The sequence below is a fragment of the Actinoplanes sichuanensis genome, from assembly GCF_033097365.1.
Lineage (GTDB): Bacteria > Actinomycetota > Actinomycetes > Mycobacteriales > Micromonosporaceae > Actinoplanes > Actinoplanes sichuanensis.
This window is the reverse complement of the sequence record NZ_AP028461.1, coordinates 12,065,764-12,122,013: the sequence shown is the minus strand read 5'-3', so window position 1 is coordinate 12,122,013 and position 56,250 is coordinate 12,065,764. Positions and strand designations below refer to the sequence as shown.

Below are 56,250 nucleotides of genomic sequence, written 5' to 3'. Positions count from 1 at the left end.
GTTCGAGGTGCCGGCACGGCAGCTGGCGGCGACCCGCTACTACCGGGGCACGGTGGCCGCGGAGGTGACCCGGTCGAAGAAGCGGCGCACGTTCTATGTCGCTGCCGACGCCGTCGGGCTGGTCGAAGCGTATGTGGAGGCGTCTCGGGCGTGGGCGGTGCGGCAGGCGCAGCAGCAGGGCCGCTACGAGGCGGTGCCGGGCCGGTGGGCGGTCACCGAGGTGACCGCGGGTCGCACGCCGATCGTGCACTACCGTGACGTGCACGGCGCTGCGGGCAGCCGCAGGTTGGATGATCTGACGGTGCGGGAGCGGATGCGGTTGTACACCGAGGGCCCGCGCGGGTTGGAGCCGGTGTGGTTATGGCTCAACGAGCAGGGTCTGCCGTTTCGGGTGCATTCGTGGGAGGGCGTGTTCACGGCGGCTAACCGGCGGTGCGCGCGGGTGTTGGTGCCGCGGGATCGGCTGGGCCAGGATCCGCATCGGGTGTTCGCGCCGTACGCGACGCCGCACTCGGCGCGGCATTCGTTCGCGTTGTTCATGTTGGTGGTCTTGGACAGCTTGATGGACGTCCGGTACGGGTTGAGCCCGCAGGAGCGTCGCGATTTCCGGCTGTTGTACGGCGATCCGTGGTTCATGGTGCAGTGCCTGTTGGGCCACGCATCGCGGGAGACCACGGTCGAGCGGTATCTGGCGCCGGTGGCTGACCTGCAGCTGCGGTCGATGCTCACCGGGGTGGATGAGCCGGCTACGGCGCCGATGCCGGAGCTCGACGCGTTGTTCACGCGCATCGCCCGGCAGTCCGAAGGGATCCAGGACCTCGACGAGCGGATGCGGCCGACGCCCGGTGAGCGCCGGTGAGCGCGCGGGGACGTGCGGCGGTGTTGCCCGCGGAGGGACACGTGCGTCCGAAGTCCTTTGATCCGACTGGGCTGGTGGTGCGGCACTACAACAGCGCCGGCCGGGTACGCGAGTACGACTTCGCCACGCTGCCGGTGGCCGAGCCGATGCAGCGGTCGCTGGCCGTACTGTTCGCGGCCCGTTGTGTCGCGCACACGTGGAGCGTGCACGCCAGTTCGTCGCTGTACTGGCGCCAGATACAGGCGTTCGCGGTCTTCGTGTCGGGGCGGCTGCGTGCGCCGCGTGATCTGGACGAGGTGACCGCGGGGTTGATCGAGGCGTGGCACGACGCGGTGGTGACCGAGGACGGCGGCTTCACGTTGTTCACCTTCGTGACCAGGCTGCTGCGCGACGACGTGCGGCTGCAATCCGGTCCGGTCGCCGACGCGTTGGCCCGGCGGTTGCCGCGGCTGCGCAGCCGGACGCAGTCGTTCAGTGAAGCGGAGTTCGATCAGATCACCGCGGCGGCCCGGCGGGAGTTCCGGTCGGCGTTGGCGCGCATTGAACGCAATGCCGCACACCTGCACCGGTGGCGATCGGGCGATTTCACGATTGGTGGTGAGGAGTGGCTGCTCGGGCAGGCGCTGGACGTGGAGGCCCGCACCGGCTACGCCCTGTCCGGTCACCCCGGCACGGGACGGGCCGGGCCTGCCGGCCGCACGGCGGTCCCGGCGTGGGATCGATTGTTCTTGTCACGTTTGGAAGCCACGGCGCTGGGGGTGCTGCTGCTGGCGCAGTTCGGCTGGAACCTGTCGGTGATCGACCAGGCCGTCGTGCCCCGCGCGTCCCCGGATCCGGGCCTGGACGGCCAGCCGACCTATCGGATCCCGGTGCAGAAACGACGCGAGGGTGCCGGTCGCTATTTCGAGACCCGCAATGTCACCGATGACGGGGCCGGCACGCCGGGCCGGTTGATCACCCAGGCGTTGGCCGCGACCCGGTTCGCCCGGGCCATCGTCGCGGATCTGTCACCCGGCACGGAGCTGCTGATCGTGTGGCGGACGCAGATGGTGGGGCGGGAACGCTCAGACAACGACCGGCACCCGCCGGTCGGCCTGCTGCGCTTCGGGATCCACCGTGACGCCGGCAAGGACTGGGCGCAAGCGCACGGGCTGGGCGGGTCGCCGTTTCGGCGGGGGCGCCGAACGGTGAATGCGGTCGAGCGGCGAGAGCCGGGCCAGAACAGCCGCGACACCCACGACCGGCACTACGCGCTGGTCGACAAGCGGGTGCAGGCCGACGCGGTATCGGTGATCGCAGCCGGCGCGAAGGCCGCGACCGCGCTGGCCCGCCGCACGGTGGCGGCCGCGGTCCGGGCCGCACCTGACCCGCACGCCGCGACGACTGCGACCGTGGACTGCGCGGACTTCACCAACAGCCCCTACAGCAGCGCGGGTTCGGGCTGCACGGCTTCGTTCCTGATGTGTCTGGGCTGCTCGAACGCCCGTATCCATCCCGGCCATCACAGCCGGCTGGCGCACCTGCACGAGGCGCTGGGCAACCTACGCTCGGTGCTCGACCCGAGATCGTGGGAGGTCGAGTGGGGCGACGCGTACGCGCGGCTGGATCATCTGCAGACCGTCCTTGGTGGGCAGACGTGGGCCGCCGCCCGCACCCGGGTCAGCGACGCGGACCGGGACCTGATCGCCGACCTGCTGAACGGGGACCTGAACACGTGAGCGTCGCCGCCGCTGAAATCCACCCTGACCCCGGCCGCTATGTGTTGCCGCTGCCGGGGCCGGACACGCCGGTGGTCCTGCCGCAGTTCGTCGTCGCTATGCACGCCGACCGCAACGCCCGCTACGCCGACGCAGCGTGGCCGCTGGCGCCGTTGACGGCGAACCCGAGCACCGGCAAACGGGTCCTCTACTGGGACAACTGCCCGGATGGGTTCGCTGACGAACTTCGGCTGGTGGCCTGGACTCTCATCAACGGACGGTTACGGCCCACCTTCCTGCTCGAGCGGGGCACCCGGTTCCGATCGCGGCTGAGCATTCATCAGATCCACGCCACGATCACCGCATGGATGCACCTGGCGACGTGGCTGCGTGATCGCGGCATAGGCCGGCTCGCCGACTGCGACCGCGACGTCTGGCACGCCTATGGCGAGCATCTGTCGGCAACCCACTCAGGCCGCAGCCACCTGGCCAAGATTCTGGCGGCGCTGACCCGGTTGTGGGCGTTCGACCAGCTCAGCAGCCGACCGGCGGGGGTAAGCCGGCCACCGTGGGACCAGCATCGGGCCGACGACTACCTGCCCGCGCGGGCCAGCGGCGGCGAGAACGTGACCGAGCCACTGGTCGAAGCCACCATCGGACCGCTGCTGGTCTGGGCGATCCGCCTGGTCGACGATCTCGCCGAGGACATCCTCGCCGGCTGGGTCGAAACCCGGCAGCTGGCCGATACGGCCCGCGCCAACACCGCGACCGTCGAGTCGGCCGCCGCACTACGGGCGCTCCTGGCGCCCCGGCTGGCCACCGGAGAGGTGCTGCCTACCGTCGCCAGGAAGTTGGCCAACACCTACCTCGCCGCGATCACCGGCGCGACGATCAATCAGGTCGAACGGCTCGCCCAGCGTGACGGGCTGACGCGTTTTGCCCCCGAGCGGGCAGGCCCGTGCCCGTTGCGACTGCCGGTGACCGGCCGGATCGGCGGTGTACCGTGGCGGCCGTTCCTGGACTTCGCCGAGGCCCCGGTCTTGATGCGGCACCTGGGCACGGCCGCGTTCATCCTCTGTGCATACCTGACAGGTATGCGGATCGGGGAGGTCCTGGGCATGCGGGCCGGGTGCTGCCCGGACCCGCAACCCGACGCGGACGGGAGCGTCGGACCGTACATGATCCGCAGCAACCACTACAAGAACGCCGTGGACGCTGACGGCAACCACCAATCTGCGGGCCAGGAACGAGACGTGCCCTGGGTCGCCATCGCTCCAGTGGTGAAAGCCATCCGGGTCCTGGAACGCATGGTGCCCGACGGTGCGCTGCTGTTCGACCATCACGCCCACGACCTGCGAGGCCACCGGCCGGGCACCGGCTCGCTGAAACCGGCGGTCGTCTCCCGCCGCATCAGCGACTTCGTCAGCTGGGCGAACGCTGAAGCCTCCGCCCAGGGCCGCCCGGGCGAGATGATCCCAGCCGACCCGCACGGCCCAATCGGCACGGCCCGGTTCCGCAGAAGCCTCGCGTGGCACATCGCACGCCGACCCAACGGCCTGGTCGCTCTGGCCATCCAGTACGGCCACCTACGCACCGCCGTGTCCGGCGGGTACGCAAACCGCGGCCGCGGCGGCATCGACGAACTCCTCGACCTGGAAACCGCCCGCGCGGTCGCCGACACCGTCGCCGAACTACGCGACGACCTCGACACCGGCGGCGGCCTGTCCGGACCCGCCGCCCGACGCGTGATCAAGGCCGCCACCACCGCGCCCCAGTTCACCGGCACGGTCATCACCGCCCGCACCGCGCACCGGCTACTGGCCAACCAGGACGCCGTGCTCTACGACAACCCGCACGCCCTGCTGCTCTGCCACTACAAACGGGCCACCGCACTATGCCACCGCGACAACGCCGCGCACGCACCCCAACTCGACCACTGCGTCCCCGGCTGCGGCAACATCGTGCGCACCGACGGGCAAACCGTTGCGCTGCGCGACCGAGCCGAACTGCTCGACCGGCGAGCCACGCACACCCCGACGCCGGTCGCCGAGCGCCTGCACGCCACCGCCACCCGGCTACGCGAGTACGCCGACCGGCACGACCGCACCCGACTCACCCTGAAGGACCCCCGCGCATGAGCGCCGACCCCGACGAACGCACCCGCATCAGCGCCGCCATGCACCGGCTGCTCGGCGGCACCGCCCAACACAGCAATGGCGCACTGACCATCGTCGCGCTCGCGCAGGAAGCCGGGGTACCCCGTAACGCGCTCATCCAACGCCACCTCGATTTAAAGGCCGACTTCTATGCCCGGGTGCGGGAGCGCACCGGCAACTGCGAAGACGAGACCCGGCTCCGACAGACGATCAGCCGGTTGGAGACGATCCTTGCCCGCAAAAACACCGAGCTGACCGAACTACGCTACGACCGGGCGGAACTGGTCCGAACCGTCAACGTCCTTACACTGGAGAACCAGCAACTACGCGAGGCCCAGCAGCAGGCCCGACCCACCGTCATCGCGCTGCGTCCCCGGGGCGCCGCACCGCAACCGCCGATCAACCCCCACGATGGGTAGCGCGGCGTTCATATTGTTCGCGCGCCCCATCCGATCGCCAAGCGCAAGCTGTCGCACCGGAGGGGTGAAAGGTCGCCGGTTCTCTGGGACTCGCGTCCGAGCTCAGGGAGCTGCCTTCCGCGGCCCGCGATTGGCAGTCCGCGTCACCCCGGACACCTGACAAAACCCGCACCCGAGCCGGTCACCGCGCGACGGGAATCGTCACGATGCGATCGCGCCGGCCCGCTGCTGCAGCAGCGCGTCGATGTCGGTGGCTGGTTGGGGCCGGGCGAAGTGGAAGCCTTGGGCGTAGCGGTAGCCGAGTTCGTGCAGGCGCTCGGCCTGCCGGGCGGTCTCCACCCCTTCGGCGACGGTGCGCAGACCGAGGGTGTCCGCGATGGAGATCAGCGCTGCGGCGACGGCCTCCTGCTGGGCGCTGCCGGCGACGCCATCGACGAACGACTTGTCGACCTTGAGGACATCGACCGGGCAGGTCCGCAGCAGACTCAGTGATGAGTGGCCGGTGCCGAAGTCGTCGAGCGCCAGCACGACGCCGATCTCCCGCAGCGCGTGCAGGGTATCGAGGGCCGCACCACCGCCGAACACCGCCGTCTCGGTGATCTCCACGGTGATCGCGTCAGCTGGCAACTCATGGCGGTGCAGGACTTCAGCGACCTGTGCGGGCAGGGTGGGATCAAGTAGTTGCCGGGCGGAGACGTTCACGCTGACCAGCGGCGCGGCAGCGCCGTGACGGCGTCGCCAGACGGCGGCCTGGGCGCACGCGGTCTCGAAGATCCACGCGCCGAGGTCGATGATCTGCCCGGTCCGCTCCGCGATCGGGATGAACTGTGCCGGCGACACCGTGGCGCCGTCGGCTCGCTGCCAGCGCACCAGCGCTTCCACGGCAACCAGCCGACCGGCCGGAAGCGTGACGATCGGCTGATACAGCACACGGAACTCACCCGCGCGCAGACCATGGCGGATCTGCGCGGCCAGAGTAGCGTCGCGCTCGGCGACCGTCTCCAGACTCGCGTCGTAGCGGACCGCCCGGCTCGTGCGGCGCTGTTTTCCCAGGTGCAGAGCCAGTTCGGCGCGGCGCAGCAGATCCGGGACGTCGCCGTCAGCGCCGGTGGCGTAGCCGGCGGTCGCCGACACCAGCAGATCGTGTCCGTCGACCTGCAGCGGCTCGTCGAAGACCGCCGCCAACTCAGCCGCGCTGTCGGTATCCGTGTCGGTGTCGGCGGGCAGCAGTACCCCGAACTCGTCGCCGCCCAGCCGGGCGACGACCGCCGCTGCTCCCGCCATGTGACGCAGGCGCTCTCCGGCGGCGGTGAGGACCTGGTCCCCGGTGGCGGTGCCGAGACTGTCGTTGATGGCGGCGAACCGGTCCAGACCGAGGACCGTGACGGTGAGCGGCCCGTCATGGTCGGCGAGCAGCGAGGCGAACAGGCGCCGGTTGGCCAGGCCGGTAAGCTCATCATGATTGACCTGATACGCCAGCCGGTCCATCAGCATGGTGTTGTCGAACAACGCCACCAGCTGGCGCACCAGCACCAGCAGCGTCAGCACGACCGAGCCGACCACCGCCCCCGCCTGCAGGTGCCCGGTCCGCAGCGCCACCACCGTCAGCAGCGCCGCGGTGACCAGGATCGCGGCGTAAGGCACCACGCTGACACTGCGCCACAATACCCGCCACCAGCTCACCGCCGTGCCATCGGCCGGCTCAGCCACGCCTGTTGCCACGGAACGGGTGTCGCCGGTCAGTTGTGCGCGCGCGGCCAGGACGAACAGCAGCCCGATCACCGGCATCGTCAGCGCGGAAGCGTTCAAATGAGGCCACGGGCGCAGCAACGGAATCAAGGCCATCGTCAACGGACTGACTATCCCGATCGGCGTCAGCCACCACAACGCCGACCGATCCACGGGGCCGTGGCCGGTCAGCCCAACCCGGATCACCGCCACCACCGCCGCGCACGCCGTGGCCAGCACGATCAGATTCAGCGCCGCAAGCACGGGGCTGTCGGGCACCAGCAATCTGCTCGAACGCACGAACTGTGAGGCGGCGATCCCGGCCGCGACCGCTACGATCGCCACGTCCACCGTCATCGTGAACCGCACCCGCCACGACTGGCGCCGGCCCGGAACCCGGAACAGGGCCGACACCGCCGTGCCCACCGCCGCCAGATACAGCAGCATGGTCGGCAGGCGCACCGGCAGTGATTCGCCGGTGACCGTCGCGCTGTCATAGGCCTGACTGAACGCTCCGGTCGTCATGAACGCCGCCGCCACACCCAACCCGCGCCAGAACCTGCGCGCCGGCGACCGCCGGGCGGCGCGCCCCGCCACCGCGCACCCGGATACCGCGGCCAACGCGCTCAACCCAGCGGGCACCCATACCGACCACGCAGGCAAGGAGACGAACAAACCCGCCACCGTGAGCAGCACGCTCACCGCCAGCACGGCAGCCGCGAACGCAACCACCCGCGACGCCGCTGAACGCCCCGCCCCACCCGGCCGCTGTACCGCCAATGCCGCACCATTCGCCAGGGCCACCACCACAACGGGCGGCCATCGCGCCCTACATCGGCACCCCAGTCCATCAACCTGAGGTGCACCGCTCGGGCGAGTCGCGTGACCGGGACCATATGTCAGCCGTCAAGTCGCGCCGGCGCTTCGGTGGTGCGATCGGCACGCTCGTTCCGCTCCTGGAATGCAACTCTCGTCATGCCCCGCCTGTCCCCGAGGCATCGACAGGTGCCCGCGGCGCGCCGGTGAAGAGATCGAGTAGATCGCCGATGCTGTGATCAGCCTCCGCGGGATGCCGGAACCGGCCGGCCGGATTCACCGTGTACTGGTTGCGGCGCCCGACGCGGTCACGCCGCAGGTAACCGCCGGCCTCCAGGTCGGCCACGATAGCCTGCGCGGCACGTTCGGTGATCCCCACGGTCTGCGCCACGTCACGCAGCCGTACGTTCGGATCCCTGGCGATGGCCAGCAACACATGAGCGTGATTGGTCAGAAACGTCCGATCCCTCGCCGGGTACGCCTCTCCAGTCGTGGCTGGCGCCTCCACATGGTCTCCGTCCGTTCTCGAACCTTCAGCACTTTCTCAATGTACGCACCCCGACACAGGAAACACACATCGTGTTTCCCACTCGAAGCGTTGACCCACGAACTGTGCTTCGTGAATAATGGTACGTAGTTCGAGGGGGAGTACCCGACGATCCACGCGACGTCGTCAATACGGATCCGGCAATCCGGATCCCGGCGTCGCAGCCACCGCCGCCATGGTGGTCCCGGGGAGACCTTCGTCCAACAGCGCCGAACCCTCCCTCTCCGCCCCAGGAGGTTCGGCCGGGACGAAAGGTCTCCCCATCACCATGTCCGTGTCCTGGTGGATCTGGGCCGTGCTCATGCTGGCCATCGCGGCGATGCTCGCCGTCGACCTGTTCCTGCACCGCGACAATCACGTCATCGGCTTCCGTGAGGCCGCCGTCTGGTCCGGGATCTGGATCGCCGCCGGCCTGCTCTTCGGCGTCATCCTCTGGGCCTGGCAGGGCGGCGACGTCGCCGGCACCTACTACGCCGGCTACCTCATCGAGAAAGCACTCTCGATCGACAACGTCTTCGTCTTCGCGCTGATCTTCACCTACTTCGCCGTCCCCGCCGCCCTCCAGCACAAGGTGCTGTTCTGGGGCGTCATCGGCGCCCTGGCCTTCCGCTTCATCTTCATCTTCGTCGGCGCCGAACTGCTGGAAACCTTCTTCTGGACCGCCTACGTGTTCGGCACCTTCCTCATCTACACCGGCTACAAGATGGCCTTCCGCCACGGCGACCAGACCCCACCGGACCGCAATCCGGTCGTACGCCTGGTCCGCAAGATCATCCCGACCGACGCGAACTACCACGGCGACAAATTCTTCACCCGCATCAACGGCAAACGCGTCGCCACGCTGCTGTTCGTCGTGCTGATCGCGGTCGAGGCCACCGACCTGATCTTCGCCATCGACAGCGTCGCCGCCATCCTCGCGATCACCACCAGCACCTTCATCGTCTGGACCGCCAACGCGTTCGCCATCCTCGGCCTGCGCAGCCTCTACTTCTGCCTCGCCGGACTCCTGCGCCGCTTCGTGCACCTGCACTACGGCCTCGCCGTGCTGCTCGCCTTCGCCGGCGTCAAGCTGATCCTGTCCGAGACCCCGGTCGGCAAACTCCCGATCCCGGTCACCCTGGGCGTCATCGTCGTCACCATTACCGTGTCGATCCTCTGGAGCCTGCGCAGCACCCGCGGCATCACGACCGGTGCCGACGATGTCCCCGAAGACGGCACGCCGGCCGATCCCTCCACCACCACAGCCCGCTGACCCAGCCCGCCACCGCCGGCCCCCGGCCTGCCCCGCCGCATACGAGCCCTTCGACAAGGAGCACGGTGATGACGACGACTCAGGTGCCCCTACCCGCCGAGCTGCCCACCACGACGGCCACCGTCGTCGGCGACTACCCGACCTACGCCGCCGCGCAGCACGCCGTGGACTACCTGTCCGACCATGGCTTCCCGGTGCAGCACGCCACCCTCGTCGGCGTCGACCTGCGCCTGGTCGAGACCGTCACCGGCCGGCTGACCGTCGCCCGCGCCGCGCTCGTCGGCGCAGGCGGGGGTGCGTGGATCGGTCTGCTCGCCGGCGCCGTGCTGGCCCTGTTCATCACGGCCGCCTGGCCGGACGTGGTGGCGGTGGCCGTCTTGGGCGGCGCGGTGTGGGGCGCGGTCATGGCCGCGGTCGCTCACGCCGCCACCCGCGGCCGGCGAGACTTCGCCTCCTACCGTCGGCTCGCCGCCGCCCGCTACCACCTCACCGTCGCCACCGACCACGCCGACGACGCGAACCGGCTGCTCACCCAGCACGTCGAGGTTATGCAGTACACCTGGTACCCCCGCTGACACCCGGCGGCCTGCCCGAGCACCGCTACGACCGCGAAAGGACGTGCCCGTCATGACCATCACCCGCCCGTACATCAGCCGCGTCACCGGCCGCACACCCGGCTCCGGACCGGTCGTGGCCGTGCTCACCGACGGCCCCACCGACATGGCCGTGGCCGCCCACGCCGCCGACCTCGCCGCCCGCAGCGGCACCCTGCTGATCGCCGCAGCCGCCGTCCACAACACCGGGTTCAGTCTCAACGCGCTGCTATGCCACGCCCGCAACCAGCGCCTGCACGCCGACAGCATCGCCATCGTCGGCCGCGTCACTCCAATTCTGCACACCGCCGGCGTCGCCTGGATGCGCTCCACCCTGCTGCTGCCCGCCGGAACCGACGCGTTGCGCGCCGTGCCGATCACCGCACTGCAGCAGCTCGTCAACCGGTACGGCGCCGTCGCCGTCGTCACCGCCCTGCCCCTGAGTGACCCCACCGGCCTGCTGCACCCCGCCGAACGCCACCCGGGCGCACCGGCGAACACGGCCACCGACCGGCACGCCACCTTCTAACCCGGCCCGTCCCGCCGCAACCTCTGGAGGACCGATGTCTACGACCGTCACCGCGACGTTCCCTGCCGCCGCCCAGGTCAGCGCCCTGCAACAGGTCCACGAGTACCCAGCCATCAGCCTGCTGCTCAGCACCACCCCGGCAGCACAACTCGGCCACGCCGACACGCTGCGCCTGGACGCCCTGGCCACCCAGGCAATCGACCGGGTCCGCGCCGAACTGCAACCCGCCGCCGCAGCCCCCCGCCGTGCGCCGCCTGCACGCCCTGCTTGAACAGGCCCGCCAAGGCCCCGCCACCCAAGCGATCGCCCTCTACGCCAGCGCGAGCACCGACGCCCTGATCCGGCTGCCCATCACGGTCCGCGACCGCGCCGTCGTCGACCCCACCTTCGCCACCCGCGACCTCGTCCGCGCCCTGCACCGCACACCCCGACACCTCGTCCTCACCCCCAACGCCGGCCAAGCCCGCCTGTTCGACGCCGCCGGCGACACCCTCGTCCCCGCCCTCACCAGCGCATTCCCACTCACCGCCACCCGTAACGACAACCGCAGCCGCAGCCGCGGCCGCGCCGACAAACCCGCCCGCAACGTCGACGCCGCCCTCGGCACCTACCTACGCCTGCACCCCGCACCCCTGGTCCTGGTCGGCAGCGACCACGCCACCGCCGCGTTCCGGCGCATCTCCACCAACTGCGCCCGCCTCGCCGGCACGGTCAACGGCAACCTCACCCACGCCGGCCGCGGCGTGCTGACCACCCGCATCCGCGCCGTCCTCGACGCCTACCTGCACCGCCGCCAAACCGAAGCCCTAACCCTTATTGACCAGCGCGTCAGCGCCGGACGCGTCGCCTCCGGCATGCCCGCCGCCTGGCTCGCCGCCCGTACCCAACGACCCGAAGTCCTCGCCGTCGACGAATCCCTCTACTACCCCGCACGGCTGTCCGACGACGGCGACACCCTCACCCCCGCCCACGACACCGCCCACCCCAACGTCATCGACGACGCCGTCGACGAACTCATCGAACTCGTCCTCACCCGCGGCGGCTGGATCGCCTTCACCACACCCGGCGCCCTCAACCACCACCACGGCATCGCCCTCACCACCCGCCACTGACCGACACCGCCACCCACACTGCACGCCGACCCTCAGCCCAGCCTGGGAGGTCTCGCCTCGCTGGCAGCGTTGATCTGTCATATCGATGTCAGCGAATCTCTCGTTTGCGTGGCAGCAGTAGATATACACCAGAAATAGGGCGAATATGATCGCTCTTCGCATAGTTATCTCGGGTGGGGGCATGCGGGGGCATGGCCTTGACCAGTGCGATCCGTCCGCCTCCGGTGAATGAGCAGATCCGGCTGTGGGTGATCGACGACCCGGGGCAGATGCGGATGGTGCGTGCCTCGCTGCTGGAGGTCCTTACCGGCCAGCCTGCCCTGTCAATTACTGCTGATGATGAGGTGCTGCAGGCGGTCGTGATCGTGGCTACGGAGCTGATGTCGAATGCGCTGCAGCACGGTCTGCCGGCCCGGTCGGTGCGGGTGGGCCGCGGCGATGGCTGCCTCGTCGTCGACGTCGTCGATCATGAGCTGACGGCGGGGCCGGAGTATGTGCGGGACCGTCCGATGGATCGCGGCGGTTTTGGGCTGCGGCTGGTGCTGGAGCTGGCCTCGGACATGGGCTGGTGTGTGATCGGCGCGAGCAAACACGTGTGGGCCACGATTGCCCTGGCAGGCCGCTTGTAGTCCCGGCCCGAACGGTGGCAGAGCATCAGGGCGTTACTGAAGCGTGGCCCCATCGCGCAGTGTCTCGAGTGCGCCGGTAATTTCCAGGACGCGGAGGACCCTGTGGTGGGCATCGACGACGCGCAGCAAGACGCCCTGCTCGGCGGCGTCGCGTTGAGCGAACAGCAGTGTCCGGATGCCGGTGGAGTCCAGGAACGTCACCTCGGCCAGATCTAGGCGCACCTCGCGGGCCCCGGACGTGACCGCGTCGCGGGCCGCGTCGGTGACCTGTGGGGCGGTGGCCATGTCGATCTCACCGGCGATGCTGACCCGCACGATGCCGGCCCCCTCGGGCCGGGTGGTGATCTGCAGGCCGTTCACGCGGCGTTGCTCGCGCTCGCCGCCTGAGCACGTTCGAGTACCCGGTACACCGTCGGCCGGGACACCTCGAACAGTTCGGCCAGCTCGACCACGGTGTGTTCGCCGGCGGCGTGCAGCTTCAACAGGTGCGCCTGCCGGGTTTTCGACAGCTTCGGCGCCCGGCCCTTGAGCCGGCCTTTGACCTTGGCGATCGCCATGCCCTCGCGGGTGCGCATCCGCAGCACGGCCGAAGCGTAACGGATAGCCCCATTCAACGGACAGATCATCGGACACCCTATGTGAGACGTGTCGCACGCTGGTCGGCGCCGATCGCCGAGCGGACGGCGAGGTGTCCGTTGAGGGAACCCCTTACGAATACGCCCGCCAGGCAGTCCATCGAGCCGCCTTACCGTTCAATCCGGTTCCGATCCCCCCGAGGCCTGAGCCGCGGCCAGTCCGGCTGATCATGAGGCTCGGCAGGGTAGCAGCGCGGCAGACGCCCACCGTAGTCATTGCGTTGATCTGTCTGGTTGATCACGCGCGGGTGATCCCGATGTCACGGGAAGTATTGACGGTGGAAACCTTCGATCACCACGATGGGTGTCGGCGGGAGATTAGGAGAGCAGCGGGTGTCTACCAGACCTCACGAACAATCCATCGCACCACCGGAGCTGCCACGACGGGAGCCGTACCGGACCTGGCCCGGCGCGCTCGCCGTCCTGGCGGTCATCCTGGTCTATCTCGGCATCGTGATCGTCATCGACGACCGCACGCCGACCGAGTACGAACCGGTCCCGGCCGGCAAACCCCTGGCCGTCGGCACGGCGCTGACCTTCGTCCCGCGCGACGGCTACGTGCTGGACCCGACCAATTCCAGCACCGACCCGGCACTGCCGTCGGTGCAGCTGGTCGGCTCGTCCGGCACGTTCCGGATCACCGCGAACGATTGGAACGGCACCCTCGCCCAGCTGGTCGAGCGGCAGAAGAAAGAGTACGAAGCATTAGCCGACGCCCGGACGATCGGTGACGACGCCACCTTCACCGCCCCGGGACTGTCCGGGACCGTCTTCACCCAGCTGCTCGACAACGGCAACCAGATCCGCACCTGGGTGTCGGTGGACGAGAGCTCCGACCGGTCGGTCGTGATCCTCGGGGCCGCGCCGAGCGAGGTGTTCCGGCAGTCGCTGCCGCGCATGCAGGCGATGGTCGACAGCGTACGAGTGGAGGCCCAGCCGTGACCGCACCCCAGCCCACCGCCGTCGGGGTAGCCCCGGTCGTCCGGGGCCCGATCGGTGTCGACGGTTTCTGGCAGCCGCGCCGGTTCGCGTTCTGGATGCTGATCTTCCTGCTCGCCAACGGCGCGTTCTCCGTCATCTCGATGTTCTACCAGGGCTCCCGCGTCGTCCCGACCGCCACCATCCTCGGCATCGTGGTGTGGGCCGCCTACACCGCCATCCCGTTGCTGTTCTTCCACAGCCTGGACCTGTTCCAGCAGCACCCGCCGCTGGGCTACGTGCTGGCCTTCGCCTGGGGCGGCCTCGGCGCGCTCTACCTGGCGATCCCGGCCAACGGCGCGATCAACTCGATCGTCGCCAAGACCACCGGATCGCAGGACTGGGCCCCTGCCATCGCCGGGCCGACCACCGAGGAACTCCTCAAGTACCTCGGCGTCATCCTGCTGGTGCTCATCGCCCGCACCCAGTTCCGCACCATCCTGTCGGTGGTCGCCATCGGCGCCGTAGTCGGCCTCGGTTTCCAGGTCATCGAGGACCTCGACTACACGGTCAACACCGCGATCAGCATCGGCAGCCCCAACGAGGTCGTACCGGTGTTACTGACGCTGGCGTTCCGCGGCATCGTCTCCGGGCTGTGGAGCCACGCCCTGCTCACATCGATCTCCGCGTTCGGCCTCGGCTGGTTCCTCGTCCACAAACACAAGCCGCTCGCCCAACGACTGGCGGTCGCCGCCGGCGCCTACGCCCTGGCCTGGCTCGGGCACTTCTTCTGGAACAGCCCGCTGCTGCGCACCGGCAACCCCTACCTCGACGCGCTCACCCACGGCCTGCCCATGCTGCTGGTCGGATACCTGATCTGGCGCCTCGCCGGCCGCGAGGAAGCCGGCTACCTCACCGGCCTGGCCGACACCTACGTCGACCAGGAACTGATCACCGCCGACGAGCGGAAGGCCCTCGCGTCGCTGCGCTACCGCCGGCACCTGCACAAAGAAGCCAAGAAGACCTACGGGCGCAAAGCCGCCCGCCGCTACCGCACCCTGCAACGCCGGCAACTACACCTCGTGCTGCAGTACGGCCAGCACGGCCCGGGCGGCCGTACCGGCCAGGCCGCCCTCGAAGTCCAACTCGCCCGCGCCGACTTCGCGGCCAAGACCGGCGTACCAGACCTCGCGTCAGCGCGAACAACAGCCGCCGCCTCGGTGTAGTGCCCCCTGAGCGTTGTTTGACGAGGTGTAATGGCTGGGGAGGTGAGAGGACGTTCCGGGAGGTTAGGTCCGTTTCTGGATCAGGGCGAAGATGCCGGGCTGTTCTTCGGTGACGACCTCGCGGTTGACCAGGCATTTCAGCCTTGCTCGGGTACCTTCGACGTGTTTCGGTAGGGGCTCGATGTCGAGGGCGAGGCAGACGTCCTTGGCCCGTATGCCGGCGGTCGCGGTGGTGAGGACGGCGAGGATCTGCTGGTAGGCGGAACTGACGATGGTCGGGTCGTCGGCGGTGAACCCGGTCGCGGCGAGATGTTGCAGCATGCTGCGGGTAGTCGCGAGGTCGGCCAGTTCACGGTCGATGCGGCCGAGTTCGGCCGAGAGCAGGGTGATCTGCTCGCGCAGCCCGCCCGGCGGTGGCGGTCGCGGTGGTCTCGCGTTCGCCGATGAGGGTGAGGATCGTGTCGAGGTGCACTGGCGGGCCTGCCTATCCGTGTCGCCAGGTCGGGGTGCTGGTGCCGGTCAGGCGGCGGACCATGCCGGCCATCGACGCCCACAGAGTTCGCGATACCGATGATTCAGGGCGGCTCTCGTATTCGCGGGCCAGGCGGCGGTGCAGCATCAGGGTGCCGTAGACCTGCTCGACGATCCATCGATTCTTGACCGGCACGAACCCGGGCTGGGTGTCGGTGCGTTTGACGACCTGCACGTCGATGCCCAACCTACACCGTTCTGTACCTCGACGACCTGCTCCAAGAAGCGGTCATCGCGGCGGCCACCCCGGCGCGTCGAAGGCCACCTCGACACGGTGGAAGCAATCCTCGGAGTCAACAAGGCCGACGTCGCGCCGCGCTTTCACGTACGTCGGCGCCTCGCTGCAGCGCCGGCTCGGCGCCCGGGCCGGCGACGTCGTGGCATGCCGGCTGCGACCGGCCGACCCCGACCATGTGCCGATCCCCGCCGACGTCAAGGCCGCCCTCGACGCCACAGCCCAATACGACACCTTCACCCGCCGCCGCCCCGCCGCGCGCCGCCAGCTCCTGCAGCCGATCGAGGACGCCGCCCACCAGCCGACGCGGCAACGCCGCATCGAGGCACTGGTGACCACGCTACTCGGGCCCACCCGGCCGCCCGATCCCAGCTGAGCGCGGTCAATCGGTCGCCGGGCGAGTCTCGGCCATCCTGAGAGGCCGGTAGCCGTCGGTGTCGAGCTCGTCGAATTCGCCGTCGATGTCGACAGAATGGGTGCTGTGGAAGTGCACGTTCTTGTGGTGGGACGGCCAGATGTGTGCCAGGACCTCGTTGTCGACGATGAGACCCCTAGAGCAAGGCCAAGATGAGATCAACGGCTTGTCGTTGTTTGCTGCAACTACGGCGGGGCCATCTTGCGGCCTACGCCTTTCGGTCAGGCGTATTCCGACACCGTCATCAACACGGAGGAACTCGGCTACCTGGCTGCCTACCACCATCGCAGTCCGTGCCTTTCAGGAAAGGGCGGCATCAACACGAAGACTTGACAGGGAACCGCAGCGGCAGGACGATCCGTCCGTCGGGGGCGAGTTGTGTAACCCAGAACGGCGAGACGTCGCCGGCTTCCATGGTGATGATGATCGCGTCGTAGGGGGCGCCGGGTAGGTGCCCGAGGTCGCCGTCACCGTGCACCACCTGTACGTGCGGGTAGCCGGCCCGGTCGAGGTAGGTGCGGGCGAGTCCGGTGATATCGGCGTCGATATCGACGGTAACGACCAGTCCGTCCGGGCCGACCAGCTCGGCGATCAGGGCTGCCTGGTAGCCGCCGGAGCCGACCTCGAGGACCCGGGCGCCGGGCTTGAGCCCGGCCTCGGCGAGCATGAAGGCTTGCACCCATGGGGCGGACACCGAACTCGTTGTCTTACCGTCGGGTCCGCGTTTGGTCGCGACGATCTTGTCCGCGTACGCCTGTTCCAGGCCGACCGTGTCCGGTACGAACAGGTGCCGCGGCACGGTGCGGAAGGCGCGCTCGACTGCCGGGGTGCGGGTCCAGCCCTTCGCTGTCAGGTGTGCTGCCAGGTCGGCGCGCAGCCGGTCTGGTGAGGTGCTCTCGACCGTGGTGTCCACTACTGGTCGTCCCTTCCGGGGATGTTCGGTGGTTGTCATGGGGCAGCGTCTGGTGCTGGATTGCTGGGCGAGGGTGGGTGCCGTACCCGGCGCGGCGTTAGGGGTGGGTGGTCAGGACGCCGTCGGGCAAGGTCGGCAGGCACCCGCCAGGTCGTCCAGTCCTCGGTGAGGGGTCCACGCCCGGCTTCGGCGAAGGCGATGGCCCGCTGTCGGGCCGCCTGCACCCGCTCATGTTCGCTGTCGGGGACGAGGCCGGCCCGCCGGATCTGCTCGTACTCGGCTTCGTCTTTCCACCGCCAGGTGTTGCCGCCAGGGTCGGTGATGAGGTCGAGCAGGAGATCGCACGTATCGAGGAAGGTCGGCCGTCGGATCACTGGCCGCTCGAAATTGATCTTCCAGTGGCCGGGGCTGCCGTCGACGGGCTGGTAGTGCTGGAGGCTGAAATCGGGGTCGAGGCCGATCCAGGTGACGACGATGGTGTCGCGCCAGACCCAGCGGCCGAGCTCCCAGTCACCGTCGACCAAGTCGGTGACCGCCTGCTGGCGGGCCTGTTGACCGGCGCCGGTCAAGGACTTGATCCAGTTGGCCAGGGTGTATCCGGCAGTGCCGGGCCAGGTCACGAGGACCAGCTGGTGGCCGTCGTCCGCGAGGACGCGGTGCGGGGCGGCGGTCCAGACTTTGCCGTCGCGGACGTCGCGTCGGACGACGGTCGAACCGGGTTCGAAGACTGCAGGTGTCATGGGGAAGGCCTCCGTTCACGAAAATGAACACCCAGTAGGAACAGAAGCGGTCGCGCCACCGTGGCGACCAGGTGCAGGGGCTGGTCGGCACGGATCATCGAGGTCGCCGCGGGGGCCCTGGTTGCGTCCAGCCGGACGACGTGAACGACGCCGATGGCGCGGTACCGACTGGTCACGGCAGTGTCCTTCCGCCTCGATGGTTTGGCTGCCCGGGACCGGGGCCGGCGGGGAATCCTTGCCCCGCGACGTTTCCCGGTCGGGACGTCACACCGCCCTGGCTGACCTGCAAGTTCCAGCCCAGCAGGTCGGGGCCGTCGTAGGGCACGAGAGTGCAGGGAAACGACTCGGGCACCGGGCGGCCGTCCCGCTCCCACCGCGCCAGCCAGGCCCGTAAGGCGAACAGCGACGGCGAGTCCTCCCGATCGGCGATGATGGCCCCATCGGTCAAGATCATTGCGGCGGAGCGTGGCGTCGTGTGCCCGAGCCCGCGGATCTCGTTGCGCAGCGACACGGCGCTCAGCTGCGGGTCGCTGAGCGCGGCGGTCCAGGTGTACCAGGAACGCCAGTCCTGCTCCATCTGCCGGTACATGGCGGTGTACCCGGGGTTCAGCAGTTGGTGGAGGGCATTGCTGGCGCCGGTGTGCTGCGGGTTGTCAGCAGCACGCCAGCAAATACCGATCCAGGACGGATCGGGTTGATCGTCGCAGTAGTCGACGAAGCGGCCGGGGACGGTCTGGGCGTCGTCGACCGCCGTGGGAGTGCTCTGGGCGTAGCCGCCGCCGGTGACGGCCTCGATACGAGGTCGCCCGGCGGTGACGGTGATGGTGGCGATCAGCGTGATCGACGGCAACGTCGCGATCGGCAGGCACGCGACGAGCCGCCCACCGTCCACGACCTGCTCGGTCCACGACCGGCAGAGCCGCGGCGGGGCACACCACGCCACCACGCGATCGACAGGCCCATCGGCGGGAACATCGGCCAGCCCGTCGCCGACGCGGAAGTCGACACCGGTGATGCCCCGCTCGGCGTGGATCGCCTTGGCGCGCCGGATGAGTTCATCGCTGATGTCGACACTGGTCACCCGGCCACCCGGCGCGCACAACCGGGCCAGCAGGGCAGCGCTGTAGCCGGAGCCGGTCCCCACTTCCAACACCCGATCGCCTGGCTGCACCTGCAGAGCGGCCAGTTCACGACGGATCGACTCCGGCGTCGACCGGTGCACGGTCTCGCCCCAGCGCTCGTGGCGGTGGAATGCCTCGGCCGGTTCGGCGTCGAAGGCGTCATCGAGGTCTGTCATGGCTCCTCCATTCGCAGGCGTCGCGATAGTGGGTTGATGTGCCTGGTCAGCGGCAGAGGCCGTCGCTGCCACCGATATCGGTGATGCGGCCTATAGGCGACCAGTTGCCGGTCCGCACGGACCGGTAGCGCGGTCTCCCGGAACGGACCGGTGCGACCGCGATCAGACGGGGGAAGAAGAGGATGCCTCGCTCCGTTTGCCTGGTAGGGCAGGGAGCGTGTCGGCTCGGTCGCCGGGCGCGTCATTGTTCGACCATGGTCAGGAGGTCCTCGATGAGCGGCTGCAAGGCGTCCGCGCGGGCCCGTTGCCACCGCCGGTGGGTGGGCATGCCGGGATGAGCGGCCAGCGTCGAGTTCCGGCGCCACATGCCGGCCTGCGCGACCACGAATCGGGCGGCCTCGGCGAGCTGGCCGGCCAGCAGATCCCGTGCCTGCCGCCGGGCGGTGTCGGGTCCCTCGGCATGGCCTGCCGCCACTACGTCGGCGGCCAGCAACGCGTGATCGAGCCACGGCGCACCCGCGGCGCCGGAACCCCAGTCGACGAGCACGGCGGTGCCGTGGGTGGGGTCGATGATCGCGTTGTCGGCGCGGATGTCCTGGTGCGTCAGCCACTGCCCGGCGGTCCACTCCCGCCACCCTGTCGTCGCAGCGGCAAGCCGCTCGACGTGACGGGCCTCCCAGCTGGTCAGCGCGTCGGGCTCCGCGGCCAGCACGGTCCAGCCCTCAAGATCGGGTAGCCGGTCGAGTACCGGCGGCACACCGGCCGGGGCAGGCACCCGCGCCACGGCGGCGCAGGCCCTCGCCACCGCAGCCACCGACGTCGTCGTCCAGGGCGGCCCGGCGACCGACCCTGAAACCGGATCCATGACGAGCACTATCCAGTCGCCGATGTTGATGACCCTGCGGAGACGGGTGGCGGGAACGTCGGTGGGCAGGACCGACAGGACGGCGGCTTCCTGCTGGTAGAGCTCGTGTGAGCGGGCGTTGATCCGCTGGCTGATCGCTTTCACGAAGACCGCATCGTCGTTGCAGAACGTCACCACGGCAGCCGGACCGGGGGTCATGCCGCCGTGCACATCGCGGACGGCGACGATCGGGCTGCCGACGCACTCTTCGACCGCTCGGGCCAACCCGGCGGGCACCGTCTCCCACGAGGGGCGGGTCGTAAACACGGCTGTCATCGGCGGGGCTTCCGGTACCAGCCGTGTCCGCCCCGCGCGATCCCACCGGCATGAAGCTGATGCGGCGGCATAACGTCGTCCAGCGGGACGGGATCATCGTGGCCGGGCCGGGCAGGTCCCGCGTTGCTGATCATTGGGCCCGGCCCGGGGTCGCTCGCGTGCGGTCGTTCGTCATCGCCGTGTCTCCGGTCTTCGGCTCATCGCGGTCAAGGGCGGTCGCGGTGGTGTGACGGTCCGGACGCGGCAGAACACGATCTGCTTGCTCTTGCCATCCGCTGATCTGCAGTCCCCCGCCGTTGCGCCAGACCTCGATGCCGGCGGCGGTGTACGGCACCGTGTTCGGTGGCAGCTCGTCGGTGAGCGGCCACCAGCGGATGTCCGCGCACTTGTGCGGCTCGCGGTTGACCGGTTCGCCGTGGCGGCTCGCATCGAACTCGGCCGCGAAGATCAGCGCGACCCGGCCCTGTCCCTCAGGGTTGCGGTGGTGCACGACGCCGGCGAAGCGGGGTTCGTCACCGGTGAACCGCACCCCGATTTCCTCGAAGGCCTCCCGCCGGACCCCGGTGAGCGCGTCCTCGTCGTGTTCCAGCTTGCCGGACGGGACGTTCCACCAGCCGTCGCGGTATCCGGTGCCCTCCCGTAGCGCCAGCAGAATCCGGTCGCCGTCGGTGAACATCAGGAAGACATCCACCGGATGCTGCGGAGGCAAGCTGGTTAGCTCGGGACGGTGCGGGACAGTCAACGTGTTCTCTCCTTCATCAACAGGGCACCGGCAAGGTGTCGGAGCGGCGCAGGCCCTGCAGTGCGCGGCTCCCGGGGACCTCGGCAGGTACGCGACGGGCGCCTATATCGACGTGTCCGGCAATTCCCGGATCGGCGTATGCGGATGGCCGTGGCGGTAGGGCCGGCGACAGGGAGGGGACGACTCGCTCATGGTGGGCTGCCGGTACGGCGGGTGAGCTGGTCGAGGTAGCGATCGGCCTGCGCATGGCTGGTCAGGTGCACGACTTGATCGCCCCGGAAGTGCTCGGCGATGCAGGCCCGCACGCGCGGCAGGTGAGTGCGCCGGAACCGATGGGCCACGTACCAGAGGAAGTCAAGGGTGATGCGGTCATGCACGCCGTCGGGGTGCCGTCCGCCCCGGTAGCGCCATCGCCGCCGCAGGATCCCCCACAGGCACACCAGCGGCGGCGGATCGACGATGATCACCGTGTCGGCCGCTGCCATCCTCACCGGCATCGACAGCAACGAGTTGCCGTCGATGATCCACCGATCGCGGTCGACGACCTCGCGCTGCCGGGCGGCGTAGACCTCTTCGGGGATCACCGTCCAGGTGTGGGTGTAGCGAAGCGCGTCCAGATAGGTCACTGGGATGCCCAGCAGGGGGCCGAGCCGGTTGGCCAGGACGGTTTTGCCGGCTCCGCCGTTGCCGACGATGGCGATGCGCTTCACCGGTGCGGTCTCCTTTATCGGGTGCGGGCGGGCGGCTGGCCGAGCAACTCGGCACGGTGGGCCAGGATGTACGCGACGGCACGCCGGTATCCGGCGGGATGGTCCTCGTCGGCGTGCACGGTGTAGGCCGGATCGGCGGCATGGATGCGGTCGTCGAGGTGCGCGGCCATCGCCAGCAGCCGCAGGGCGGCGAAGTCGACGATCTGCTCGGCCCGGACGTCGTGTCCGTAGGCGCCCGTGAGTAGCCGCAGTCGGCCGGCCCGGTCGGGTTCGGTGTCCCAGCCGAACCCGGCCAGATCCTCGGTGGGATGAAACGGCACCAGGTGGTGGGCCAGGTAGGCCAGGTCCCAGACGCGGTTGCTGGGCCCGGCGGTGTCCCAGTCGATGATGCCGGTCACGCGGGTGCCGTCGAGCAGGATGTTCCACGGCGCCAGGTCGCCGTGACCGATGCAGTCGATGACGGCGGGGACCGCGAGTTCCATCCGGTGGCAGCGCTCGGGTTCCGGGGCGACGAATCCCTGGGTGGCGTCGTGCAGATCCCGGACCGCATCGGCGACGGAGATCAGGGTTTCCTCGGAGCGCCACGCGAGGGCCAGCGGCGGGTATCCGCTGTCCCCGGGCAGGTAGCCGAGGATTTCGCGGGTGCCGTCGGCAGTCGTCGCGTGCAGCCGCGGCGACAACGTGAAACCCTGCCGCTCGAGATGGGCGAGCAGGGCGTGCACGTTGGCTGCAGCGGGACTGATCGCGCGTTCGATGGTGTCGCCGTTCCGGTGAGGGCGTGCGAACCGGCCGCGCTGCATCGGGTCACTCACGGACGTGCCCCCGTGGCTGATCCTGGCCCGCTACCTGCGGCCGGGCCTGGGGTGGTCCAGCTGCGCCAGGGCAGCACGATCGTGCTGGCCAGCAGCGCACCGGCCAGACCGAGCAGCGCCGTTCGGGCGCCGACCGCTGCGGCGGCCACGCCGGCGGCCGCGATCACGATGGGCTGGGCGACCTTGCTGCTGACCGCCCACGCCGCGGTCACCCGGGCCAGGTAGCCGTCGGCGACCGCCCGCATCCGATAGGTCGAGAACGCCGGGTTGAAGACCCCGGCACACCACAGCAGCAGCGTGTCCGCAGCGATGATCAAACCCAGGCCGGCGGTCGTGGCCGGCGCGAACGGGATCACGGCCATCCACAGGCAGCGGGCGGCCCCGGCGACCAGCAGCGTCGGCATCAACCCGGCCCGGCCGATGATCCGCGGTGCGAGCACCGAACCGAGGATCCCGGCCGCGCACGGCACTCCGAGGGCGAGGCCGTACTGTGCCGGGCTGAACCCGAGGTCGCGCAGCATGAGCACGGCGATCAGCGGCGTGGATGCGACGATACAACCGCCGAAAATGAGGGCATGCCCGAACAATCGGACGAGGAGCGGGTGCGCGGCGATGTGCCGCCAGCCCGCGGTCATCTCCGCCAGCGAGTGCCGGCCGTTCGCCGGGGCGGCGGGTGCTGGTTCACGGTGCCGGATGCGTCCCAGCGTGAGCGCCGACAGCAGGAAGCTGGCCGCGTTGACCAGGAGCGCGGCGAGGGCGCCGAGCCAGGAGACCAGCATCCCGCCTGCCGGTGGGCCGAGGGTGCTGGCCGTCCACATGGTGCTCTCCCACCGCGCGTTGACCAGCACCTGCCGGTCGGCGGGCACCAACGACTTCAGGTAGGCGGTGCTGGCCGCCGAGGACAGGATCGTGCCGATCGTCTGCGCGCCGGCCACCAGACACAGCTGGCCGAAGGTCAGCCCGCCGGCCCAGGCGGCGACCGGGACGCTGAGCAGGGTGACACCGCGCAGCAGGTCGGCGCCGATCATGACGGGGCGTTTGCGGTGGAACTCGACCCACGGCCCGAGCGGAACTACGGCGGCGGCGCCGGCGATCCCCGCTACCGCGGCCAGCAGCGAGATCTGCCAGTCCGAGGCATCCAGCAGCAGGATCGCCACCAGCGGCAGCGCGCCGGTGCCGATACCGCTTCCGGCCTGCGAGATCGCGTACGCCGCCCATAGCCGCCGCACCTGACGGCCACTGCCACGCCACGTCGGCACCAGTTCGGCGCCAGCAGGCGGGCGGCGGTCAGCGGTCACCATGCTGATCTCCGCCCGGCTGTGGCGCCTCGATCAAACCCAGGGCAACGTGCCGCTGGTAGTGGTCGGTGATCGCCGTGCGCAGGTCGTCGACTACGCCGTAGTGCGCGGCGATCCCCACCGCGGCGCGCATCACATCCATCACTTCCTTGACCAGGTGCGCCGGATCGAACGGGCCATGCTTGGCAACCTTGATGCCGGTGCCTTCGGCGTGGTTGACCGCTGCGGCGAGCTCGCCGGATTCCTCAGCAAGCCGGGTCACCCGTTCGAACGGACCGTTGTGGTCCGGGAACCGGATGTTCAGCGCGTGCACCGTCGCCACGAGCGCGGTGAACGTGTCCGGCACCGGCGCGTCATTGGCGTGCAGCGGGGTCTCCTGACCGGCGATCATGAGGTGGTCCCGGGTCGGGTCGGTGGTGTCCCGGCCGTCGTCGTGGCGAGTCCCGACCGGGAGGTCGCGGTTTCCGGTGCGATCGCGGCCTGGTGTTCGGCGATCTCGATCAGCCGGTGCACGGCGGTGATCGCTGTCTGCAGCGAGGAGTCCGTCTTCGAGTCGACACGGGCCGCGAGTAGGTGTCGTAGCGCGGCGGCATCGCCGGCGTCTGCCGGATCGCGCAGCTGCCGGCGGATGGCGGCTTCCCGCTCGTGATCGCCGCGGGCGAGGTATTTCGCGGCCAGTTGCACCAGCATCAGGACGGTCTGTGGCTGGTACGGGTCACTGTCTCCGGTGTCCCCGCTGGGGTACTGACTGATCAACGGCAGGAAGGCCAGATCGCTGCGCGGTGGCCGGTCACCGCGCTGGAACAGCCGCCGGGCGGCGGCCGACATCGTGGCCGTCGCCGCCGGCCACAGGTAAAGGTCGACCAGGACCGGCAACGCCACCAGCTCGACGCACGCCGCCCGGTAGGCGCCGCCGGCCGGGGCGTTCTTCGGCTTGTCGCGGGTGTAGAACACGCGGCCGGGCAGTCCCAGCCCTGCGATCGGATCCCCGAACACCGAGGGCGGCGCCGATCCGCCGATGGCCAGCACCAGGTCGACATCGCTGAACGCGTCGGCGTCGCCGCGCCCCAGTGAACCTTCGACCCACACCGCTTCCACGAACCGGTGTGCGGAAAAGACCTCGAGTGCCTGATGCAGCCAAGCTGTACGGGCCTGCCTCAGCCGGGCGAGCGCGCTGGCGGCGGCGGGCGTGTTCATGCGGCACCGGCATCAGATGCAACAGCGGACGGTTCGCTCTGGTATCCGGCCGCCTGCAGGGTGAACAGCGATTCGTAGGTGCCTGCGGCTGCCATCAGCTGGCGATGGGTGCCGGCTTCGATGAGCGCTCCGTGCTGGAGAACCAGGATCTGGTCGGCGTGGGTGATGTTGGCGAGCCGGTGGGTGATGAGGATGGTGGTCTTGGTGCCCTGCCGGTCACGGAGTGCCTGGAACAGGGCGTGTTCGGCGCGTGGATCGAGCGCTGACGACGGCTCATCCATGATCAGGACGTCGGCGTCCCGCAGGAATGCTCGCGCGGCAGCCACGCGTTGCCACTGCCCTCCGGACAGGTCCGAGCCGTCCTTGAAGGTCTTGTCCAGCAGGGTGTCGTAGCCGTTCGGCAGCTCCAGGATCATGTCGTGCGCGGCCGCTTTACGGGCGGCCGCCTCGATCCGGGCCGGTTCGGCGTCGGCGCCGATGTCACCCATGGCGATGTTCGTCGACGCGCTGAACGGCCAGTGGTGATGATCTTGCATGGCGACCGCGATCCGGCCGCGAAGATCGTCGACGTCGTAGGCGGCGTAGGGGTGACCGTTCCACAGCAGTGTGCCCGCGGTCGGGGCGCGGAGCCCGGCGATCATCGCCGCGAGGGTGGATTTGCCGGAGCCGTTCTCGCCGACGAGAGCGATCGTCTGGCCCGGCCGGATCGTCACCGTCACCTGGTCGACTGCCGGCCGTTCCCGATCCGGGTACTGCAGGCTCACACCCTGAACGGTCAGCTCGGTCAAGGGCTGCGCCACCCGCCGAGAGCCGGCGGCGCTGTCAGCGTCATGGGCCGGGAGATGGTGGGCTGCGGTCGACCGGAATCGCACGTACTCGTTGAAGAACTGGCCGCTGGTGTAGACCCTGTCGACCTGGAAGGTCACGGTGGACAGGGAACTGCGTGCCGCCTGCACCGCGATCACGCACGTGGTCGCGGCGGCCAGCGGGATGTGCCCGTTGAGCAGCAGCACACCGAGCAGTACGTAGACGCCCGTCAACGCGACGCCGCCGATCGTCGCTCCGATACTCATGGTGGTGGTGACCCGCCGGGCCACCCGCAGTTCCTCGGCGACCTGTGCGCCCATCACCTTGTCGTACAGGCCGAGCAGGAACGGCCGCAGGCCGTACGACCGCAGCTCCGCGGCCGAGTCGCGTTCGGCCATCAGCCGCTGCAGCACCCACTGCCGACGCCGCCGGGTGGAGGAGGCCAGGTAACTGCCGAACTTGACGTGCCCGGCGCGCAGGGCGGCATACCCGGTAGGGACGGTCGCTACGAGCAGCGCTACCAGCAGCAGCGGGTGGATGGCCACCACAGCGACGACGACCGCCAGCAAGCTCACCAGGCCCGCGAACAGGTTCATCACCGTCTGCACTAGCTCGATCGCGGCCTCCGTGCCACGGGTCGCTCGCTCCATGCCTTCAGCGAACTGGTCGTCGTCGAAGGCCCGCAGCTCGACCGCGGTCGTGTCGGCGAACAACTCCTTCTCCACGTCGAGCAGCACCCGCGGTGTCAGCCCGTTGAGGGCGTACCCGACGACCATGCCCAGCGCGCCGCGGATCGCGGTGACCACGGCCAGCCACGCCAGCGCCGGCACCGCCGCCCGCACCCGGTCCGGGGTCGGGCCGGCCGCGAACAACTCGATCAGGATCCGCTGGGTCGCCAGCAGCCCGAAAGCCGCCATCGAGCCCGCACCCACCGTCGCAACAGCTACCAGCAGCGTGCGCAGCCGGTCGGCGCGCCACGCCACCCGCACCGCTTTGCTGATCAGGCCAGGCAGCTCGGCGAAGACACCCAGCACACCGGCATCCGCACGGGCACGCATGCCGGTCTCCCACCAGCTGCGCCGGAACTCCGGAAGAACCGCCTCGGCAGGCTTTCCCCCGCTCTGCGCCGGGATACTCGGATCGGCATTGGACTTGTCCACAACGGCGCTCACCTGCTCATTTCCTCCTTCCGGGCGGTCCGCATCGTCAGAACTGGGAGGGAGGCGGCATGTTGTGGAGTCACCCCCATATCGGTACTCGCCTCCCGGGGTGGCGGGCTGTCGCGGACACGACGCAGTCCGTCTAACCGGGCAACGCATTCGCACAAATGGTCGAATAGCGCGTGTCGTAGACCGCTCACGTCTACCGGCCTCACCACTGTGGCGGCTACAGCGGTCGCCAGTGGCGTCCACGAGGCCAAATCGACGTTGATGAGCTTGCGCTCGGCGGGCAGCGATCGACGGGTGCGGGGCGCCGACGCCGACGGTGCCGGGCAGTGACCCACTCGCATAGCGGGATCGCGCGCCCGGGTGTCTACGCCAGAACACGTAAGTCGTTGTGCGTGTACGGGCTTGACGGACGCGGTAGGTTCGCCGGGTTCGGTCGTCGCCGGCCAGCGGAGCCTCAAAGTGTGAGGCATGTGCTGCGCCGGCAAACGCATTGAATCCGACTGCCTTGGAGGCGTCTCGTGTCGATCGCTGACTCGGAGATTGCGGAAGCCCTCACCGCCTATCTCGACCGGTATCCCGAGGAGAAGACACTGCTGGCCGAGCCGGTCGAGCTTCTGGCGCGAGGCAAGGACTTCGCCTCCCGCCGCAATTTCGACATGCACGTGACGGTCGGCGCGCTGCTGACGCGCGGGGAGGAGATCCTGCTCGTCGGGCACCTCGCGTACGGGATTCCGCTGCAACCCGGTGGGCATCTTGAGCCGAGCGACACGACGCTGATCGACGCCGCGGTGCGCGAGCTTGCGGAGGAGACCGGCATCGACCCCGACTCGGTCGTAGCGGTATCCCAGGAGCCCGTCTATGTCGAGTTCGGGCGGGTACCTGCTCGACCCCAGAAAGATGAGCCCGAGCACTTCCATCTGGACCTGGGCTACGCCTTCACGACGACAGGCGATGTGGGCAGCCTTCAGGAATCGGAGGTGACGAGTGCGGCGTGGTACCGGCTCGACGAGGCCGAGCGTCTGGTGGGACCCCGGATCCGCCGCGCGTGCGCGCCCTCCGGCCGGATGGGCTGAGCCGGACCGGCTCCCGGACTGTGCCGGCCGAAACAGCCCGGCACAGTGTCGCTGAGCAGTCAGGTCGACTCGCGCGCGGCTCAGCGCACACACGTCGGCCGCGTCCTCACCTGCGACCAGTGGGCTCACTCGAAAGACGCTTTACGGGTCCGGGTGCGTTTGAGCTCGAAGAATCCGTCGGTCCCCGCGACCAGAGTCAGGCCGTCCCACAGCCGCCCGGCGGCCTCCCCTCGCGGTGCCGGGGTGATGACGGGCCCGAAGAGAGCCGTGCCCCTGATGCGCAGCACGGGTGTGCCGACGTCGAGCCCGACCTCGTCGAACGCCTGATGATGCGATCGCTTGATCTGCTGATCGAACTGGGTGCTGGCCGCTGCGGCGGCCAGCGACTCGGAAAGACCGACGTCGGCGAGGGCCTCGGGCAGGACCGCGGGATCGTCGCGGCGTCGTTGGTTGTGCAGCCGAACACCGATGGCGGTGTACAAGCCACCGAGCACCTGAGGACCGGCCTGTTCGACGGCGGCCGCGCACACCCGCACCGGCCCCCAGGCCCGCTCCATCAGCGCCCGGTAGTCCTCGCTGAGACCCTTGCCCTCGCGCTGCTCGAGGTTAAGGTAAGCCAGCGACATGATGCGCCAGTCCGCGCGTACGGGCCGGACCTGCTCGACCTCCAGCAGCCACCGCGAGGTGATCCAGGCCCAGGGACACAGCGGGTCGAACCAGAACGGAACCTCTTCATGCTCCAGCGGGGTGTCGTCCGTCACGGTCGCACCGTCCTCTCGGCTCACGCGCTACTCAGCTTCCTGAGGTGCAATCTCGAACAGTTCCTCCTGCACGGGCGCGTTGCCTTGGGCCGCCCGCCCCGCGATCTTCACGAGTCCGGCGAGGCTGTCGACTTCACCGTTGTCGTGCGCCACAGCGATGAGCCGGCGGAACAGCTGCGCGGTGACGGCGACGTCTGCTGGTGCCCGATGGCGGTCTACCGGCTGGGCGATGCCGAAGTACGCAAGGAGCGTGTCCAGCCGGTAGTTGATCAGCCCGGGAACGCAGCGTTTGGCCAGCGGGATCGTGTCCAGCAGGTTGATGCGGGCCAGTGCCGGGCAGTGCTGCCGCTGGTGGTAGATCAGGTTGGCCTCGGTGGCGGCGTGCTGAGCCACCAGCAGATACGACGTGCCGGCCGTGAAGCGGCGGTCCAGCGCACCCAGCGCTTCTGCCGGGGTCGGCGCGGCCTCCAGCTCCGCGGCAGTCAGCCCCGTCTGAGCGGTGAACGCCGGTGTCACCGGGGCGAACGCGGGCGGCCGGATCAGTGAGGTCCCGCGCCCGGTCTCCCGCCATTCACCGTCGTAACGCAGCGCGAGAACGGCGACCTCGACCGGTTGAGCCGGCGACCCGGTGGGTGTCGTGGCCTCGAAATCGATGACCACGAACGTCGTCTTGCGGAAGGCCTCGTCGTCGGTCAGGCCACCCATCCGCTCACCGCCGTCCGTCCTGCCTCGACGCTGGCGGCGTTGAGGCCAGCGATGCAGGTTCTCTGCAATCGGCGGCTGGTCCCCTTGCTTCTCACCGGCCGATGACCTCGGTGACCGCGCGGGTGGCGTCGTCGAGGCTGGGCGCGTTCCACAGCCGTTCACCTGTCCACGCCTCGCTCAGGGACCGATACAGGTCCGACATCACCGGCAGGAAGGCTGCGGGCAGGGGTGCCGGCTCGGGCCACAAGTCCCGGGGAACACCCTCGGCGATCAGCCGGCCCGTGGGTACCTCGAGTCCGTTGTTCACGTACCAGTTCCGCAGAACCTGCTTGCCGCAATGGACGCCGCTGAACAACAGGCGAGCCTCGTCCGGGGTGCCGGGACTGTCAGCCAGCACGATGCGCTCGTCGTTCGTCGAAAGAAACTCGGCCTTGCCGTCAGAGAAGGTCAGGCCGACCCGTTCGGCGTGCCCGGCCAGCACCTCGTTGGCTTTGACCGTGATGTCGCTCATGACGCGAAGCTGCCCCGCGCTCAGACCGGCCAGCTGGACGGCTTCGGAGCGGCCGACGAACCGGTTGACGGGCTCGAACATGGTGGCGAACTCGACCAGCGGTTGCAGCAAGCGCTCACCGACCTTCGGCATATCCGTAAGCCCGACCTCGTCGAGGGTGAGCGTTCCGCTGGCGAGCCGGCGATGCACAGAGCTGCCCTGCGGAAGTTCGTTACGGACCAGGACCTGCACGGGGATCAGAGTGTTGTCGGCGAGTCGGCCGGTCCCCGGTTCGGGTAGCCGCGCCAGGTCGAATTCGATCTGGTTCGGGGGAAGGAAACGCCGGAAGTGGGTGGGCACACCGGCGGCTTGCAGCATCCGAAAGTTGAAGACGGCCATGCGGCAGGTCGCTTCGCCCTTACCGGGTATCGGATCCGGCATCCGGCCGTAGTGGAAGACGGTGTAGTGGTCGGTGTACTCGAAGATCCCCACGCCGGTTCGGTCCGCCGTCGCAGGTTCGACGATCTCGAGGTTCTTCGTGGAGTGCAGGACGGGCATAACGCTCCTCGGTTTCGAGGGACTCAGTCGCCGGTGAGGGGATGCTGCTGAGGCCGGCCGCAGTACATGCATGGGGCCTGCGGGCCCTGCCACGGTTCGCTGACGCAGGTGAGCTCGACGTCCGTGTTCTGGATCAACGAGCCGATGAGGCGTGTGGCGTCGTGTTCTCCGAGGGTGCGCCGATCCACGACGCGGTAGCGTGCGGGATCGGTGGTTGCTACTTGCTCGAAGAGGGCACACACGGAGCGCATGAAGGTCGCCTGCTCGTCGGTGAAGACACACTGATCGCGGCGCTGAGCGCGGGTGATCGCCCGGTGAGGGTCGTCGGTGACGAGGATGGTGCGGTCCGGCAGAGGGCGGTAGGACGCCGCCAACCTCAGCAGCGCGGTCGCCATCGCGAGGGCGGCGGCCGGGTCGTCGGGGTGCAGCAGGACGGCTTGGCAAACGGCGGTGCTGTCGACGCCGCGGCCCTCGATGACGGGACGGCCGCCGGCGAGTTCAGCGATGACGGAGTCGAGATCGTGTCGTTTGATGGCCAGCAGCACCAGTGCCTCGGCCATGGGTGTGCCACCGCGCAGGAAGGGATCGCCGGCGCTGGCTTCGCGCAGAGCCCGCAGCAGCGCTGAGCTCAAGTCCGGTGGGGTGTCCGTGCGCGCGGAAAATTCCTCCAGCAGCGACGGCGTGGTGTCCAACAGGTCGATGGCATGGCGGGTCAGGTAGGTCTTTCCGACTCCGGTGACCCCTTCGACGGAGACCAGCGTGCCGCGGGTGCACCGGGACAGTTCCGTAACAGCGGTCATGCGGAGGGTCTCCTCATGGCAGGGATGTGCCGTCGCCGTTCCAGGAGCCCGGTCACGGTCTGGTGCACCACACCGGCGGTCTCCTGGGGTGACAGGTCGGCGACGTCGAGGACGATGTAGCGCTCGGGGTCGTCGTCGGCCATCACCCGGTACAGCCGGTCGATCTCGGTGATCAGGCGGGCATCCTCAGCAGAAAGAGGCCGCTCGATGCGATGGCCGAAGCGCTGGGTACACACCTCCGGGTCACCGGTGAGCAGGAGCGTCTTATCGGGAAGGCCACACCAGCGCCGGGCATCGGCAAGGATGCGGCGCGCCACCTGTTCCGGCCGGGCCGCCGGGTATCCAGAGCACAAGATGGCGGCCTGGTAGACGGCGACGGAGTCCACACCGCGGTCCTCGATGATCACGTCGACACCCGCCAGGTACTGCCCCGCCAGGCGCTCGGTCTTGCGTACCTGCAGCGCCAGCAAGGCGAGGGTCTCCACCACCGGGTGACCGGTCCGCAGGAACGGGTCACCCGTGCCGCTCAACGCGGCGATCACCCTCGACAACAGCACGTCGTTCACCTGGTCGGTGAGCTCGTCAAGCAGGACCCCGCGAGCGCCGAGCAGAGCCGCCGCCTTCTGGACGGCGCTCGTCTTCCCCACGCCGTTAATACCCTCGACGCTCACCCGGAACGGACCAGCCTGTACTGAGGCGATCATGCAGGCCCCCTGCAGACGGCGGACAGGTTGATGGCCTCAGCGACGAACCAACTCGGGCAAGCCCGCCGCTGGCCGGCGCCCTCGGCTGCAGCACGGGTGCCGGCTTTTCGGCTCACGACGGGTCCGCCACGACGGCTGGAACGTGCGTGGGGACGAGCCGGCCCTGCCGCACGGTGAGCACACGCATGCCGGCCGCGCGGGCGGCGGCGACACCGTCGGCCGCGTCATCGACGGCGAGACAACGACGCGCGTCGACGGCCAGTACGCCGGCAGCGTGCAGAAACAGGTCGGGTGCCGGCTTGCCGCGCACGACGTTCTCGCGGGTGATCGTGGCCGTGAACAGGTGGGCGAGATTCAGGGCCCGGATACCGCCCTCGACCAGGACCCGGGCCGCTCCGGACGCGACGGCGCAGGGCAAGCCCCGGTCGGTGGCCGCATCGAGCAGCTCGATGGTGGCGGCGATGGGCTGGAGCTGGTCGAGGCTGGCCAGGAGCCGGCTCCGGCTGGCCTCGATGATCGTGCTGGTGGGAAGGTCGCCATGGATCGCGGCGATCTCGGTCAGCAGCTCGGCGATCGACAGACCGACGTGCTGCTCGTACCAGGGCCGGTCGAGGCTCACGCTGTACGGCAGTAGCGCCGCGGACAGGGCAGCGAAGTTGGCGTCCTGGCTGTCGACGACGGTGCCGTCCCAGTCGACGATCACCGCGGCCGTGCCTTGGAGAAGGTCGTCGGTTGTCAGTCGCGCGGACACCATGCGCGAACCTCCCTGGTGATGGTGTGGGCGTATCCGGCGATGCGGTGGTCGTCGTCGTGGTCGGTGAGGATCACCGCCAGGGTCCGGTCGATCACCGCGGCGGCGTTGCCGCACGGTGATGCGGCGAAAGAAGCAAGTTCGGGGCGCCGGTCCGCCGGCACCAGGCGGAACGTGCCCACGCTGTTGGGTACGCCGAGGCCGGCCAGGTGTTCACAGAACGCGCGGGGCTGCGGCACGCTGATCTCGGCGAGGAAGCTGTAGCCGTTCCACCGGTGGCCGGGCGCGTCGACGGGTTGCACGCCCGAGGCGCCGGTCAGCAGGTCGCGAAGCAGCGCTGCCTGCTGTTGACGCCGGGCCAGGAGTTCGTCGAACCGGGCCAGGTTGGCGCGGGCGATCAGCGCCAGCGGTTCGGCGAGCCGATAGTTGTGCGCGACCCGGGGCCGGTAGCCGGGCGGCGGCGGTGGGAGGCCGTGGGAACGGTAGGTGCGGGCGGCGGCCGCGTACCGATCATGATCGGTGAGCAGGTAGCCGCCTTCCCCGCACCACAGCACCTTGCCGTCCTTCATGCTGAAGCAGCCGATCGTGCTGCCGGTCCCGGCGGGACGATCACCGGTGTGGCTGCCTTGGGCCTGGCAGGCGTCCTCAACCACCGGCAAACCGTGCTCGTCGGCCCAGCGCCGGAGCCGGGGCAGTTCGCCGGTGCGGCCCCACAGGTGGACGGGAAGCACCGCCTTGACGGCAGGGGTGAGCTTGGCGGTCAGGTCGGTGTAGTCGACGTCGGTGCCGTCCGGTGTGCAGTCGACGAAGACCGGGCGGGCGCCGACGTGGATGACCGGCGCAACCGACATGATCACGGTCAAGGCCGGTACGAGAACCTCGTCGCCGGGCCCGATACCCAGGGCTACCAGCGCGGTGTGCAGGGCCGCGGTGCCGGAGGACACCGCGATGGCGTGGCGGACGCCGAGCCGGTCGGCGAGTTCGGACTCCAGGGCGGTCACCTGCGCGTTGGCCGTCGGGTCCGGCATCGTGGCCAGCAGGCGTTGCAGGTCCTCGGTGAGTTTCGGGGCGTCGGTCATGACCGGACTCCGGCCGAGGGCAGGAAGCGCTGGAAGTCGGTCAGCGGCCACATGTTGACGCAGTCGCGCGAGTACAAGGAGCAGTCGGCGCACGCACCGCCGCGCCCGAACAGCGCCTCCGCAGTCGTGCCGCGGATGTTGCGGTGCCGGTCAGGCGGTGTGGCACGGATTTTGAGGCCGGAGGGGCAGTCCCAGACGCTGCCGTCCGGTTCGACGAAGAACAGGTCGGTGCCGCCGAAGCAGCCGGTGACCGTGCCGGGAGTCTCCGTGCTGATCGTGTCGAGGAACTGCCGGGGATAGGTAGGGGCGGGCAGCCCGATCGGGACTTGCTCGTAGAGTTCGGCGAGGCGTCGTGCGATGGCGGGGGCGTCCTGGTCGGTCAGTGCGAGTTCGGTGTGTAGCGGGTGGTCGAGCTCCAGGGAGATCGGCTGGGGAACGTAGTAGTCACAGCCGAGCTCGGCCGCGAGGGCTCCGACGGAGAGGATGTCGTCGGTGTTCTGGCGTGTGATCACCGCGTACAGGCCGACTCGAGGGGTGGCAGCGGCGCCGCGAGCGGTCAGCAGCGCCCGAACTCCCGACAGCACGCTGGCGTGGCCGTCGACGCGGTTGCGAGCCGGCCGCCAGGTGTCGTTGTAGCCGGCATCGGTGGAGTCCAGCGACACCGAGACCGCGTCCACGCCCAGAGTCAAGATCCGGTCGACCAGGTTCGGCCGGTTGAGCGGAATGCCGTTGGTGCAGAGCACCACCTCGACACCGGCGCCTTTGATCGCCGCCACCACGTCCATGATCGGAGGCCAGATCAGCGGCTCGCCGCCGGCGAGGAACACCCGCTCGACACGGGAGCCGGCCAGCGTGTCCACGAACGCGGCGATGTCGGCCAGAGTGAGGTCCGTGCGGGCCAGGTGTGACAGCACGCCGACCTGGTCCGGGGGTGTCTCACGATGTTCCTCGATGGTGCCGAAGTAGCAGTAAAGACAGCCCAGATTGCACGGGGAGCGCAGCGCCCACAGCAGGGTGACTCCGGTCATGACACTCGGTTCTCCTTCAGGCCGGACGCCGTACAGCGGTACCGGCCATCGAGGTCGTCGTCGCGCGGAAAGTCGACTACCGGCGCCGGGAGCCTGTCGATGCTCGCCGGCGCCGAAGCGGGCCTTATGCCGGACGCCGGCACACGTACATCACTTCCATCGCCGCGTCCGGAATGGCGGCGGCGGCCACCGTGTCCAGCAGCGCCGGCGACACGGTCTCGCGCAGCCGCTGATACCACTGCCGGGCACCGTCGCCAAATCTCTCGGCCAGTGCCGCGGCGACCTGGTCCGCGGGCGGCGACAGCTGCCCGACCTTCTCCTCGACCACCAGGCCGCACTCGGCCAGGACGGGCTCCAGCTCGGCACTGTTCCACTCGTAGACGTGCACCCGGTACTGCAGCGGCCGCGGCGGCAGGCCCGGCGTCTCGGGCGTCGACAGGTACAACACCCCGCCGGGCCGCAGGGCGGCCGCGGCGTGCCGCAGGCTGGCGACGGCCAGCTCGCGCGGCAGATGCTCCAGCGCGGAGGTGTAGACGGCGACGTCGAACCCGTCACCGACCGCCTCGGCCGGCCACGGCGCGGCCACGTCACACTCGACCAGCTCGATCGGGAACAGCCGGGCACCGTAGTGATCATCCAGACGGGCGATCCGGTCCGTGGCCTCCGCCAGGTTCGCCGCAGCCACGTCCAGGCCGACGTACTGCTGCAAGCCCGGGGCGTACCGGTACAGCGTCGGCAGCTGCAGCCCTCGCCCGCAGCAGATGTCCACCAGCCTCGCGCCCTGCTGAACGCGTTCGGCGACATACAGCCGTTGAGCGAGATTCATGATCCCGGAGGCCTTGACCTCGCCGGCGGGGATCGCCGTGTAGAGGTCGTCCATCTGGTTCACCGAGTACGGGCCGATCATCGGGGTACCCGGACGCGTCAGGGTGCGCGCATGCAGGTTGTCGGTTTCCCTGCTGGTGGCGATGGTCATCGGTTCTCCCACGGGAAGATCACCCATCCTTCGACGGTGGCGCCGATGTAGGTCAGCGCTTGTTCGGGGGGTTGCGGACGCCGCCAGTTGGCGGCGTTGACGATGCAGACCGCAGTGCGGACGCGGGTGGCGCCTGCTGCGGCAACCAGCTGCGCGGTGTAGGCCATCGTGTCGCCGGTGCCGGCGATGTCATCGACGATGAGTACGTCCAGGCCGGATAGGTCGCCGAGGCTTGCCACGTTCGACACCTGCGGGGCAGGCGTCTTGGCCGCGTTCATGTCGTCGCTGACGGTGTGGACGACCTCCACGGCACGGACGGTCCGCACCGCCAGAGCATGGGCGAACACCGTCGCGGGAATCATGCCGCCGCGCAGGATGCCGATCACCACGTCGGGAACACCGTCACTGCTGACGTTGACCGCGGTGTCGTGGATTCTGGCGACGAGTTCCTGCCAGGGCAGCAGGATCGGTGGGCCCTTAGCGGCCACGCTCGTCACCCCACAGCAGCACGTGCAGCCGAGGACTGAGGTTCCAGCCGTTGGCCAGCGCCGGCGCGGCGAGGTTGCGCATCCCGGTGAGAACCGCGCTTTCAGTGGTGCCCTCGGGCATGACCCAGATCCGGCCGAGGGGCAGCTCGGCTTGTAGCTCCACCAGCTCCTGGATGTCGGCCGGCCCGGTGATGACGAACTTGAACACGGCTTTGCCGCAGTCACGAAGCGCCCGCAGCGCCTTCGGCCGCAGGCGCCGGTGCACCGGCACTCCCGACCCGCTCAGCTTCGGTGACACGTTGAATGTGTCGACGGCAGCGATCAAACGTTCGTCGGGCGCGATGGTGCCGTTGGTTTCCACCTCCACTCGGCGTCCCGCGCCGGCCAGCTGAGCCGCCAAGGCGCCGAGGCGCTGCTGTTGCACCAGCGGCTCTCCCCCGGTGATAACCACCAAGTCGGTGTCCTGGCTGACCACCCAGCTCGCCACCTCAGCGACGGCCATCTCGGTGGTCTGCTCCTCGCGGTTGAAGCGATCCCAGTCCCAGGTGTACGGGGTGTCGCACCACCCGCAGTCGAGATTGCACCCGGACAGCCGCACGAAAAGTGCCCGCTGCCCGGCCGAAGGCCCCTCACCTTGCACGGTGGGCCCGAACAGCTCGGCGACCCGCAGCGTCGACCTCGAAGTAGGCAGGAGGTCCGTCATGCTGCTCTCTCCGGCCGGAATTCGGCCCACGAGGACGCAGTCTCGCTGACACGGAGGGCGAACAGGTTGCCGGGAATGGCGGGCTCGAGTTCGGTGATGAACCACTGCGCCAAGACCTCGGCGAGGTTCTCGCTGGTCGGTGCCACCGTCATGACCTCGTTGAGATGGCGGTGATCAAACGCTTCGGCCAGATGCGCCTTGAACGGCGCCAGGTCACCGAAGTCGGTCACGAAACCCGGCTCGACAAGGTCGTCGGCGACGAGCGTGACCTCGACGGTGTAGCTGTGCCCGTGCAGGCGACCGCACTTGTGGCCCTCGGGAAGCCCTGGCAGCTGGTGGCTAGCCTCGAAGGTGAAGCTCTTGCCGATCCTGTGTCCCACGGAGGTGCTCCTCGTCCTGAAAGAGGTGATGGGCTACGACGACAGCCGGCGCTGCCATTCCTCCCGGCGGGCCGGGTCGTCAGCCAGAACTCCTCTGTTGGTCGTGGTGTCGGTGACTGCACCGATGGCCCGGGCGCCGCGCAGGCTCATGCACAGGTGCTCGGCGCGAAGGCGGACACCGACCCCCTTCGGGTCCAGCTGTTCCACGAGCCAGTCCGCGATCTGCTGTGTCATGGCTTCCTGGGTCTGCAGCCGTCGGGCATACAGCTGAACGACCCACGCCAGCTTCGACAACCCGACGATGCGGTCCTTCGGGGCGTAGGCGATCGTGGCCTCGCCGATGAACGGCAGCACATGGTGTTCGCAGAGGCTGAAGAACGGGATCCGATCCACGACCACGAGCTCGTCGTAGCCGCCCGCGTTATCGAAGGTGGTCGGCTCGAACGACGGGGCCTTCAGCATCTCGGTCAGCGCGCGAGCCATCCGGGCGGGAGTGTCTCGGCGATGGTCGCTGTCCATGTCCAGGCCGAGAGCGGAGAGCAGTTGAGCCGCAGCGGCCGTCGCGCCCTCCAGATCCACCGGGCGAGAAGCGACGCGGCCGTTGTCCGTAACCGCGTCGAGGGATAGCGCTGGTGACGTCACGGCTGTACGACCTCCTATGGATGGGCGTGCCTGTTACACCCTGACGACGGATCGCTTCTGGCCGCGTCGTGCACCTCAGCGCACCTACGCCGGCTCTTCCGGCGGCATCGATCGCCATTGTGTTCCTCCACCATCCGGCAACCGGACGAGGGCGGGAACGCCATCCAAGGGGGAATTTGGTGGGAATCTATGGGGAATCTACGCGGCGAAGTTCATCGTGAACTGCAGAAACACGACAGCGGTCGGACCGCATAGTGATCATCGGCATCGATCTGTTCGGCATCCTCCGGCGCCCGGCCGGCGGCGGCCCTAACGGCAGTTCGGCGTGTCGACGCAGGGGACCTCGACCGAGCCGGCCGTCACGATACGGTCAGCTGGCGCAGGTGCTCACCGAAAGAGGTCACGAGGCTGCCCAGAATCGCCTTGCCTTTTTCCGCTGTCCCGGCTGAGGGGCGGCCGATCACACCGCTGCTCGTGTAGGCAGCCATGCCTTCGATCAACAAGTGAGGCCGCGCGTTTGACCGATGATCGGCAGATTCGAAGCCGTCACGCAGGGCTCCGGGCGCGACTGCTTGCAAGATGGACACCTCGAGTTCGCCGGCGTGCATGTCTTCATGGTCGTCCGTCTCGAGTTCGGCATCCTGACGTGCCTTCCGCCAGTCGTCTCGGCTCGGAAACAGAGTCATGGACTTGGGTGTCACCGCGTTCGCGGCCTGGACCACGTTGCTGAGGAAATAGTTGCCGCCGTGGCCGCTGATGATCGCCAGTTTGCCGATGCCCTGAGCGGTGAGGCTGACCACCACGTCCTCGATGACCGCGCTGACGGTGCGGTGGCTCAAGCTGATGGTCCCTGGCCATGCAGCGTGCTCGTGCGAGCACGACATGGTGATAGGGGGTAGCACGAACACGTTGTACACCGCTGCCAGGCCATCGGCTATGGCTGAGGCGACGATCGTGTCGGTGGCAAGGGGAAGGTGCCGGCCGTGCTGCTCGAAACTGCCGACGGGCAGAAGGGCGATCTCTGGCCGGCGGTCCCGGATGTCCGCCGTGGTGGCGAGGGTGATCAAGTCCATGATTCCGATACTGACAGTTGGGCGGCAACGGCCGCGCTGTGCTGTTGGAGGAACCTGTCGACGAGGTCAAGTCCACGATGTGCTCTCAACGTCACAGCGACGGTGAGCAGAGCTTGCGTGACCCGGGCGGAATCCGCCGCTCGTGACAGTGCCAGCGCCTTCAGCCCTGCCTCAGCGCTCTTCTCGGGGTGGCGTGGTGCCTGCGTTTCCGCGAAGTAGGCGTACCAGATCCCGCGGTCAATGGATCCTGCCGGCTGCTCGTCCGCCAGGACATCCGTCAGGAGTGCCGTTGCTTCGTGATGGTTTCCCAGCAGGTAGTGACACCGGGCCCGGATCCCGTCGATGTACCGCGTGTCGCAGTGTCGGGAGATGTGGTCCTCAGGCGAGGTTGAAGCGGCTTTCACGTTGTGGTGGGCGATCTCCAGAGCCTCCAGACCTGACTCGTTGCCAGCCAGTGCCAGTCCTTCGGCCAACCTCGTCAGGCACAGCGCTTGAGTGCGAGTCGGTAGGGGGCCGTATCGCAGCGCTTTGCGAGATAAGGCCACCGCGGAGGTGGGGTCGGCGGCGTCGAGCGCTTGCTGGCTCTGCCTCATGAGCACGTACGCCGTCACCACGGCGTTGCCGGCGGCTTCCGCGCGGTGGCGGGCTCGGCGCAGCCAGTCATCGCCGGGAACGCCGTTGTTTGCGCAGATCCAGCTCATGAACTCCGACCATCGGGCATCCGCGACGGCGAGGGGTTCTGCCAACGCGGAATCCTGACGGCGAAGTGCTTCCAGGCTCTGCATCTGCTTGGCTGCCAACGGCCGGACCGCGTTCCACCCCAGGTTTTCAGCGATGGATGCGAGGTTGTCCAGCAAGACCAGCCATGGCCCGCTCACAGGCCCGCCAGCAGCGAAGGCTGCAAGCGGATCAGTCCCTTCCGGTACGCCAATTTCATCGAATCGTGCAGCCAAGAGGGAATCTGCCGACCGAGCAAGATGCTCAATGCGCTGCGCGGCAACCGCCGATCCGGTGAAGGTCGCACGTGAATTGACAAAACCTAGATCCGCGTCGGTTGCAGCGCCGAGAACCTTCTTGAGCGCTGCGCGCCGTTCGGACCCTGGCCAGGTAACCACGCCTCTTTCGATCTTGCCGATATCGTTGTCGTTCAAGGAGTGGCGAGGCGTCAGATACTGGTTTGCCGCGTCTGCGACTTCCTGCCGGGTGAGCCGGAGCCGTGCGCGTGCCACGCGGAACCGTTCATTCCGTTGAGGGTCGGTTCGCGCCACGCCGCTCCTTCCCGATCCGGATGGCGTCGGTCACAGTCGGGAAATGGTCCCAAAGACCACGCGAACCGCACAACCCGCTGAGCAAGACGGCCGAAGGCGAAGAACAATGCACCTGCCGTCGCCTCGCCGGGTGGGTGAGGCGACGGCAGGGCGTCAGAGGACGGTCGGCCGGTCGTTGCGGTCGACCTCCTTGTCTGGAGGGGATCGTGGTGGCTGATGGCGCTCGTTTCTGCTGCCGTTCACCCTCGCCCGATCCGCAGCGCTTTTTCCTGATGCACTGACGCGATCCCGACCTGAGAACCTCAGCAGGTCCCGACACGAGCGAGTGACGCCATTCCGGTATGTGATGGCTTGCCCTACCATGTCGCCATGCGTGTTCTCGTTGTCGGTTCCGGTGGGCGTGAGCACGCCCTCGCCACAGCCCTCGCCGCCGACCCGTCGGTCACCGCAGTGGCCTCGGCCCCGGGCAACCCTGGGATGGGCCGACTCGGTGAGCTGTTCACGGTGAGCCCTACCGACGCCGACGCGGTGGCCGACGCAGCGACTGTGTTCCGCGCCGATCTGGTCGTCGTCGGCCCTGAGGCTGCGCTGGTCGCCGGTGTGACTGACGCCGTCCAGGCCGCGGGCATCGCCTGTTTCGGCCCGACGCGCGCCGCCGCAGAGTTGGAAGGCTCCAAGACGTTCTCCAAGGACGTGATGGTGGCCGCCGATGTCCCCACTGCTCGGTCCCACTCCTGCACCACCCCGGAGCAGGTAGCTGCGGCGCTCGACGAGTTCGGCCCCCCGTACGTGGTGAAAAACGATTCGCTGGCCGCCGGTAAGGGTGTGGTGGTCACCGATGACCAGTCGGTGGCGCTCGAGCACGCCGCCGGCTGTGGCCGGGTGGTCGTCGAAGAGTTCCTGGACGGTCCGGAGATCTCGTTGTTCGTGGTCACCGACGGCACCACTGCGGTCCCTATGCGGCTCGCGCAGGACTACAAGCGTGTCGGCACCGGCGACACCGGCCCGAACACCGGCGGGATGGGCGCGTACGCACCGATCACCTGGGTCGGCGACGATCTGGTGTCCGACGTCCTGCAGTCCGTCGTGCATCCGGTGCTGAAAGAGATGGCCGGGCGTGGAGCCCCATTCGCCGGGCTGCTGTACGTCGGGCTGTGCCTGACCAAGCAGGGGCCGCGGGTCATCGAGTTCAACGTCCGGTTCGGCGACCCGGAGGCACAGGTCCTGCTGCCACTGCTGCGGACCAGCCCGGCCGAGCTGTTCTACCGCGCTGCCAACGGCACCCTGGACCAGCTGGAGCCGCTGCGCTGGCACGACCAGGCGGCAGTCACGGTGGTGATCGCGTCGAAGGGCTATCCGGAACAGCCGAGTTCCGGTGACGCCATCACCGGCGCAGAGGGGCCTGGCTACCTGCATGCCGGTACCCGCCTCACCGAGGGCGAGCAGCTGGTAACCACCGGCGGCCGGGCAATCTGCTGTACCGCGCTCGGCGACACCCTTGACGAGGCCCGAGCTGCCGCGTACGAGCTGGCCGGCCGGGTAACCCTCGATGGCGCGGTCATGCGTACGGACATCGGCCTGCCGTCACCGTTGACCGGGCAGCGGTAGGCCGCTGGCCGTCTGGCAGATCACGAGATCGTCGTAGTCGAGCCCGGTGGCGTCGAACGCTGCGGCGATGTCGTGGCCGGGCCCGAGGCCGATGTTCGTGTTGATCTCCAAGGCGGTGACGCCGTCCGGGCCGACGATGAAATCGGTGCGCGACAGCCCGCGGGCGCCGACGGCCCGGTGCACCCGTGCCGCATAGGTGCGGACCTCGGCGTCGACGGACGGTTCTAGCCTGGCCGGAGCCCGTTTCGGGTTTCGCTTCCAGTCGGCGTCCATGACCAGGTCGCCGTCGAGGAGGTATTCCAGCGGGGCGACGGTGCGGACCTGCCCGAGCAGGGTTACCGCGCCGACGGTGATGATCCGGCCCCGCCGGTACGGCTCCACCACCAGCCGGCCGCCGCTGTCGTGCACGATGCGGGCGGCGTCCTCGACGGAGCCGACCCAGTGCAGGCCTTCGCTGGCGTTGCCGTCGTCGGGCTTGACGACGAAAGCGGTGGCACCGGTCCGGGCAGCCAGCTGCGCTACCTGCGCACCGACAGGCACCCCGCCGTCGAGGAGCAGGTAGTCCAGGGTGGGCACCTGCTCGCGCCGCATCAGCTCTTTGACCAGGCTTTTTCGTTGCGACAGGATGTCCACGGACGGTGGGTGGCCGGCCCGGCGGGCACTGAGCGTGTCCAGGACAGCCGGGACCAGACCGCTGCGGTTGAGGGGGCCGTGGGTGAACTTGACGACCACCGCCGCGGCGCCGAGCGCCTGGATCGCGGCCGGACGGTACAGCTCGTGCACGTCAGCGAACCTGATTGCGGTCACGGTCACGCCGCAGCCCGGCAGCGTCTGGGCGAATCCGGCCAGCTCGGCCGCCTCGATCGGTGACGGCTGTTCTCGGGCGAGCAGGCATACGGTGCTGCCGGCCAGCAGTTGCCGGGCGGTCGCGATGGCTTGCGCGGTGATCGGTGCCGGGTCAGATGCTTCGGGCTGGGATGTCACGGGTTACCTCCCTGGCTGGGATGCCGAATGACACCAGCGCGCCGTCGTGGTTGACGCGGGTCGTGACTCGGATGTCTGCGGCCGGGCTCCGCAGCCGTAGTCCGTGCTGCGGTACGGCGGGGCCGGGCCAGGGTGACTGCGGGATCTGGGTGGCGGTGAGGAATGTGGTGGCGGCGGTCAGGGGCAGGCCGGGGTGCCAGCGGCCGAGGTAGACGGTGCGGGCGGCCAGGACGTCCGGGCCGTCGGCGGCGACGACAGCCAGCTTCGGTAGGTCTCCGGCGAGGGGCAGCTCAAGGTGCTGTTGCACCTGGGCGACGGCGTCCGCGAACGGGCGCAGCAGGCCCGGGTCGGCGGGTCCGTCGAGGCGCAGCAGCTCACCAGCGGTCAAGCCCGCCTCACCGGCGTCGAGCAGCACGTACGGGTTGTTGACGTGCAAGGCCAGGATGCCGCGGCCGCCCGGTGTTGGCAGCTGTGCCGCGGCGGGCTGGACCGGCCGCGCCGGCTGCACCGCGACGTCGACGGTGCGTTCGTCGGCGGGTGTCGCGGTCAGGGTGAGGCCGGTGTCGACGTTCTCCAGCGTCATGGTGGTGGCCGGCCGGGCGACGGCGGGGTAGGCCGCGATCATTGAATTGACGCAGTCGCGGCCGGTTCGCGCGGCTCCGAACATCGCCTCGGCGGGTCCGATGATCTGCAAGAACCGGCAGATGAACCGGCCGGCGCCGGTGGGGGCGACGACCAACGCCTTGCTGAACGTGATCTGCTGTCGCAGGCTCGGATACCAGCGGCGCAGCAGCAGTTCGCAGTCTGCTGCCGCCGGTAGGTTAGGGACGGTGAACACGGCGGTGGGACCGGGAGCTCCGACGGTGGTGTTGACGCTGACGGTCGCGCCGATGGCGCGGCGGGTGCGGTGTGGCGCCGTCACCGCGCGAATCCCAGCTGAGTGAGCGCGTGTGTGGTTGCTGCGCCGAAAGCGTGGCACCAGCGCGGATGCACCGTCGGGTGCGAGCCGACGTTCGTGCCGTTCATCTCGACCGGAACCGCGATTCCGTCGGAGTGGCGGATGACAAAGTCAACGCTGCCGTACGCGAATCGCCCCCGGGCGCCGGGATGACCGTGGGGTTGGATCGCGGTGGCCCAGATCGCGGTGGCGTGCGCGCACAGGCGGATCAGGTCGTCGGGGGTGAGCCCGAGCGCGGCGAGGATCTGCGGGTCGGTCGCCGGGAAGAACCTCGGGCCAGAGATCGCCGCCGGTGCCGGGGCGGCGTTGAGGTTCGTCAGCGCCGCCGCGGCGGTGACCGGTCCGGCGCTGTCGAGGGGCACCTGAGCGCGGCGGACCATGCCGGGCAGGCCACGCAACCCGTCGGAGGACGGGTCGTGGCAGACGAAGATCCGAATGTCGGTGACGCAGCCCTCGAGGCGGGCCGCCTCGGTGAATGGGGTGACGATCAGGGGGAACGGTTCGGGGCTGCCGTACTTTCGGGCCAGCGCGGCGGAGATCTGCGCGATGGCGCGGGCAGCCGCGGCCTCGGGTCCACCGCTGCGAATGAGGTGGTCGCGGTCGACGAACGTGACACCGGTTCCCTGCGACGCGCTGAACGGTCGCAGGACGGCGGCGCGACTGCCATCGAGGAGGTGTTCGAGCGCGCCGGTGAGTTCCTCGAGAGTTGCCACCACGATCGTGTCGAGCGCGACGATGTCCGCTTGTTGCCGGCAGTAGGCGGCGAAGTGGCGGGCTTGCTGCCCTTTGTGCGCGGCGATCAGGTGTCCGTTGACCAGGTGGGTCTCCAGCGGCCAGCGAGGCTGTTGCGGGTCCAGGTCGAGGATGCCGTGCCGCCACAGGTAGCCGGGGGCGAGTTCGCTGATGACGGCGTCGATCTGCCGGCCGCGCATCTGCAGGTGGCTGCCGGCGACGGTCAGTTCGTCGGCGGCGTTCTCGAACGGCAGGAACAGCACCACGTCGGTGCAGTCGAGGAGCCGGTCGACGTCGGGGTGGGCGAGGCCGAGCGGGGTCACGACGTGGTAGCCGGGGTTGGCGCGCAGGAAGTGGTCGGCGCAGTTGGCGCGGTCGACGCAGTCGGCGGTGCCGGCCGGATACGGCCACAGGATCGTCGCCGCATGCGCCGAGACGGTGGCCGCCGCGGTGGTGGTGATGGGTGCGAGCGACTGGTCCCAGCATCGCCGGGTCAGGTCGGGGTCCTGCAGTTGTCCGACGAGTTCTTCCGAGGGTGTGGTTCCGGTCGGCTGCGCGGCCCGGAACAGGGTTTCACGCACAGGATCTGCCTTCCTGGGGCCGGGTCACGCGTCGGCGACGCGGATGTCGTGACGGAAGGCGCCGTGCCAGGTGCCGTCCTCGCTGACGAATGCTGGTGTCTTGGAGGCGCCGGACACCTTCCAGGTGGTGCCGAGGCTGGCGACCCCGCCGAGGATCCGCGGGGTCACGCCGGGAGCCCGGAACAGGTGCAGGTAGACGCCGAACTTGGCGTGCAGGTCGAGGGTGGTCAACTCGTCCGGCCGGGACATCACTGTCGCCGGGACCTGCCATCGGTGGCCGAGGTACGGCTGGACGACCCACGGCTCGCCGTGGGCCACGGCCCGGTCGAGGACGGTCTTGAGGGTGGCGGCGGCCTGCTCGGGGCTGCCGTCGAGCCGGAAGACGCCCTGCCCGCCGTGGTTGTGGTACTGGTCGATCGATCCGCATTTGAGCACGATGAGGCCACGGACCGGCTCGGGCAGGTTCACCACGTCGTCCCACGAGTCGGCGTGTGCGGCGGTGTCGCGGTCGTCGTGGCGCAGGAACGGCGCGAGCCGTTCCAGGTCCGGGTGGCCGGGGTCGAGCAGGATGGTGGGGATCAGCGTCCGGCGGATGTCGTCGGAAAAGTAGTGTTCGTAGCCGGGGGTGAACGGCAGGGCCAGCGGCACCTTCTGGTTGAACAGGTAGCTCGGCGGCGTGTCGAGGATGATGGTGCCCGCGGTGGCCGCGTTGACGAGCGCGTCGATGAGGCTGATCGGCATGACCTCGGTGAGCCGGTCCAGGAACAGGTGGTTAAGCGGAACGCTTCGGTCGCCGGCGTCGACGAGGATGCGGCCGCCGTCGACGCGCAGGATCTTGGTGATGTCGTCGAAGTCGGACCAGGTGAGGGTGGTGCCGAGGGCGGCGACCTCGGCGTTGAGGAACTGCTCGGCGTCGCCCCAGCCACGCCGGCCGGTGTTGACGCTGCATCCGTCCCCGGTGAACACGCCCGCCCAGCCGGCCACGAGATCGCCGAACGGGCGGTGGCCGTCCTGGAGCGGGAACATGCTGCGGTAGGACCGGTCTATCGCGGCGAGCCATCCTTCGCCGGCGCCTTTCCACTGCACTTCGGTGACGAAGTGGTCGCTGCCGAGGTCGACGCAGTCGAGGCGGGCGATCCGCGGCCGGTCACGGCGGGCCGCGGACTCGCGTTGCAGCCGCCGCATGTCGTCGTCGAGGCCCCACTCCAGGGCGCGGACCATGTCGTGGTCGCCGCCGTGGGTGTTCAGCAGGTCCAGGTAGAGGTCGAGCAGGTTTTCGTACCAGCCGTCGACGGCGCGGGCGTCGCCGTACAGCCGGTTACGGGCGGCGGCGGGAATCAGGGTGGAGGTCGGGGACAGCAGTCCGGCAAACGGGGCCCCGTCGTAGCGCAGGTGGTTGCGGCCGAACTCGGCGATCAGGTCACGGTTGCGGTCCGGCGGGCGGGCGATGATCTCAACGGCAGTGGATGCGGTCATGGCGGGTCAGCGCGCGTCGCCACCGCACGTCGCGGTGGAGGTGGCGCGCTGGGCCTCCTTCCGTCATGGGTCGGCAGCGGTTTTAGGGGTGGGTGGTGAGGGCGGCGGTCAGCCGGCGCAGCCCGGTGGTGAGGTCGTGATCGGGCACGGCCGTGGACACGCGGATGTGGCCGGGCGCGGCGAAAGCGTCGCCGTCGACGACGGCCACACGGTGGTGGTGGCGCAGCCAGCCGGCGACGTCGGTGTCGGCGAGCCAGCCGTGCAGATCGGGGAAGAGGAAGAACCCGGCGTCCGGGGTGGGGCAGGTGACGCCGGGAATCTGGTCGAGCTGGGCGGCGGCGGCCCGGGTGCGTGCGGCGAGGTCGGCCAGTGCCTGCTGGCGTGGCCCGGGTGGCTGACGCAGTGCGGCGACGGCGGCCTGCTGAGCGCGGATGCCGACGCCGCCGATCAGGTGCGACGCGGCGGCGGTCAGCGGCTGATGCAGGCCTGCCGTGATAGCCCACCCGATGCGGATGCCGGCGGCGGCGTGGCTCTTGGTGAGCCCGTCGACGATGACGCAGTGCTGCGGCAGCGGGCCGGCGACATCCAGCGGCGACGGGGTCCGGTGGGCGGCGACGCCGCGGTACACCTGATCGAACAGCACGGTGATGTCGTGCTGTTGAGCCCAGGCGAGCACGTCGGTGATGGTTGCCGCGTCGACGACCGTGCCGTCCGGGTTGCGCGGGCTGTTGACCACGACGACGGCCGTCGCCGCGGTGCGGGCAGCGTCCAGCGCGTCGACGTGCGGATAGGGGCCGTAGCTGACCGGCCGGGCGCCGGCCATCGTGGCCAGGACCGGGTAGCTGCCCCACCGCGGGGTCGGCAGCAGCACCTCGCCGCCGGCTGCTCGTAGCAGGGTGAGCAACACTGCGGCGCGGGCGCCCGGCGTGACCACCACCTGCTCCGCGGTGACCGTGGCCGGTCCCGCCGCGGCGGCGATCAGTTCGCGCAGTTCGCGGCTGCCGGCCGTCGGCGGGTACGGCTGGTCGTCGGGACCGAGCAGCGGGGCGGACACGTCGGGATGCGGGAACGGGATCCGGACATCCCCGCCGGCAAGGTCGATAGTCCCGTCCGGCAGGTGCTGCCGGGCGGTCTGGGACAGCGGCACGCTGGTCATCGCAGCCCCGGCAGGACGCGGCCGACGGTGACGGGCCGGCCGTCGAGGACGTCGCGGGCGATCTGCGCCACCCGGCGGCGGCTGCTGAGCTCGGCCTCGGTGGACAGGAACGCCCGGTGGCTGGTGACGAGTACGGCGGGGTGCTCGAGGACCGGTTTCCAGCGAGGATCGGTGTGCGGGTTCTCCGGGGAGAACACGTCGAGTGCAGCGCCGCCGATCCGGCCGTCGGCGAGCGCGCCCGCGAGGGCGTCCGGGTCGATCAGGCGGCCGCGTGCGGCGTTGACCAGGTAGGCGCCGGCCCGCATGTGCCGGAACGCCTCGACGTCGAGCATGCCGTCGGTGCTGGGGTCGAGGGGGCAGTGCAGGGTCACCAGGTCCGATGCGGCCAGCAGATCGTGCAGGGTCGCTACGGCGCGGGCGCCGTAGCCTGCCGGCAGGTCCGCACCGAGGTATGGGTCGAAGACCAGCGTCTGGCCGTAGAAGGCGCCGAGGTGACGGGCGACGGCCCGGCCGATGCGGCCGAATCCGACGATGCCGAGGGTGTGCTCGGACAATCGACGTGGGACACCGCCGGCGTAGATGTCGAAGGTGCCCCCGGTCAGGCCCTGGTGCTGCGGGATCAGGCGCCGTTCCAGGGCCAGGGCGAGCGTGGCGGTGTGCGCGGACACCTCCCCGACGCAGTAGTCCGGGATGTTGTAGGCCGGGATCCGGCGCTCGGCCAGTAGTGCGGGGTTCAGGTTGTCGACCCCGACGCCTTGCCGGATCACCGCTTTCAGACCGGGGCCGGCCGCGTCGAGCAGCTCCCGGGTGACCTGGCAGCGGTAGACGACCAGGACCTGGACACCGTCGGCCGCGGCGTGCAGTGCGGAGTCGTCGTGCAGGTAGCGGTGGCCGTCGTGTGGCCCGAATCGCAGGTCGACGCCGGTCAGGATCTGCTGCTCGATGCCGGCCAGTACCGGATCCGGGTGGCCGGCCGCCGTGATCAGCCAGGCGGGATCGGTGTACAGCACCGCAGGTGATGTCATCGGTCGCTCCGTTGAGAGTGGTGCGGGGCTGGTCCGGTCAGCTGAGTCTGGAACCGGGTGGCGATCGCGTCCACGGTGATGCCTTCGGAGGCGCGTGTCCCGCCTGCGGCGCCGCCAGGCACCCCGCGGACGGTGAGCAGGACGGGGCCGGGCGCGGACAGCGCGTGCGTGACCGTGTCGCGCAGACCGGGTTCGTCGTCGGCGGTCAGGGTGGTGCGGTAGCCGCACGCCGCCGCCACGGCGGCGAAGTCGACGGTGGCGGGGACCGGCTGACCGCCGGTGGATTCGTAGCCGCCGTTGTCGAACACGATGTGCACCAGGTTCGACGGTGCGGCACCGCCGACGGCGGCGAAGGTGCCGAGGTGCATCAGGGCGGCGCCGTCGCCGTCGAGGGCGACGACCCGCTGTGTCGGGTGTTGCAGGGCGACGCCGAGCGCGACGGCGGCCACGTGTCCCATCGAGCCCTGCATGTAGAAGTTGCCGGGCCGGTCGCCGGCCTGAAACAGTGCCCGGGACAGGTATCCGGTGGTCGACAGGACCGGTTCGTCGCTGCGCAGCTGCTCCAGCACGGTGGTGACAAGCGTGGTGCCGGTGGTCCCCTGCGGCGGCGCCGTTGCGGGGCCTGGTGCCGCTTCGATGGCGCCTTTGCCGACGAGCAGCACGACCGGGTCGCCCTGCTGCAGGTGTTGTACGGCGCGGTCGAACACGTCGGTCACCTGCGGACCGCCGGCGGTGAGTTCGGCGAACGGCACGTCGATGGTGCGCAACCAGCTCGGGACGACTTGCCCCATGATCCGGTGCTGGGGTTCCCCGGCCGTCGCCGACGGCCAGCCGCGCATGCTCATGACGATCAGCACCGGGATCCGGTACGGCAGCAGCAGCGACGTCAACGGGTTGATCAGGTTGCCGAACCCGGAGTTCTGGATGAGCACGGCGCTGCCGGTGCCGGCCAGCTGAGCCCCGGCCGCGGCGGCCAGCGCACCGCCTTCGTTCGCGGCGGGAACATAGGTCAGGTCGGGGTGGGTGTCGATGAGCTGCAGCGGTGCGCTGAAGTAGGAGCACGGGACGCCGGACACGAACCGCACACCGATGCCGGCCAGCGCGTCCAGGAACGCCGCGGCGCTGGTCATGGCGCGGTCCGGTAGGCGTCGGGCATGCCTTGCAGGTCGAACACCGCCTGCATCGGCGCGAGCCGCTCCTCCAGCGCGGCGGCATTCCCGGCCTGGCTCAGCACGCGCAGCATGTCCTGCACGCTGCTGACGGTCGCCCGCAGCCCCTGGTTGGCGTAGATGACGACCCGGTACCCGGCGGCGAGCAGCTCCGCTTCGGTGACCTGCGGGTAGGTCGTCGGGATCGCGATCAGGGGCAGGTCTCGGTCCCACGCGGCGGCGAACTTGAGCACCTGGTCCGGGTGCACGCTCTTGCTGTGCACGAGGATCGCGTCGGCGCCCGCATCGGCGTACTGGTGCGCGCGGTCCAGCGCCTCGGCGAGGTCCCGGCCGGCGATGAACGCTTCGGTGCGGGCGATGAGCAGAAACGCCGGATCGGTTTGGGCCTGCTTGCCGGCGCGGATCTTGGCGGCGAACTCTGCAGCGGGCAGCAGATCCTGCCCGCCGTCGGCGAAGCTGTTCAGCTTGGGGAACCGCTTGTCCTCGATGCACATCGCGGCGATCCCGCGGGCCTCATACCGGGCGACCGCGTAGGCGACGTTGCGGGCGTCCCCGAAGCCAGTGTCGCAGTCGGCGATGACCGGCAGCGGTGACGCCTGGGTCATCGACTCGGCGATGTCGAGGAACTGCGTCATCGTCAGCAGGCTCGCATCCGGCACGCCGTGGCTGGCGGACGCGGCGAGGCTGGACGCCCACATGGTCTCGAACCCGGCGGCGTGGGCGAGTTTGGCGGTCAGCGCGTCGTGCCCGCCGACCGCCCGCACGATCGCCGGCCCTGCCAGCAGCTGCCGCAGCTGGGTGGATCGGTGCGCGAGTCGGTTCACGTCATTTCCCTTCGTTGCTGTACCAGAGCTGCGTGTCGCGGACGTAGCGGTCCTGTCCGCCGCCGGCCATGTGGCCGAGCGCGAACCGGACGTCGGCGCGCACGGCGCCGCCGATACGCAGCACGAGCAGCCGCCCGGTGCCGGTGAACGCGACCGGCACCTGCGGTTTGAGGTAGACCGAGTCGCCGGCGTGCAGTTCGGCATCGTGCTGCCGGCCGCCGCTGTCCCAGCTCATCTGGGTGCCGTCGGCCTCGAGCACGTACACGTATTGGTGCTGGTACGTGCGCGTCCAGGCCGCATCGGTCGGCTGCGGGAGCAGCGGCCGGACTTCGACGGCGGTGGTGTGCGGGTGCAGCGGGTCGCCGGCCAGCTCGGTGATCTCGTACGCGGCCGCGCCGTCGGCGCCGGTGCGCCACCGACGGGCGTCGGCGGCGAACTGCACGCTGATGCCGTCGGTGGTGGCGCTGGTGACCGGCATCAGGTCGCGCACGTTGACGCGCAGCCCCGCGGCCAGCTGCGCCAGTTCCGTCGGCGGCGGGGACACCTTGCCGGTCAGCAGCGCCTCGACGCGACGCGGATCCAGCCCGGCGCGCCCGGCGAGTTCGGCCGGGCTGAGCATCTTCGCGTGCAGGAACGAGGTGAGCAGCTGGGCGAACAGGTGGCCGTCCGGGTGGTAGGCGAGGTCGTGAGCGGCTTGCTCGCCCAGCACGGCCAGTTCGCGTTGCGGGTCGCCGGTCAGGTCCCCGCCGTAGGTCAGCGCGAGGATGTAGGCGGGCTCGTCGGGGTCGCGGCTGGTGAACGAGTGTGGCGCGTACGGCAGCCCGAAGACCGAGTCACCGGTGCGCATCGGGATGCACCGGCGGGTGCCGTTCCAGCTGCAGTAGTAGTTGACCGGTCCGACGACGTAGGTGAGCTGGTAGAGCAGGTGGCCGCGGTTCCACTGCACGGCCCGGTTGTCCGGTTCGTTGTCCGCGACCGTGCACAGCATCCGGATCCACTCGGGCCGAAACGAGCCGAGCCGTGACATGACGGTGTCGCGGTACTCGTAGTACGGGCGGCCGGCCCGGTCGAGGATGCGGGAGCTGGCCTCGGACTCGGCGGCGTGGAAGATCCGTACGTCTCGGTCGGTGTCGTCCTGCAACGGCAGCAGGTCACGCAGGTTGACCGGCCAGGCCGCGGCCGCAGCGACCAGGACCTGCCAGCTGACCGGCTCGGCGCCGTCGACCAGCCGCGCGAACGTGCCCGTGGGCAGTCCGAGGTCGGTGTCGGCGTACGCGTCAGGGCGTTTCAGGTCGTTCGCCGTCGAGCGCAGCAGCGCTGACAGCCGCGCCTGGACCGCAGGATCCTGCAGTATGTCGGTGTCGGGCATCGACATCACCGCCTTTCGGTGCATGAGGTAACGGGAGGACTCGGCCACCGGGGTGCTGCCGGTACTGCGGCGGTCATCGGGCGCCCGGTGTGGGGAAGAAGCCCGGGATGGTGGCGACCGGACTGTGGTCGCGGCACCGCTGGTAGATCCACTGGCCGAGGGCGAGGTCGAGCACCCCCAGGCCGAACGGTGAGTAGACGGCCGGTCGGCCGTCACGGCGCAGCCGTCCCTCGAGCAAGTCGGCGATGGTGCCGCTGACGAAGTCGCGGTTGCCGAGCATCTGCTCGGTCAGGTGCAGCGAAGTCCGTTCCCGGACGGCATGCTCGACGTCGTCGGTGACGTTCTGGCTCACCGCGATGAGGTTCGGGCCGAGGTCACGCAGCGACAGGTGCAACACGACCGGGGAATTGGCCAGCAGAGCCGGGTCGAGCAGGTATGGGGTGCTCGCGGTCGTGGCCAGCAGGACCAGGTCGCATTCGTCGAACAGGTCCACGACGTCTCCGGTGATCCGGACCGCGGCTGCACCCTTGTCGAGCAGCTCGCGTTTGAAGGCGCCGGCGCGGTCTCGGGAGACGTCCTTGAGGGTGTAGCCACCGATCTCCCAGCCGAGCTCGCGCAGGAACGCGCAAACGTGCGAGGCGATCAGGCCGGTGCCGACAACGCCCACCCGGGAGGCTTTACGCCGGCCGGCGAGCTGCTCCGCGGCGAGCACCGCCGACGCGGCCGTCCGGGTTGCAGAGATCACCGACCCCTCGAGAACCGCGAACGGATACCCCGTGCCGGTGTCGTTGAGCACGAGCACGGCCGAGGCCCGGTCGAGGCCGGCGGCGACGTTGTCCGGATAGCTGCCGATCCACTTCATCCCGGCCACCCCGAATTCCCCGCCGAGGTATCCCGGTAGGGCGATGAACCGTTCCGGGCGTGGCGGATCGGGCCGGACGAACGTGCTGTGGGGCAGCACCGTTTCACCGTGGGCGTGTGCCAGGTAGGCGCGGCGGATCACGTCCAGGCATGCGGCGTGGTGACCGTTCACCGCGTCGGTGACGGCGTCGGCCGCGATGACGGCGAAGGCCGGTTCAGGGGGTCCGTTCATCGTGCTGCTGCGCTCCTCGACGTCGCTGGTGCCTGCTCAGGTGGTGGCTGCGCGGACCGGTACGAAGGCGTCCGGACCGGTGACGCGGATGTCGAACTCGTCGTGCACCCAGCGGGGGTTGTAGATCGTCTGCGTGTAGGCGCTGCCTCGGTCGGCACACAGGAAGGCGACGGTGGGCCGCGGACCGCGATAGTCGGCGAAGTAGGTGTTGATCGCGGCCAGCACGCTGCCGGTGGACCCGCCGGCGTGCACACCGTGGCGTAGCAGCTGCCAGCAGGCGCGGACCGTATCGGCTTCGGCCACGACGACGACCTCGTCGACGATCGCCGCCTTGACCAGGCTCGGCTGGATCAGCGATCCGATACCGGGAATACGGCGCCGGCCGGCGGGCCCGCCGAAGATGACCGATCCCTCGACGTCGACGGCGATCACCTTCGCCCGGGGCCGGTGTTGTTTGACCCGCTGGGAGATCCCGGCGAGACACGCGCCGGTGCCGACCCCGACGAACACGTAGTCGACGTCAGGAAGATCCGCGCACAGTTCGGCGCCGGTGAAGGTGAAATGCCCGCGCGCCGCGGCGGGGTTGGCGTACTGATTGGGCCAGTAAGCGCCGGGAATCTGCGCCCGCAGCTGCTGCACGCGGTCGATGCGTGCGGGCAGGTGACCATGCCCGTCCGGGTTGACGACCTTCTCCACCCGCTCGCAGCCGGCCCGCAAGACCTGTTCGGTCTGGACGTTGATGCTCGGGTCGATGACCGGGATGAACGGCACCCCCAGCAGCCGGCACAGCATGGCCAGAGACACCGCGAAGTTGCCGGAGGACGACTCGACCAAGGTCGTGCGGCCCGTGACCAGCCCCGCCTCGACCGCTTCAGTCAAGATCGCATACGCGGACCGGTCCTTGGTGCTACCGGTGATGTTGCTCGACTCGAGCTTGCAGAACAGATTCACCGTCGGATGATCGAGCTGGATCAGTGGTGTTGGCCGTGTCGCCTCCATGACCCGCAGCAGACGGGCACTCAGTGCGGCCGTCACCACAGCGACGGCCTTCCTGTGCAGGTGAGCCGACGGGCGAATACCTGAACCCGAATCATGAACACTCCTCCGAGAGGGGACGGCGCTGGTTTCGTCGGCCCGAAGCGACCGGATGGGCCCCGCCGCTGTCACGCCCCAGCACCACGCCGCGCCACGGACTGTCGCGGGACGTGCTGACATCGGTGGATCTCCGAACCGGATTGCTTTCGACCGGCGGATCGATTCGGCATTTGCATGGGCCACCGGGCGCGATCGTGCTGAATGCCATTCGCGACGGCACCGGCGGTCAGGCGAGGTCAAACGCTGGGCACAACACACTGCCGGACACCCCCGGTCCGGGCAGCGGCGAAGGCTTCGTCCATCTCGGTGAGGCGCCATCGGCCGGCAACCAGCTCGGCGAACGGATACTGATCCTGGTGCTCGGTGAGAAAGCTGACCGCGGTACGCAGATCAGCAGGCCGGTAGTTGTGCACCCCGGTGATCGTGAGCAGGCTACGCACGATGTGCTCCGGGTCGATCGCCACTGCCGGCCCGGGCGACACCGATCCGGCTAGGACGAGCGTGCCCCCGACCGCCAGAGAACCGGCCGCGACCGCTACCGAGGTGGCGCGGCCGGACATCTCGAACGCCACGTCGATGTCGGCCGCGGCATCGGTCACCTTGGCGGCACCGAAGCGCAGCAGCCGTCGCCCACGCTCGTGATCGTGGCTGAGCACGATGACATGGATCCCGCGTTGCGCCAGCAAGGCGGTCACCGCGATCGCGAGCATCCCCGTGCCGACAACCAGGGCACGGCCTCCCACCCGGATCGGGCTTGCGGCGGCCACCGCCGCCACCGCCGTAGCCCAAGCGCACCCAGCCGGACTGGCTACCTCATTCGGAACGCTGTCGGGAACCGGCACGATCGTCGTGCCGGGCCACAACAGGCAGTGGCTGGCGAAACCTCCGGTCAGCGGCCGGAACTCATCGAGCGGCTCATGCCCGTACTTGCGCAGGCTCAGGCACTTTTGCGGCATCGTCGAGCACCGCGAGCACCGGCCACAGGAGCTGGTCACCGACCACACCACACGCTGCCCCACTGCGACGGAGGCGCCGACGCCGGTGGCGACAACCGTGCCAACCTGTTCGTGTCCGAGGACACTGGGCTCGGCAACGCGCCGCTGCCCGGAAACGGTTTTCACGTCGCTGCCGCAGATCGTGGCCACATCGACGGACACGAGCACTTCGCCGGGCAACAGCGTGTCCGGCAGGCGACAGGAGCCGACGCTGAACGATCGCCCCACGCCGTTCCAACAGCTGTACTGCGCACTGGCGGACAGCTCTGGGAACGCGACTTGGTCTAGGCATCGGACCGGGAGGGCGGCCTGCTCGACGTCGGCGGAATTCACATGCTGCTCCTCGTCCTGGTTGCGGCCGCTTCTACGGTGGTTTTCGCGCCGGCCATCGAATAGGTGATCAATGCCAGGCGGGTCTATCCGACCTATTGGCGTCCATCCGGGCCTCCTTTTGGCTGGACAGCACATGTCGTCACTGCCGTCCCGCCGGGCTGGGCGTGGATGCCGAAGTCGCAGGTCGACCGGGCCTCCACGTCGGATATCG

Annotated in this window: 58 protein-coding genes and 1 pseudogene (1 of these 59 only partly in view); 15 read left to right on the top strand and 44 right to left on the bottom strand. The window is 69.4% G+C overall.

Annotated features, from left to right (window positions below; translation table 11 throughout):
* The 4 genes in view from Q0Z83_RS55555 to Q0Z83_RS55540 are tightly spaced (at most 41 nt apart) and all read left to right on the top strand, a layout consistent with a single transcriptional unit that may run on beyond the window.
* On the top strand, nt 1-859 hold the 3' portion of the coding sequence (locus tag Q0Z83_RS55555) for a site-specific integrase (RefSeq protein WP_317791632.1). The gene continues 683 nt to the left of window position 1, outside the view; the window shows 859 of its 1,542 coding nt (coding positions 684-1,542); the start codon falls outside the window, past its left edge; it ends in the stop codon at nt 857-859.
* Between the two features lie 41 nt (nt 860-900).
* Nucleotides 901-2,577, top strand: coding sequence for a hypothetical protein (locus Q0Z83_RS55550; protein WP_317791631.1), 1,677 nt, complete (start codon nt 901-903; stop codon nt 2,575-2,577).
* Nucleotides 2,574-4,694, top strand: a complete 2,121-nt coding sequence (locus Q0Z83_RS55545; protein WP_317791630.1) for a hypothetical protein — start codon at nt 2,574-2,576, stop codon at nt 4,692-4,694. Before Q0Z83_RS55550 ends, Q0Z83_RS55545 begins: the two co-directional genes overlap by 4 nt.
* Nucleotides 4,691-5,131, top strand: coding sequence for a hypothetical protein (locus tag Q0Z83_RS55540; protein ID WP_317791629.1), 441 nt, complete (start codon nt 4,691-4,693; stop codon nt 5,129-5,131). Before Q0Z83_RS55545 ends, Q0Z83_RS55540 begins: the two co-directional genes overlap by 4 nt.
* Nucleotides 5,132-5,332: 201 nt before the next feature.
* Here Q0Z83_RS55540 and Q0Z83_RS55535 read toward each other — a convergent pair whose 3' ends face one another.
* Nucleotides 5,333-7,669 carry a putative bifunctional diguanylate cyclase/phosphodiesterase gene (locus Q0Z83_RS55535; protein WP_317791628.1) on the bottom strand — a complete coding sequence of 779 codons (2,337 nt, stop codon included), beginning with the start codon at nt 7,667-7,669 and terminating at the stop codon, nt 5,333-5,335.
* A 163-nt stretch (nt 7,670-7,832) separates the two neighbouring features.
* On the bottom strand, nt 7,833-8,183 hold the full coding sequence (locus Q0Z83_RS55530) for a helix-turn-helix transcriptional regulator (protein WP_317791627.1): 351 nt from the start codon (nt 8,181-8,183) through the stop codon (nt 7,833-7,835).
* Between the two features lie 307 nt (nt 8,184-8,490).
* On the opposite strand from Q0Z83_RS55530, the gene Q0Z83_RS55525 reads away from it, so the two are divergent.
* The 6 genes from Q0Z83_RS55525 to Q0Z83_RS55500 all read left to right on the top strand — a co-directional run bounded on the left by Q0Z83_RS55525 (nt 8,491) and on the right by Q0Z83_RS55500 (nt 12,337).
* Complete coding sequence (locus Q0Z83_RS55525) at nt 8,491-9,474, top strand: TerC family protein (protein ID WP_317791626.1); 984 nt, start codon at nt 8,491-8,493, stop codon at nt 9,472-9,474.
* A 68-nt stretch (nt 9,475-9,542) separates the two neighbouring features.
* Nucleotides 9,543-10,049: a general stress protein gene (locus Q0Z83_RS55520; RefSeq protein ID WP_317791625.1), complete on the top strand. Its 507-nt coding sequence runs from the start codon at nt 9,543-9,545 to the stop codon at nt 10,047-10,049.
* Between the two features lie 52 nt (nt 10,050-10,101).
* Complete coding sequence (locus Q0Z83_RS55515) at nt 10,102-10,596, top strand: hypothetical protein (RefSeq protein WP_317791624.1); 495 nt, start codon at nt 10,102-10,104, stop codon at nt 10,594-10,596.
* A gap of 34 nt (nt 10,597-10,630) precedes the next feature.
* A complete protein-coding gene (locus Q0Z83_RS55510) occupies nt 10,631-10,867 on the top strand; it encodes a hypothetical protein (protein WP_317791623.1) in 237 nt (78 codons plus the stop codon).
* On the top strand, nt 10,842-11,708 hold the full coding sequence (locus Q0Z83_RS55505) for a baeRF3 domain-containing protein (RefSeq protein ID WP_317791622.1): 867 nt from the start codon (nt 10,842-10,844) through the stop codon (nt 11,706-11,708). Before Q0Z83_RS55510 ends, Q0Z83_RS55505 begins: the two co-directional genes overlap by 26 nt.
* A gap of 224 nt (nt 11,709-11,932) precedes the next feature.
* Nucleotides 11,933-12,337, top strand: coding sequence for an ATP-binding protein (locus Q0Z83_RS55500; protein WP_317791621.1), 405 nt, complete (start codon nt 11,933-11,935; stop codon nt 12,335-12,337).
* A gap of 33 nt (nt 12,338-12,370) precedes the next feature.
* Here Q0Z83_RS55500 and Q0Z83_RS55495 read toward each other — a convergent pair whose 3' ends face one another.
* A complete protein-coding gene (locus tag Q0Z83_RS55495) occupies nt 12,371-12,697 on the bottom strand; it encodes an STAS domain-containing protein (RefSeq protein ID WP_317791620.1) in 327 nt (108 codons plus the stop codon).
* On the bottom strand, nt 12,694-12,912 hold the full coding sequence (locus Q0Z83_RS55490) for a helix-turn-helix domain-containing protein (protein ID WP_317797391.1): 219 nt from the start codon (nt 12,910-12,912) through the stop codon (nt 12,694-12,696). Before Q0Z83_RS55490 ends, Q0Z83_RS55495 begins: the two co-directional genes overlap by 4 nt.
* Before the next feature lie 393 nt (nt 12,913-13,305).
* Here Q0Z83_RS55490 and Q0Z83_RS55485 point away from each other — a divergent pair, with 393 nt between their 5' ends.
* Complete coding sequence (locus Q0Z83_RS55485) at nt 13,306-13,914, top strand: hypothetical protein (protein ID WP_317791619.1); 609 nt, start codon at nt 13,306-13,308, stop codon at nt 13,912-13,914.
* Complete coding sequence (locus Q0Z83_RS55480; protein ID WP_317791618.1) at nt 13,911-15,116, top strand: PrsW family intramembrane metalloprotease; 1,206 nt, start codon at nt 13,911-13,913, stop codon at nt 15,114-15,116. The genes Q0Z83_RS55485 and Q0Z83_RS55480 overlap by 4 nt, the downstream gene beginning before the upstream one ends.
* Before the next feature lie 63 nt (nt 15,117-15,179).
* Here Q0Z83_RS55480 and Q0Z83_RS55475 read toward each other — a convergent pair whose 3' ends face one another.
* Nucleotides 15,180-15,437 (bottom strand): hypothetical protein, encoded by a 258-nt coding sequence (locus tag Q0Z83_RS55475; protein ID WP_317791617.1) that lies wholly within the window; start codon nt 15,435-15,437, stop codon nt 15,180-15,182.
* Between the two features lie 163 nt (nt 15,438-15,600).
* Nucleotides 15,601-15,834 (bottom strand): annotated as a pseudogene (locus Q0Z83_RS55470) (IS5 family transposase); the annotation flags it as partial.
* A gap of 226 nt (nt 15,835-16,060) precedes the next feature.
* On the opposite strand from Q0Z83_RS55470, the gene Q0Z83_RS55465 reads away from it, so the two are divergent.
* Complete coding sequence (locus Q0Z83_RS55465) at nt 16,061-16,258, top strand: YdeI/OmpD-associated family protein (protein WP_317791616.1); 198 nt, start codon at nt 16,061-16,063, stop codon at nt 16,256-16,258.
* 355 nt (nt 16,259-16,613) lie between these two features.
* On the opposite strand, the gene Q0Z83_RS55460 is transcribed toward Q0Z83_RS55465, so the two are convergent.
* The 11 genes from Q0Z83_RS55460 to Q0Z83_RS55410 form a co-directional block, all read right to left on the bottom strand.
* Complete coding sequence (locus tag Q0Z83_RS55460; protein ID WP_317791615.1) at nt 16,614-17,210, bottom strand: class I SAM-dependent methyltransferase; 597 nt, start codon at nt 17,208-17,210, stop codon at nt 16,614-16,616.
* Nucleotides 17,211-17,245: 35 nt separating this feature from the next.
* Nucleotides 17,246-17,950: a hypothetical protein gene (locus Q0Z83_RS55455; RefSeq protein ID WP_317791614.1), complete on the bottom strand. Its 705-nt coding sequence runs from the start codon at nt 17,948-17,950 to the stop codon at nt 17,246-17,248.
* 172 nt (nt 17,951-18,122) lie between these two features.
* Nucleotides 18,123-19,247, bottom strand: a complete 1,125-nt coding sequence (locus Q0Z83_RS55450; protein WP_317791613.1) for a protein-L-isoaspartate O-methyltransferase family protein — start codon at nt 19,245-19,247, stop codon at nt 18,123-18,125.
* Nucleotides 19,248-19,488: 241 nt separating this feature from the next.
* Nucleotides 19,489-20,427, bottom strand: coding sequence for a phosphotransferase (locus Q0Z83_RS55445; protein WP_317791612.1), 939 nt, complete (start codon nt 20,425-20,427; stop codon nt 19,489-19,491).
* Between the two features lie 130 nt (nt 20,428-20,557).
* Complete coding sequence (locus Q0Z83_RS55440; RefSeq protein WP_317791611.1) at nt 20,558-21,118, bottom strand: NUDIX domain-containing protein; 561 nt, start codon at nt 21,116-21,118, stop codon at nt 20,558-20,560.
* 239 nt (nt 21,119-21,357) lie between these two features.
* Nucleotides 21,358-21,879, bottom strand: a complete 522-nt coding sequence (locus tag Q0Z83_RS55435) for a P-loop NTPase family protein (RefSeq protein ID WP_317791610.1) — start codon at nt 21,877-21,879, stop codon at nt 21,358-21,360.
* 14 nt (nt 21,880-21,893) lie between these two features.
* Nucleotides 21,894-22,691: an aminoglycoside phosphotransferase family protein gene (locus Q0Z83_RS55430; protein ID WP_317791609.1), complete on the bottom strand. Its 798-nt coding sequence runs from the start codon at nt 22,689-22,691 to the stop codon at nt 21,894-21,896.
* Nucleotides 22,688-23,992: an MFS transporter gene (locus tag Q0Z83_RS55425; RefSeq protein ID WP_317791608.1), complete on the bottom strand. Its 1,305-nt coding sequence runs from the start codon at nt 23,990-23,992 to the stop codon at nt 22,688-22,690. Before Q0Z83_RS55425 ends, Q0Z83_RS55430 begins: the two co-directional genes overlap by 4 nt.
* Nucleotides 23,979-24,380 (bottom strand): MazG-like family protein, encoded by a 402-nt coding sequence (locus Q0Z83_RS55420; protein ID WP_317791607.1) that lies wholly within the window; start codon nt 24,378-24,380, stop codon nt 23,979-23,981. Before Q0Z83_RS55420 ends, Q0Z83_RS55425 begins: the two co-directional genes overlap by 14 nt.
* Entirely contained in the window at nt 24,377-25,186 is an 810-nt protein-coding gene (locus Q0Z83_RS55415) for a nucleotidyltransferase domain-containing protein (RefSeq protein ID WP_317791606.1), read from the bottom strand. The genes Q0Z83_RS55420 and Q0Z83_RS55415 overlap by 4 nt, the downstream gene beginning before the upstream one ends.
* Nucleotides 25,183-27,051, bottom strand: coding sequence for an ABC transporter ATP-binding protein (locus Q0Z83_RS55410; protein ID WP_317797390.1), 1,869 nt, complete (start codon nt 27,049-27,051; stop codon nt 25,183-25,185). The genes Q0Z83_RS55415 and Q0Z83_RS55410 overlap by 4 nt, the downstream gene beginning before the upstream one ends.
* A gap of 629 nt (nt 27,052-27,680) precedes the next feature.
* Between Q0Z83_RS55410 and Q0Z83_RS55405 the strand changes: the two genes are divergently transcribed.
* Entirely contained in the window at nt 27,681-28,235 is a 555-nt protein-coding gene (locus Q0Z83_RS55405) for an NUDIX hydrolase (RefSeq protein ID WP_317791605.1), read from the top strand.
* A gap of 125 nt (nt 28,236-28,360) precedes the next feature.
* Here the strand turns inward: Q0Z83_RS55405 and Q0Z83_RS55400 are convergent, their stop codons facing one another.
* The 15 genes from Q0Z83_RS55400 to Q0Z83_RS55330 form a co-directional block, all read right to left on the bottom strand.
* Nucleotides 28,361-28,996: a mycothiol-dependent nitroreductase Rv2466c family protein gene (locus Q0Z83_RS55400; RefSeq protein ID WP_317791604.1), complete on the bottom strand. Its 636-nt coding sequence runs from the start codon at nt 28,994-28,996 to the stop codon at nt 28,361-28,363.
* Between the two features lie 27 nt (nt 28,997-29,023).
* A complete protein-coding gene (locus tag Q0Z83_RS55395) occupies nt 29,024-29,701 on the bottom strand; it encodes a 3'-5' exonuclease (RefSeq protein ID WP_317791603.1) in 678 nt (225 codons plus the stop codon).
* A gap of 91 nt (nt 29,702-29,792) precedes the next feature.
* Nucleotides 29,793-30,749, bottom strand: coding sequence for a phosphoribosylaminoimidazolesuccinocarboxamide synthase (locus Q0Z83_RS55390; RefSeq protein WP_317791602.1), 957 nt, complete (start codon nt 30,747-30,749; stop codon nt 29,793-29,795).
* A 23-nt stretch (nt 30,750-30,772) separates the two neighbouring features.
* Nucleotides 30,773-31,549 (bottom strand): hypothetical protein, encoded by a 777-nt coding sequence (locus Q0Z83_RS55385; RefSeq protein WP_317791601.1) that lies wholly within the window; start codon nt 31,547-31,549, stop codon nt 30,773-30,775.
* Entirely contained in the window at nt 31,546-32,253 is a 708-nt protein-coding gene (locus Q0Z83_RS55380) for a dTMP kinase (RefSeq protein ID WP_317791600.1), read from the bottom strand. The genes Q0Z83_RS55385 and Q0Z83_RS55380 overlap by 4 nt, the downstream gene beginning before the upstream one ends.
* A 112-nt stretch (nt 32,254-32,365) precedes the next feature.
* Nucleotides 32,366-33,007 carry an HAD family hydrolase gene (locus tag Q0Z83_RS55375; RefSeq protein WP_317791599.1) on the bottom strand — a complete coding sequence of 214 codons (642 nt, stop codon included), beginning with the start codon at nt 33,005-33,007 and terminating at the stop codon, nt 32,366-32,368.
* Nucleotides 32,989-34,083, bottom strand: coding sequence for a DegT/DnrJ/EryC1/StrS family aminotransferase (locus Q0Z83_RS55370; protein ID WP_317791598.1), 1,095 nt, complete (start codon nt 34,081-34,083; stop codon nt 32,989-32,991). Before Q0Z83_RS55370 ends, Q0Z83_RS55375 begins: the two co-directional genes overlap by 19 nt.
* Nucleotides 34,080-35,111, bottom strand: a complete 1,032-nt coding sequence (locus tag Q0Z83_RS55365) for a radical SAM protein (protein WP_317791597.1) — start codon at nt 35,109-35,111, stop codon at nt 34,080-34,082. The genes Q0Z83_RS55370 and Q0Z83_RS55365 overlap by 4 nt, the downstream gene beginning before the upstream one ends.
* A gap of 124 nt (nt 35,112-35,235) precedes the next feature.
* Nucleotides 35,236-36,087 carry a class I SAM-dependent methyltransferase gene (locus tag Q0Z83_RS55360; RefSeq protein WP_317791596.1) on the bottom strand — a complete coding sequence of 284 codons (852 nt, stop codon included), beginning with the start codon at nt 36,085-36,087 and terminating at the stop codon, nt 35,236-35,238.
* Nucleotides 36,084-36,575, bottom strand: coding sequence for a phosphoribosyltransferase (locus Q0Z83_RS55355; RefSeq protein WP_317791595.1), 492 nt, complete (start codon nt 36,573-36,575; stop codon nt 36,084-36,086). The genes Q0Z83_RS55360 and Q0Z83_RS55355 overlap by 4 nt, the downstream gene beginning before the upstream one ends.
* A complete protein-coding gene (locus Q0Z83_RS55350) occupies nt 36,565-37,278 on the bottom strand; it encodes a 7-carboxy-7-deazaguanine synthase QueE (RefSeq protein ID WP_317791594.1) in 714 nt (237 codons plus the stop codon). Before Q0Z83_RS55350 ends, Q0Z83_RS55355 begins: the two co-directional genes overlap by 11 nt.
* On the bottom strand, nt 37,275-37,658 hold the full coding sequence (locus Q0Z83_RS55345) for a 6-pyruvoyl trahydropterin synthase family protein (protein ID WP_317791593.1): 384 nt from the start codon (nt 37,656-37,658) through the stop codon (nt 37,275-37,277). Before Q0Z83_RS55345 ends, Q0Z83_RS55350 begins: the two co-directional genes overlap by 4 nt.
* Nucleotides 37,659-37,691: 33 nt before the next feature.
* Nucleotides 37,692-38,300, bottom strand: a complete 609-nt coding sequence (gene folE / locus Q0Z83_RS55340; protein ID WP_317791592.1) for a GTP cyclohydrolase I — start codon at nt 38,298-38,300, stop codon at nt 37,692-37,694.
* Between the two features lie 359 nt (nt 38,301-38,659).
* Nucleotides 38,660-39,373 carry a creatininase family protein gene (locus Q0Z83_RS55335; protein WP_317791591.1) on the bottom strand — a complete coding sequence of 238 codons (714 nt, stop codon included), beginning with the start codon at nt 39,371-39,373 and terminating at the stop codon, nt 38,660-38,662.
* A complete protein-coding gene (locus Q0Z83_RS55330; RefSeq protein WP_317791590.1) occupies nt 39,364-40,641 on the bottom strand; it encodes a hypothetical protein in 1,278 nt (425 codons plus the stop codon). Before Q0Z83_RS55330 ends, Q0Z83_RS55335 begins: the two co-directional genes overlap by 10 nt.
* Nucleotides 40,642-41,010: 369 nt before the next feature.
* On the opposite strand from Q0Z83_RS55330, the gene purD reads away from it, so the two are divergent.
* A complete protein-coding gene (gene purD, locus Q0Z83_RS55325) occupies nt 41,011-42,249 on the top strand; it encodes a phosphoribosylamine--glycine ligase (protein WP_317791589.1) in 1,239 nt (412 codons plus the stop codon).
* Here the strand turns inward: purD and Q0Z83_RS55320 are convergent.
* The 12 genes from Q0Z83_RS55320 to Q0Z83_RS55265 form a co-directional block, all read right to left on the bottom strand.
* On the bottom strand, nt 42,226-43,233 hold the full coding sequence (locus tag Q0Z83_RS55320; protein WP_317791588.1) for a D-alanine--D-alanine ligase family protein: 1,008 nt from the start codon (nt 43,231-43,233) through the stop codon (nt 42,226-42,228). The two genes, purD and Q0Z83_RS55320, sit on opposite strands and share 24 nt — an antisense overlap.
* Nucleotides 43,208-43,858 carry a hypothetical protein gene (locus Q0Z83_RS55315; RefSeq protein ID WP_317791587.1) on the bottom strand — a complete coding sequence of 217 codons (651 nt, stop codon included), beginning with the start codon at nt 43,856-43,858 and terminating at the stop codon, nt 43,208-43,210. Before Q0Z83_RS55315 ends, Q0Z83_RS55320 begins: the two co-directional genes overlap by 26 nt.
* A 293-nt stretch (nt 43,859-44,151) precedes the next feature.
* Nucleotides 44,152-45,504, bottom strand: coding sequence for a hypothetical protein (locus Q0Z83_RS55310; RefSeq protein WP_317791586.1), 1,353 nt, complete (start codon nt 45,502-45,504; stop codon nt 44,152-44,154).
* 24 nt (nt 45,505-45,528) lie between these two features.
* Complete coding sequence (locus Q0Z83_RS55305; protein ID WP_317791585.1) at nt 45,529-46,980, bottom strand: hypothetical protein; 1,452 nt, start codon at nt 46,978-46,980, stop codon at nt 45,529-45,531.
* Between the two features lie 82 nt (nt 46,981-47,062).
* Complete coding sequence (locus Q0Z83_RS55300) at nt 47,063-48,136, bottom strand: pyridoxal phosphate-dependent aminotransferase (protein ID WP_317791584.1); 1,074 nt, start codon at nt 48,134-48,136, stop codon at nt 47,063-47,065.
* Nucleotides 48,133-49,161: a C-terminal binding protein gene (locus Q0Z83_RS55295; protein WP_317791583.1), complete on the bottom strand. Its 1,029-nt coding sequence runs from the start codon at nt 49,159-49,161 to the stop codon at nt 48,133-48,135. The genes Q0Z83_RS55300 and Q0Z83_RS55295 overlap by 4 nt, the downstream gene beginning before the upstream one ends.
* Nucleotides 49,158-50,291, bottom strand: a complete 1,134-nt coding sequence (gene aepY, locus Q0Z83_RS55290; RefSeq protein ID WP_317791582.1) for a phosphonopyruvate decarboxylase — start codon at nt 50,289-50,291, stop codon at nt 49,158-49,160. Before aepY ends, Q0Z83_RS55295 begins: the two co-directional genes overlap by 4 nt.
* On the bottom strand, nt 50,288-51,154 hold the full coding sequence (locus Q0Z83_RS55285; RefSeq protein ID WP_317791581.1) for an isocitrate lyase/phosphoenolpyruvate mutase family protein: 867 nt from the start codon (nt 51,152-51,154) through the stop codon (nt 50,288-50,290). Before Q0Z83_RS55285 ends, aepY begins: the two co-directional genes overlap by 4 nt.
* 1 nt (nt 51,155) lies before the next feature.
* Complete coding sequence (locus Q0Z83_RS55280) at nt 51,156-52,523, bottom strand: XRE family transcriptional regulator (RefSeq protein ID WP_317791580.1); 1,368 nt, start codon at nt 52,521-52,523, stop codon at nt 51,156-51,158.
* Between the two features lie 73 nt (nt 52,524-52,596).
* Nucleotides 52,597-53,616 carry a 2,3-diaminopropionate biosynthesis protein SbnB gene (sbnB, locus tag Q0Z83_RS55275; RefSeq protein WP_317791579.1) on the bottom strand — a complete coding sequence of 340 codons (1,020 nt, stop codon included), beginning with the start codon at nt 53,614-53,616 and terminating at the stop codon, nt 52,597-52,599.
* A gap of 36 nt (nt 53,617-53,652) precedes the next feature.
* Nucleotides 53,653-54,651: a 2,3-diaminopropionate biosynthesis protein SbnA gene (gene sbnA, locus Q0Z83_RS55270; protein ID WP_317791578.1), complete on the bottom strand. Its 999-nt coding sequence runs from the start codon at nt 54,649-54,651 to the stop codon at nt 53,653-53,655.
* 296 nt (nt 54,652-54,947) lie between these two features.
* Nucleotides 54,948-56,039, bottom strand: a complete 1,092-nt coding sequence (locus Q0Z83_RS55265) for an alcohol dehydrogenase catalytic domain-containing protein (protein ID WP_317791577.1) — start codon at nt 56,037-56,039, stop codon at nt 54,948-54,950.
* Between the last annotated feature and the right edge of the window lie 211 nt (nt 56,040-56,250).

Excerpts from the sequence above, each read along its gene's own strand:
- Q0Z83_RS55540 (WP_317791629.1), top strand. The coding sequence starts at position 4,691 with ATGAGCGCCGACCCCGACGAACGCACCCGCATCAGCGCCGCCATGCAC.
- Q0Z83_RS55525 (WP_317791626.1), top strand. The coding sequence starts at position 8,491 with ATGTCCGTGTCCTGGTGGATCTGGGCCGTGCTCATGCTGGCCATCGCG.
- Q0Z83_RS55520 (WP_317791625.1), top strand. The coding sequence starts at position 9,543 with ATGACGACGACTCAGGTGCCCCTACCCGCCGAGCTGCCCACCACGACG.
- Q0Z83_RS55515 (WP_317791624.1), top strand. The coding sequence starts at position 10,102 with ATGACCATCACCCGCCCGTACATCAGCCGCGTCACCGGCCGCACACCC.
- Q0Z83_RS55510 (WP_317791623.1), top strand. The coding sequence starts at position 10,631 with ATGTCTACGACCGTCACCGCGACGTTCCCTGCCGCCGCCCAGGTCAGC.
- Q0Z83_RS55490 (WP_317797391.1), bottom strand. The coding sequence starts at position 12,912 with ATGCGCACCCGCGAGGGCATGGCGATCGCCAAGGTCAAAGGCCGGCTC.
- Q0Z83_RS55475 (WP_317791617.1), bottom strand. The coding sequence starts at position 15,437 with ATGCTGCAACATCTCGCCGCGACCGGGTTCACCGCCGACGACCCGACC.
- Q0Z83_RS55455 (WP_317791614.1), bottom strand. The coding sequence starts at position 17,950 with ATGACACCTGCAGTCTTCGAACCCGGTTCGACCGTCGTCCGACGCGAC.
- Q0Z83_RS55450 (WP_317791613.1), bottom strand. The coding sequence starts at position 19,247 with ATGACAGACCTCGATGACGCCTTCGACGCCGAACCGGCCGAGGCATTC.
- Q0Z83_RS55445 (WP_317791612.1), bottom strand. The coding sequence starts at position 20,427 with ATGACAGCCGTGTTTACGACCCGCCCCTCGTGGGAGACGGTGCCCGCC.
- Q0Z83_RS55425 (WP_317791608.1), bottom strand. The coding sequence starts at position 23,992 with ATGGTGACCGCTGACCGCCGCCCGCCTGCTGGCGCCGAACTGGTGCCG.
- Q0Z83_RS55420 (WP_317791607.1), bottom strand. The coding sequence starts at position 24,380 with ATGATCGCCGGTCAGGAGACCCCGCTGCACGCCAATGACGCGCCGGTG.
- Q0Z83_RS55415 (WP_317791606.1), bottom strand. The coding sequence starts at position 25,186 with ATGAACACGCCCGCCGCCGCCAGCGCGCTCGCCCGGCTGAGGCAGGCC.
- Q0Z83_RS55410 (WP_317797390.1), bottom strand. The coding sequence starts at position 27,051 with ATGCGTGCCCGTGCGGATGCCGGTGTGCTGGGTGTCTTCGCCGAGCTG.
- Q0Z83_RS55395 (WP_317791603.1), bottom strand. The coding sequence starts at position 29,701 with ATGGGTGGCCTGACCGACGACGAGGCCTTCCGCAAGACGACGTTCGTG.
- Q0Z83_RS55390 (WP_317791602.1), bottom strand. The coding sequence starts at position 30,749 with ATGCCCGTCCTGCACTCCACGAAGAACCTCGAGATCGTCGAACCTGCG.
- Q0Z83_RS55385 (WP_317791601.1), bottom strand. The coding sequence starts at position 31,549 with ATGACCGCTGTTACGGAACTGTCCCGGTGCACCCGCGGCACGCTGGTC.
- Q0Z83_RS55380 (WP_317791600.1), bottom strand. The coding sequence starts at position 32,253 with ATGATCGCCTCAGTACAGGCTGGTCCGTTCCGGGTGAGCGTCGAGGGT.
- Q0Z83_RS55375 (WP_317791599.1), bottom strand. The coding sequence starts at position 33,007 with ATGGTGTCCGCGCGACTGACAACCGACGACCTTCTCCAAGGCACGGCC.
- Q0Z83_RS55370 (WP_317791598.1), bottom strand. The coding sequence starts at position 34,083 with ATGACCGACGCCCCGAAACTCACCGAGGACCTGCAACGCCTGCTGGCC.
- Q0Z83_RS55365 (WP_317791597.1), bottom strand. The coding sequence starts at position 35,111 with ATGACCGGAGTCACCCTGCTGTGGGCGCTGCGCTCCCCGTGCAATCTG.
- Q0Z83_RS55360 (WP_317791596.1), bottom strand. The coding sequence starts at position 36,087 with ATGACCATCGCCACCAGCAGGGAAACCGACAACCTGCATGCGCGCACC.
- Q0Z83_RS55350 (WP_317791594.1), bottom strand. The coding sequence starts at position 37,278 with ATGACGGACCTCCTGCCTACTTCGAGGTCGACGCTGCGGGTCGCCGAG.
- Q0Z83_RS55335 (WP_317791591.1), bottom strand. The coding sequence starts at position 39,373 with ATGGACTTGATCACCCTCGCCACCACGGCGGACATCCGGGACCGCCGG.
- purD (WP_317791589.1), top strand. The coding sequence starts at position 41,011 with ATGCGTGTTCTCGTTGTCGGTTCCGGTGGGCGTGAGCACGCCCTCGCC.
- Q0Z83_RS55315 (WP_317791587.1), bottom strand. The coding sequence starts at position 43,858 with ATGATCGCGGCCTACCCCGCCGTCGCCCGGCCGGCCACCACCATGACG.
- Q0Z83_RS55305 (WP_317791585.1), bottom strand. The coding sequence starts at position 46,980 with ATGACCGCATCCACTGCCGTTGAGATCATCGCCCGCCCGCCGGACCGC.
- Q0Z83_RS55300 (WP_317791584.1), bottom strand. The coding sequence starts at position 48,136 with ATGACCAGCGTGCCGCTGTCCCAGACCGCCCGGCAGCACCTGCCGGAC.
- Q0Z83_RS55295 (WP_317791583.1), bottom strand. The coding sequence starts at position 49,161 with ATGACATCACCTGCGGTGCTGTACACCGATCCCGCCTGGCTGATCACG.
- aepY (WP_317791582.1), bottom strand. The coding sequence starts at position 50,291 with ATGACCAGCGCCGCGGCGTTCCTGGACGCGCTGGCCGGCATCGGTGTG.
- Q0Z83_RS55280 (WP_317791580.1), bottom strand. The coding sequence starts at position 52,523 with ATGCCCGACACCGACATACTGCAGGATCCTGCGGTCCAGGCGCGGCTG.
- sbnB (WP_317791579.1), bottom strand. The coding sequence starts at position 53,616 with ATGAACGGACCCCCTGAACCGGCCTTCGCCGTCATCGCGGCCGACGCC.